The following is a 56790-nucleotide window of genomic DNA, read 5'->3' on the forward strand; positions in this document are numbered from 1 at the left end:
CATCTGAGGCATCATGTGCCCGATACGCGCCCGCCATCGCTTGCGACCAAGCAGGCGGCGCAACAACGAGCACAGCGGGGATTTCATGAAGAACAACGAGCATCGCCCAGCCGAGGACAGCAAACCGGTTGCCATGCCGCGGGGGCTCAAGTCGAAGATGCGCACGCGCAAGAAGCTGATCGACTCCGTGCAACGGCTGATCGCGGTGAAAGGCTTCGAGCAGATGACCATCGAGGACATCACCAACGGCGCCGATGTCGGGTTTGGCACCTTCTACAACCATTTCCATTCCAAGGAAGACATCGCCACGGCCCTGTTTCTCGAGAAGAACCACGAGATCGAACGGATTATCGGCGCCATCAACCAAGCCGAGCAGGACCGCGCCCTGTCGATCACCTACGTGCAGAAACTGTTTCTCACCCAGGCCATCCAGAATGAGATCTGGGGGTGGTTCATCGTGCGCTCGCATGCCAGCCATAAGGCCATGAGCGACTCATTCAACGAACAGGCCAAGTCGGATATCGCCGAAGGCGTGGCCAGTGGGCGCTTCGACGTCGCCTGTGTGGAGGCCGCAGCCCAGATCACCATCGCCGGGCTCATCGCCGCCATGCGCAACCTGCTCGAAGGCCAGGCGCCGCCCAATACCGTGAACAACACCATCGAGTGCTTCATGCGCCTTTATGGGCTGACGCCAGCAGAGGCGAAGGATATCGCCAGCAGCGAACTGCCCGCATACGTAACTGCCTTGTTCCATGTCAGCGAAGGCACTTCTTAATCGAAGGGGCCTACCGATGACGTTGCAGTTGAAGGTGCGCCGGTGAGCAGGTATCGACCGAAGATACAGCAGTGCCGAGCTTCCGCTCGGCTGGCGATGCGAGCAGAGCTCGCGCATCCAGCTGGGGGTATCGAGGTTTTTTTGGCAGGTACATTGCAACTTCTGCTCACCGAAAACAGCGCCTCAGCGCCATATCCAAATGTTCTTCGCCGCCCCTGATTGCCTCCAGGTTGCGGCTAGAACGGATCCACTCCTGCGTGCCGTCGTTTGCAGATACAACTGTTGCAGCTCTTACTGGATAGATGCACCACGCCGCAGGAATGCAAGAAGCCGCGCGGTGAACTCGCCTTGCGAGTCGACATTGGAGATATGCGCCGCCCCCTCAATGGTGGATAGCTCCCCATGCGGCGTCTGCTCGGCCATGCCACGGCTCAGTTCAGGTGGCGACATTTTGTCGAGACTGCCCGCGATATAGAGTGTGGGCATTGCCAACTCGCCAAGTCGTGCCGAGACATCGAACCTTGTGATGCCGCGTGCTACCTGTGCCAGAGACGGTCCATCGGTAGTCGCCGCGATCCCGTGCCAGGTCTGATAGGTTCGCATGCCGTCCGCCGTGGAGCGAAACGCTTCTGAAACAGAAGCAATCCAGTTCGACTCCAGGCGTGTCACTGGACCATGCGGCTGCTCGAAGACCTTGGCCCATCCTTCAGCCATCTCCTTGAACTCCAGCGTTGCCGATTTATCGAAGCTGTTGGCAACAACGAGCCGCTGGACTCTGGCAGGATGGCGCAGCGCCAGCTCCAACGCCACCATTCCTCCAAGCGATAGGCCCACCACATCGAGGTTGTCGATACCAAGATGTGCGAGCAGGCACTCCACGTCGTTGGCAATATCGGCGACGCCAAACGGGCGCACCACATTAGCCGAAGCGCCATGCCCGGCGTGGTCGGGCACGATTACCCTGTACCCGGCATCTGCCAACGCAGGAATTTGCGGCGACCAGGCGCGGCCAGAATTGCTGATGCCATGCAACAGCAGAACAGGCTTGCCTTGGCCAAATTCCATGTAGTAATTGCTGCGACCCTGTACATAGTAATAAGCCATGCGATGCTCCTTCGGGCGGTTCAAAATGAAATGTGCGTGCCTGGGCGCAGACGGCTGGCGATCAACCAAAGCACCAGGCATAGAACAGCCATCAGCCACCAAGCCAGCGAGAGGTCAGCCAGGTGCTGACGCAGAAAACCCGCCAAGAGCGGCAGTGCAGCAGCAAGCACATAGCCACCGCCCTGGACAAAACCGGCAATCGCTCCTGCCTCGTCCGCCGTTTCGCCATGATCCATCGCAACGATCAGGCCCAGCGGGAACAGTGCACCAATGCGTAAACCTGCCAGCAAGGCGCAGGGCCACGCGCCAAGCTGCGGTTCAATGGCGAAACCGAGCAGCCCCAGGAAAAGCGCGCCGATGGCCGCGAATATGACCAGACGACGATCGGCGCAGCGGCTGACCCAGTACGACACACCAACTCCGGCGACCACTTGCGCCAAAGTGACGATGCCGAGCATTATTCCTGCCGACTCGGCGGACCACCCCAAGCCTGTGTAAAAAGGCGGCAGCCATGCTAGAACGAGCGTGTAAGCGCCTGTGCTCAGTCCAAAGAACGCCAGCAACAACCACGCGCGCGACTTGCTCGATACGGGCAAGCGTCGCGGTTTGCCAGGAACGTTGTCCTTACCGGTGGTAGCGCCCCACCAAACCAGGCACCCAACGAGGGCAGGAAGTGCCCAGATGCCCAATGCAGCAGGCCAGTCGTAAACTTTCGCCATCCATGGGCTGGCCGTCCCCGACAGGAAAGCGCCACCCATGATCGCGGTTGAGTAGACGCCCATCAGGCTGGCAGCCCCGACGCCGGCACGGTGTCGGATCAGGATCGGAAGCATGGCCTGCACGACAGCAATCCCGATGCCGCCCAGGATCGCCGTGGCAAGCAGCAAGTCTGCGCTAGGTATTAACCAGCGAAGTAAACTGCTCATGAGGATCAGCGCTAAACCCAGCGCGATGCCGTTACGCTCCTTGACCCATGTTGTCAGTCTTGCAGTTGCAAGCAAGCACACGCCCATCAACGCTACAGGCAGCGTAGTGAGCAAGCTTGCGCCGGTATCGGACAGGCCGGTGTCGCGCTGAATGGCATCCAGCAGCGGACCGATAGCTGCCATGGTCGGACGCAGATTGATCCCGACGAGCACTATTGCCAGGGCACAAAGCCAACGGTTGTAAGCAGTGGGCATGATCAGGCTCCTGAACCAGTGTTTTCCGCGTGTCCGCGCTCTGTTATCTTAATGTAGAGATAAATTATCTCTACGTAAAGATAAATAGCGGGCGAGACAATGGACAGAGCACTGAAAGCAGCCAGCCAATGGGCGCGCGAACGGCCAGACCTCGACACCAAACCGATGACCTTGTTGGGTCGCCTGGCAGAAGCCGCACTTGTGGTCGCACGTGACCGGCTAAACCCCTTGTTTGCGGAGTTTGGATTGCAGCCAGGGGAGTTCGATGTCTTGGCCACATTGCGCCGCAGTGGCGCACCGTACGCCCTGACGCCGACCGACCTCTATGAAGCCGCCATGATCTCGTCTGGAAGCATGACCAATCGGATCGATCGGCTGGAGAAGGCTGGCTGGGTTGCACGCCGGCCGAACCCGGCAGACAAAAGAGGAACGCTCGTTGCACTCACACCCGACGGCCTCGCGCTGATTGAAAAAGCCGTTGAGGTCCATGTCGCCAACCAGCACACGATCGTTGCTGGGCTGGATGCGCAAGAACAGGAGCAGCTTTGCGCGCTGTTGGAAAAACTGCTGGCGTCGCAGCGCAGCTGACTTGTGTCGAATATCGCCGCACTCACGCCCCCTGTGGTTACAGCCCTGCCCTGCTTCCGACTACCCCGCCATGGAGGTACACTCAGGGCCGGTGCGCACCACCTCGACCAGGGGCCACATTATGATGTTCTAAGGAGCGGGATTTCATGGCGGCATTGGATGATGTGTTTCATGGTCTTCACCAGGACGGCTTGCTGACCCTGGCCAACGTGGCTGACGCGGGCGGCGCGCGTCTCGTCGAGCGCCTGGGCAGCAAGGCCGTCGCCACCAGCAGCGCGGCGATGGCCTGGTCCCACGGCTATCAGGATGGCAACCAGCTGCCGCTGGCGTTGTTGCGGTCCACCATCGGCTCCATGACGCGGGTGCTTGGCGTCCCCCTGACGGTGGATATCGAAGGGGGTTATTCGGAGGACCCTCAGCAGGTCGCGCAAGTGATCGACGCTGTCATCACCGAGGGCGCGGTCGGCATCAATATCGAAGACGGCGCGGGCTCTCCCGAGCTGCTCATGCGCAAGCTCGACGCCGCCAGGAACGTTGCCAGTCGGCACGGGGTCAAGCTGTTCGTCAACGTGCGCTGCGACGTCTACCTGAAAAACCTGGTGCCTGCCGAGCAACGCCTGGAAGAACTCCTCAAGCGCGCCGCGCTGTATACCAATGCCGGCGCAGACGGATTGTTCGCCGCTGGCGTGGTCGAGGCTGGTGAAATCGCCACGCTGTGCCGAACATCGCGTTTGCCAGTCAATCTGCTCTGGCGCGAAGGCCTGGCTGCGCCGGGCGAGCTGCAACGCCTCGGTGTCAGGCGCCTGAGTGCCGGCTCGAGCATCGCCGAGTTCTTGTACGGCGCCATGGCTGGCTTGGCCCGCAGCTTCCTGGAGCGTGGGCAACTCGACAGCCATGCCTTGAAGGCCCACACCTATGGCGAGTTGAACTCATTGATGGCTGCCACGCCCCGCTGCCCATGACCGCGCAGCGCTGGCCGAAACAAGTTCGAACATCCGCCTCAGACGTCAACGGCCACTCGCCGCATGACTGATGAAGCCTGTTGCGGCTGGCGTAGCGGTGTAGCAAGACTGACCCTGACCGCCCCAGGCGCCTCTTGGAGCTATAACCCATGCAGTTCATGAAATACCACGCGGCCGGCAACGACTATCTGGTCTACCACGACCACACACCGTTCGCCTGTTCGGCCCAGGCAATCTCGCTGATCTGCGACCGACACAAAGGGCTGGGCAGCGACGGCATCCTGGTGCCGCTAATCGCGGTCGACGCGCCGCTCGCGGTGCGCATCTTCAATATCGATGGCTCCGAGGCAGAGAAGAGTGGCAACGGCCTGCGTATTCTCTGTCGCTATCTTTGGGATCAGGGCATCGTGACGCACGCGCCGTTCGACCTGACAACCCAAGGCGGGCGGGTTCATTGCCAGGTACTCGACAACGGTCGGCGCATTTCCATCGCCATGGGCATGGCGAGCTTCCCCGAGATCGAACGACACGCCGTGGACCTCGATGGCATGCAACTGCACCTGCACCCAGTGTCGATGGGCAACCCTCACTGCGTGGTGTTCGTCGATCAGCCCACCGAGGCACTCGCCCGCAGGCTCGGGCCGATCATCGAACATTTATCGCGGTTCCCGAACAGGACCAATGTTCAATTCGTGAGCGTCATCGACCGCGCAAACCTGAGGGTGCAGATCTGGGAGCGAGGCGTTGGCTACACGCTGTCTTCGGGTACCAGCAGTTGTGCCGCCGCGGCAGTTTCGCGCCGGCTTGGGTTCGTTGACCGGCAGATAACCGTGCACATGCCGGGTGGTCAAATCGCTATCGAGCTTGATGACCACTACAACGTCCTTATGCAGGGGCCGGTGTGCAAGATAGGTCAATATTGCTTGGATCAAGAATGCCTGACGCAGGTCTCTTGAGCCTTCCCCACAGACGGAACAGGTGCTGCTTCCCAAGCGTGGTTTACTCTCCATACCGCCCTGGTGGCTTGATCAGGGCAGCATAGGCTCGAGCGGACCGCAACGAGCACCGCTTCAAGTCAGCATGCGGTGCCAGGCCAAAGTGGCCAGCGCAATACCGCAGACCCAGAGCGCAACCATAGCCCAAGACTGGACCTCCCTCTTCAGCTCTTTCCTTCGCATAATCTCTCCCTTGCCGGCATATCGCCGGGTGCATAACGATCTTGTTGTGACCCAACGCTATAAAGCGGGGTTCATTCTTCTTGTGCCTCAGTTGCCCTACTCGGCCAAGCGGTCGTAGGACGCCTCGCATGCCAGGCCGGCTTCGTCGCGCAGCCGCTGGCCAGCAGCATCAGCCCCAGCAGCATCGTTATCGGCAAACGCCTGCTGTTCATTAACGTGCGCCCTCACCTCTTCATGTGCCGCGGCGCGACGTTGTTCTTCTGCTCGAGCGCTGCTGTCGATACTCGCCTGGGTCAACCGTCCAGAGGCTGGCCAGGCTAGGACCAAGACGATCAAGGTTACCGCCAACGACGGCGTCGATGACGTATTGCTTGAGGCGCTTCGACTCTTCGTTCATCTGTGTGCTCCAGAAACAAAAAAGCCCCGGCAAATGCCGAGGCGATGGATTAACTAGAGACTTATGTCTACTGTGGGGCCTCTATCGAAGCCCTTACACGCACTCTCAGATCAAACCAAGACATCCCACGTCAGCGCAACCGCTGCGCCTGGAACACTTGCGGCGAGCCACAGCCCCTGACCTGCGGGAAGAAACAATGGGTAAGGAAGAGCAAGCTCCGAGCCAGTGCCGACAGCCGAACTCGCATTTGCTGAGAAAATGATTGGCTTGGATTGGTCGGCAATGCTCGAAGGAGCAGAAGTACCAGTGAACACTCCCACCCCGCCGTTGGATGTACTGATGAGGCAAGTGCTAACAATCACACCGGAGGTATTTGCCGCAGGAGCTACAACCTGAACCACATTGCTACCTGGGTTTACTGTCAGGTAATTCTTGCCAACTTTTACTGCGTTCATACTAACCACCTATTGAGTCGAATGTTGTATCGCGGAGAATTCCGCTTTCATGTCGCTCACAGGCGATGGCTCGAAGCTCAGGGCTTTCGTTCAGTCCTATAGATCAGTGCCACGAGTGTGCATGTGCCGCTATTGGACCTAGGAGTGAAATTACTATGGCAGCATAGCACTGTATATGCAACCAGTTGACTGCGAGTTTTTTCGATCCTGAATGGTGAATACGCAGCCAAGAAAGACCTTGGCGCTGATGTCGCGGTGCAGCCAGGGCCATGGCGATCACGGCAAATCCGATCCAGCCTAGAGCGGTAACGCCTTCTGACGAATTGATGTTCGGGTGTTCGCCATCAGAGGATTTGAGTGGGATGTCATGCACGACGGCTACGCCTGCCTTGGTGTCCGCGTAGATCACGCCAGTGGTGATGACTCCGCTGATGATCCCGTCTCGCCCCTTACCGCTCAGTACGTACCAGGTCGCCCAGATGACGATCATCCCGGACGATACGGCGTTGATTGCACGGTGAAGGGCTGCGATGAGAGAGTCGCCAAAGGTACCCAGAAGAAAGCCGACACCAGCAACACTCCCAACTCGGAGCAATCGGTGAGGCGGAGCCACAATGAAAGATCCCGCCACTAGGCGGGATCAGAAGGAAGCATTAGGCCAGTAAATCCCAAGTCAGTGCGATTGCACCATTCGGTGTAGACGAGTATGCCCACAATGCTTGTCCCGCGGGAATGCGGATCGGGTACGGCATAACAATCTCCGAGTCGCTACCAGCGATGGTGGAACCATTGCCGGAGAAGATGATTGCCGAGTTGGAAATGGTTGAACCGGTCGGGCCAACATACAAATCAACGGTACCTGTCGAGGTCTTGATCAGGCCGGTCTGGATGATCAGACCACCAGTGTTTTGTGCCGCGGAAACGATCTCCAGAACCCCTTTAGGAAAAGCGGTAATGAAGTGTTTACCCATAGTTACTGTGTTCATTTTTTCACCTTTGAATTGAATGATTGATCGCGGGAAATTCCGCATTCATGTCGCTCAAAGGCGATGGCTCGAAGCTCAGGGCTTTCGTTCGGTCCTATTGATCAGCACCACCAGTGTGCATGTGCTGCATTTGGACCCGGGAGTGAAATCACTATGGCAGCATAGTACTGTATATGCAACCAGTTCCCTGCGAGTTTTTCGATCCTGAATGATGAATAGCAACCAAGAAAGACCTTGGCGCTGATGTCGCGATGCAGGGCGTAGCTTGCCAGGGCCATGATGAATGCCAGGAGGCTCCATGCGCTTTCCTGCAGGCAACAAAAAGCCCGACGCTGTGGTCGGGCTCTGGGATCCGTCGGCTACGTGCTTACGTGTTCCCTCCGTCGAAGGGGAGCGAATACGTGAAACAGACGTCGGACCTGCACAAGCAATGGGTGCCGGTGCTGAATGAGCTGGGTATCAGGAGGAGGCCCCCATACAACTGTCGTCACACCTATGCGACAATATGCTTAATGTCTGGCCTCAACCCCGCATTTATCGCCCAACAGCTGGGTCACAGCGTGCAAATGCTGCTGTCGACGTATGCGCGTTGGCTCAACTCAAGCTCCGACTGGAGCGAGCTGGAAAAGCTCAAGATTGGTATCAAATCGGTATCAGCCGAGAATCCAGCCGCGTAAGTTACTGATAGGTAAGCGCTTTGATCTCCACCGCCAATATCACCATGCAGTTCGGCTCCAAGCCGCTGTTCGAAAACGTCTCGGTCAAATTCAACAACGGCAACCGCTACGGCCTGATCGGCGCCAACGGTTGCGGCAAGTCGACCTTCATGAAGATCCTCGGCGGCGACCTCGAGCCGTCCGGCGGCCAGGTGATGCTCGAGCCGAACACCCGCCTGGGCAAGCTGCGCCAGGACCAGTTCGCCTACGAGGACTTCACCGTGATCGACACGGTGATCATGGGCCACGAACAGCTGTACAAGGTCAAGGCCGAGCGCGACCGCATCTACTCGCTGGCGGAGATGACCGAGGAAGACGGCATGGCCGTCGCCGAGCTGGAAACCGAGTTTGCCGAAATGGACGGCTACACCGCCGACTCCCGCGCCGGCGAGCTGCTGCTGGGCCTGGGTATCCCTCTGGAGCAGCACTTCGGCCCGATGAGCGAGGTCGCGCCCGGCTGGAAACTGCGTGTACTGCTGGCCCAGGCGCTGTTCTCGGACCCGGACGTGCTGCTGCTGGACGAACCGACCAACCACCTGGACATCAACACCATTCGCTGGCTGGAAACGATTCTCACGGCGCGCAACAGCACCATGATCATCATTTCCCACGACCGCCACTTCCTCAACAGCGTCTGCACCCACATGGCCGACCTGGACTACGGCGAGCTGCGCCTGTTCCCGGGCAACTACGACGAATACATGACAGCTGCTACCCAGTCGCGCGAGCAGTTGCTGTCGGACAACGCCAAGAAGAAGGCACAGATCGCCGAGCTGCAGACCTTCGTCAGCCGCTTCTCGGCCAACGCCTCGAAGGCCAAGCAGGCCACATCGCGCGCCAAGCAGATCGACAAGATCCAGCTGGCCGAGGTCAAGCCTTCGAGCCGCGTCAGCCCGTTCATCCGCTTCGAACAAACGAAGAAACTGCATCGCCAGGCAGTGATCGTCGAGAAAATGGCCAAGGCCTTCGATGACAAGGTGCTGTTCAAGGACTTCAGCTTCACCATCGAGGCCGGCGAGCGCGTGGCGATCATCGGCCCCAACGGTATCGGCAAGACCACCCTGCTGCGTACCCTGGTCGGCGAAATGCAGCCGGACGCGGGCGCGGTGAAGTGGACCGACAGCGCTGAGGTGGGCTACTACGCCCAGGACCACGCCCACGACTTCGAAGACGACATGACCCTGTTCGACTGGATGGGCCAGTGGACCAGCGGCGAGCAGGTGATCCGCGGCACCCTGGGGCGCATGCTGTTCTCCAACGACGAGATCCTCAAGTCGGTGAAGGTGATTTCCGGTGGTGAACAGGGCCGCATGCTGTTCGGCAAGCTGATCCTGCAAAAGCCCAACGTACTGGTGATGGACGAACCGACCAACCACCTGGACATGGAATCGATCGAGGCGCTGAACCTGGCGCTGGAAAACTACCCGGGCACCCTGCTGTTCGTCAGCCACGACCGTGAGTTCGTGTCGTCGCTGGCCACCCGCATCATCGAGCTGACCGCCGATGGCGTGGTGGACTTCAGCGGTACCTACGACGACTACCTGCGCAGCCAGGGCGTGGTGGTCTGATCGACGGGTAACGATAGCCAGCGCTATTGACCGCCTGACTCAATCGCGGGGCAAGCCCGCTCCCACAAGGTCTGTATAGCCTTTGTGGGAGCGGGCTTGCCCCGCGATGGTTTAGTTAGCCTGCTTTCTTTTCCGTCGCGCAGCGGCCATGATGGGCACAGCCCACCGCCCGCCCGCGAACGAGCCCATGACCACGCCCCACAGCACCCTCGGCATCACCCGGCAGATCCTCGCGATCGTCTTCTACACCTTCATCGCCTTCCTCTGCATCGGCCTGCCAATCGCGGTATTGCCCAGCCACGTGCATGATCAACTAGGCTTCGGCGCGGTCATTGCCGGCCTGACCATCGGTCTGCAGTACCTGGCCACTCTGCTCAGCCGGCCCTTTGCCGGGCGCGTGGCCGACACCCTGGGCGGCAAGCGCGCCATTCGCTACGGCTTGTACGGTATCGCCGGCTGCGGACTGCTCACGCTGTTCTCGGCCTGGAGCCAGGCCCTGCCCTGGCTGAGCCTGGCGCTGCTGTTGGGCGGGCGCCTGCTGCTGGGTATCGCCCAGGGGTTGATCGGGGTGGCGACGCTGAGCTGGGGCATCGGCCAGGTAGGCGCGCAACACACGGCGCGGGTCATCTCATGGAACGGTATCGCCTCCTACGGCGCCATCGCCATTGGCGCGCCGGCGGGAGTGTTGCTGGTGGATGCGCTGCACTTCGTGGTGTTAGGCCCTGCCTTGCTGGTGCTGGCATTGCTGGCCCTGGCGGCGTTGCGCAGGCGCCCGGATGTCGTGGTGGTGCGCGGTGAGCGGCTGCCATTCTGGTCGGCCTTCGCCCGAATCGCACCCTGCGGCCTGGGGCTGACCCTGGCGTCGATCGGCTATGGCACCCTGACCACCTTCGTTACCCTCTATTACCTGGAGCGCGGCTGGGTTGGCGCGGCCTGGTGCCTGAGCGCCTTCGGCTTGTGCTTCATCGTTTCGCGGCTGCTGTTCGTCAACGCGGTCAACCGCTTTGGCGGCTACAACGTCGCCATCGCCTGCATGGGCACCGAGGTCCTGGGCCTGGCGCTGCTGTGGCTGGCGCCAACGCCGCTGTGGGCGCTGCTCGGTGCCGGGCTGACCGGGTTCGGCCTGTCGCTGGTATACCCGGCCCTGGGCGTCGAGGCAATTCGCCAGGTGCCGAGCAGCAGCCGCGGTGCCGGCCTGGGCGCCTATGCGGTGTTCTTCGACCTGGCCTTGGCCATTGCTGGCCCGGTGATGGGGGCGGTGGCGGTACGCCTGGGCTATGCCTCGATCTTCTGCGTCGCCGCCCTGCTCGCGCTGTCAGGGGTTGCGCTGAGCTTGTGGCTGGCCCGGCGCAGCCAGCGCGGCTGAACGCTCGGCAGGCGCCGGCGCGCCCAGGGCCTGGCCGAAGAACGCCGAGGTTGCGCTGCGCAACGAGCGGTGGATATACCGGCGGTCGACCCCCTCGGGGTCTTTGCACAGCACGGGCATGCGCTGGTGCTGCTCGGCATCGCAGGGCGCCATGAACACGAAGTGCCCGGCTCCCGACAGCAGCCGGTAATCGGGGCTGACCGGCAGCTTGCGGGCCAGGGCGTCGGCGTTGTGCTCCAAGGCCAGCAACTGGTCGCGATCACCGCTGTAGATCAACGCCGGCACCTGCACGCCAGCCAGGGCGTGACGCCCGAACATCAAGCCCAGCGGCGCCATCAGCATCACCGCCCCGACCCGAGGGTCAGCCCGTGGCGCCAATTCGCTGTGGTCGGCAATTAGCACGCCATGGGTCTTGCAGGCATCGGCATCGCCCGGGCGGGCCTCACAGTAGCGGCGCAGCCGTTCGAGGTCAGGCCTGGCGCCAGACAGGATCAACGCGGTTTCGCCCCCGGCCGAATAACCGATCACCCCGACCTTGCCATCGTTCAGGTAAGGCGCGAGCAAGGCATCGGCACGCGCCGCCGTGATCGCGGCGCTTATCTGCAAAGGGCGGCCATAGAGGTTGCTGAGGGTGCCCAGGCGGCTGTGGTCGCGGTTGTTGTCGCCGGGATGGATCACCGCCACCACCACGAACCCCAGGCGTGCCAAGCCATTGGCCAAATCGTGCAGGGCCATCGGGCTGCCGGTGTTGCCGTGGGAGATCAGCAGCAGCGGGAACCGACCCATGGCCACCGGTGCTTCTTCGGCGACCCGGGTCTGGTAGCCCTCGATCCGCAGGTTGCGCACCTGGCCATTGGCTGGATAGAACACCAGCGCCTGCATGGGCCGCGCATCGACCGGGTCGGCCAGGGTCAGATGGTGCAAACCGGCAACCCATGGCGCCGCGTCGGCGCGAGCCAACAGGCCGGCGAGCAGCAACAGGGCCATCAGGGTGCGGGTTCGGTTCATCGCGGTGCGTCAAGCGGGCAGCGGTATGGATCAGCATAGAACCCGCTTCGCCGTGGTCACATGAAAACTGGATGAAAAAAACCGACTGGCGCGCGAGGCGCCAGTCGGCTTGCTTGCCGCAGTGCGGGATCAGGCAGCGGCGAACAGTTCACCGGCAATCTGCGCCTGGGCGGCGTCGATGGCCTTGGCGCGGTGCTCGGGGCCATAGGCCAGGCCGTGGGCACGGACGATTTCCAGGTCGGTGATACCGATGAAGCCGAGGAACACCTTGAGGAAGTCCTCATGGCCAACACCGGTCGGCTGGCCCTGGTGCAGACCACCGGCGGTGGACACCAGTATCACCTTCTTGTCGCCGCACAGACCTTCAGGGCCGGCTTCGCTATAACGGAAGGTCTTGCCGGCGACGGCCACACGGTCGATCCAGGCCTTGAGCTGGGTCGGCACGGTGAAGTTGTACATCGGCGCGCCAATCACCACCGCGTCGGCGGCCAGGAACTCTTCCAGGGTTTCGGCGCTGAGCCTGGCTTCGTGGGCCTGGGCGGCGTCGCGCATTTCCTCGGGGGTGCCAGCGGCGACCAAGGTGGCGGCGGAGAAATGGCTGATGGCGTCACCGGCCAGGTCACGGTAGACCACCTCGATGCTCGGATCTGCGGCTTTCCAGGCGTCGACCACTTCGCGGCTCAGTTGGCGGGAGGCGGAATTGTCGCCCAGGATGCTCGAATCGATATGCAACAGTTTCATGGGACTCTCCTGTGAATGAAGACCGCGGCGGTGGGCGATCACGTTGGAGAGAATCCTACCTATACAGCGAATGGCTGATAAGTCGGCAAAAATGCGTTAGTTTGTTCTACTGATGGAACAATGAGACTGTCACATGCAAGACCTCAACGACCTGTTCTACTTCGCCCGGGTGGTCGAAGCTGGCGGTTTCGCCGCTGCCGGGCGCCAGCTGGGGATTCCCAAGTCGCGGCTGTCGCGGCGCATCGCCGAGCTCGAAGAGCGCCTGGGCACCCGCCTGCTGCAACGCACCACCCGCCAGCTCAAGCTCACCGCGGTGGGCGAACGCTACCTGAGCCACTGCCAGGCCATGCTGCTGGAGGCAGAAATGGCCGACGAAGTGGTGGCCAGCATGTCCAGCGAGCCCCGCGGCCGCCTGCGGGTGTCCTGTCCGGTGGCCCTGGCCCATGCCTTTCTGCCGGATGTCATCAGCCGCTTCTTGGCCCAGTACCCTCAGGTGCAACTGGACATGGTACTGCTCAACCGTCGCGTCGACCTGATCTCCGAGGGTATCGACGTGGCCCTGCGCGTACGCGACCTGGGCGATGAAGACCCGGCGCTGGTCACCCGCCGCCTGCGTCAGGCGCAGATGCAACTGGTGGCGGCGCCGGGCTTTGCCGAGCATGTCCACGAGCCGGCGCAACTGGCGACATTGCCGGTGCTGGGCGCCACCGAGGCCGACCGCCTGGTGCATTTTCGCCTGTTCGGCCCCGGCGGTCGTGAGGAGGAAGTGGCGCTGGAACCGCGCCTGGCCATCGACGACTTCGTCGTGCGCAATGCCGCGGTCCGCGCGGGCCTGGGCTTTACCGCCCTGCCCAGCATGTTCTGCGAGGAGGAACTGGCGCGTGGCGAGTTGGTGCGCCTGCTGCCAGACTGGTCGCTGCCGGGCGGCTACCTGCAGGCGGTATATCCGCACCGGCGAGGGTTGCTGCCGGCGGTCAGGGTATGGATAGACCACCTCGCGGCTTCGTTCGAGGCATGTGGAGAGCGTTATGTCTGAGCACAGGATGACGGCAGAACAGGTCGCGGCCTTCTGCCTGGCCCTGCCCGGGGCGCAAGAGGACTATAAATGGGGCGGCATACGGGTGTTCTCGGTGGCCGGCAACAAGATGTTCGCGATCCAGGGCCTGAGCGGCGACGGGCTGGCGTTCAAGGTGGCCGATGAGCTGTTCCTGGGCTACTGCGACCGCCCGGGGATACGCCCGGCGCCCTACCTGGCGCGGGCCAAGTGGGTCAGCCTGGAACAGCCCTATCCCATGGCCCGGGAAGAAATGAGCGACTTGCTGCGCCGCTCGCACCAGTTGGTGGTACGGCGCTTGCCCAAGCGGCTGCAGCTGGGGTTGCTGCTGGACTGATGTGCTGTGCATGCGCCGCGTTGCCTGGTTCGCCAGCAAGGCTGGCGCCTACAGGTGGCAAAGCGCATGTGGATCAAAACCATTGGCCGAGCCAACGGCCACCCAGCAGCAGGTGATCGATCCAGAACAGCTGATGCACCGCGACAATGGCCCAGAACACCAGCTGATACGACAGCTTGCGAGTCTTGTGGCGCAACAGCTGCTGGGCCAGCAATGCCCCCGGCCACCCCCCCAGCAGCTCGCTGGCATGCAACACCTTTTCCGGCGTACGCCAGGCCTGGGCACGTGCCTGCTGCTTGTCCTGCCAGTACAACAGCAAACTGATCAAGCTCACCGCCGGATATAACGCCAATGGCAACCACGACTGGCCGCTGAGGCCCATCTGCAGCCCCCCCAGCAACGGCAGCAGGCACAGCCCCGCCAGCACCAGCAACTTCAGGCGCGCATGGCGCACGCCCTGGGCCTCTCCCCGGCCCGCTGTCTGTGCCCGCGCCATCAGCCGTGCGCCGTCGCCCAGTCGACCCAGCCAAACTCCCAGGTAGCCAGGATCAGCAAGCCAAAGGCAATGCGGTACCAGGCAAATACCGCGTAGCTATGGTTGGCAATGAACTTGAGCAAGCCGCGCACGGCAATCATGGCGAAGATGAACGACACCACGAAGCCCAGGGCGAACACCGGCAAGTCGCCGGGCTGGAACAGCTCGCGGTACTTGTACCCCGAGTACACCGCCGCGCCGACCATGGTCGGCATGGCCAGGAAGAACGAGAACTCGGTGGCGGCCTTGCGCGACAGGCCGAACAACAGGCCGCCGATGATGGTCGAGCCGGACCGCGAGGTGCCCGGGATCATTGCCAGGCATTGGATGAAACCGATCTTCAAGGCATGGCTCCAGCGCATCTCGTCGACATGGTCGACGTCCACCCGGTGCTCGCGCCGCTCGGCCCACAGCATGATCAGGCCGCCCACCACCAGCGCGGCCGCCACCGTCACCGGGTTGAACAGGTACTCATGAATCAGGTCGGCGAACAGCACGCCCAACACCACCGCCGGTAGGAAGGCGATCAGCAGGTTGGCGGTGAAACGCCGCGCGGGGGCCTGCGTCGGCAAGCCGACCACGACATCGAGGATCTTGCGTCGAAACTCCCACACCACCGCCAGGATGGCGCCCAGCTGGATGATGATGTTGAACGCCATGGCGCGTTCACCGCCAAAGCCAATCAGGTCGGCAACGATGATCTGGTGCCCGGTACTGGAAATCGGCAAAAATTCCGTCAGGCCTTCAACCACGCCCAAGATGATTGCCTGCAAGGCACTCCAAAAATCCATCAATCCCCCAAGTGCGACGCTGCGCGTGGCAGGCCGCTTATTTTGATTTATCTACAGGTGCCACACGCGGCGACGCTGTTTTACAGCGACAGTTGGTCACGCAGCCAGCGGAAAAGTTCAGCGGCCTAAAGGTTTCATCTGGCGCGGCCGAAATCTTATCAAAGCAAGTGTTGCAGCTTCTGTATTACCTGCAACAAGGCTTGTCTGGTTTTACCCATTAGCCGTTGGTCGTGTGGGGGCCGATGGCAAAGCATGCTTGGATGCAGACAAAAAAGAACAAGACTGGAGTAACGCATCATGAAGACCCTGAGGTCGATGTCGATCAGCCGCCGCCTGTGGCTGATCCTGCTGGTGGCGGTGGCCATGCTGGTGGTACTGGGCCTGCTGCTGTTGCGCCAGTTGCATGGCGACCTGTACCAGGCCAAGGCCGAGAAGACCCGCCACGTGGTGCAGACCGCCGCCGGCGTGCTGGCCTACTATCAAGGCCTGGAAGCCGCTGGCAGCCTGACGCGTGAGGCCGCGCAGCAGCAGGCCCTGCAGGTGGTGCGCGGGCTGCGCTACGACCAGAACGACTATTTCTGGATCAACGACCTGCAGCCGAAGATGATCATGCACCCGGCCAATCCCAAGCTCGATGGCCAGGACCTGTCTGCGATCCGCGACCCTGACGGTTTCGCCGTGTTCAATGAAATGGTCACCCTGGCCCGCAGCCAGGGCGCAGGCCCGGTCGACTATCGCTGGCCCAAGCCCGGCGCCAGCGAGCCGGTGGCCAAGACCTCCTACATCCAGCTGTTCAAGCCCTGGGGCTGGATCATCGGCTCAGGCGTGTACATCGACGATGTGCAGGCCGAGTTCGCCCGCCAGTTGCGCGATGCCTCGTTGGTCGGCCTCGCCATTGCCCTGGCAATGGCCCTGCTGGTGATGCTGATCGCCCGCAGCATCGCCCGCCCGCTGCAAGAGGCGGTACACGCCATGGGCACCATCGCCAGCGGCGAAAGCGACCTGACCCGGCGTCTGGATACCCACGGCCGTGACGAGATCACCCACCTGGGCGAGCACTTCAACCGTTTCAACGGCAAATTGCAGGGAGTGATCGGCCAGTTGCAAGGCGCCGCCCACGCCCTGGCCGAGTCTGCCGGGCATGTCGGCGACAACGCCGGCGCAGCCCAGGCCCGCAGCGCCCAGCAGTCGCTGCAGATGGACCAGGTGGCCACCGCGGTCAACGAAGTCACCTACGCCGTGCACGACGTGGCCAAGCACGCCGAGCAGGCCGCCAGCGAGATGCGCAACGCCCAGGCCCAGGTCGGCCATGGCCAGCAGGCGATCCATGGCAGCCTGCAACAGATCGACCGGCTCTCGGCGACCATCGACCAGGCCGTGCAGGTGATCCGCGAACTGGCCAGCCACAGCACCAAGATTGGCGGTGTGCTCGAGGTAATCCGCTCGATCGCCGAACAGACCAACCTGCTGGCCCTCAACGCCGCCATCGAGGCGGCCCGTGCCGGTGAACAGGGCCGTGGCTTCGCCGTGGTCGCCGACGAAGTGCGCCTGCTGGCCCAGCGTACCGCCCAATCGACCGCCGAGATCCAGACCATGATCGAGCACTTGCAAGGGCAATCGGAGGCGGCAGTGCGCGCCATCGACACCAGCAGCGAGGCCTCGCGCCAGACCGTCGAGCAGGCCCGTGAGGCCGGCAGCAGCCTGGATGCCATCAGCCAGGCCCTGGGCAACCTCGGCGCGCTCAACGCCTCGATCGCCAGCGCCACCTTGCAGCAGTCCCATGTGGTCGAGGAGATCAACCGCAACGTCACCGAAACCGCCGACCTGTCGCAGCAGACCGCCGAGGCGGCGCGCCAGTCCAGTGATGCGGGCAGTGCCCTGGCACGGTTGAGCGAGGAGCTGGAGCAGTTGCTCAAGCAGTTCAAGGTCTGAGGCCTTTGGCCACCTGGTATTTTTTCCAGTAGACGCCTCTACCTGCGTAACAGAACGTTGACCTCCCAGCCAAGACAGGAGGTCTCATGTACCAGCACACATTGGTGATTGCGTTGCTTCTCGGGACGTCGGCCGCCCAAGCTGCCGCGGTTGTGGCCGTCGACACCCCGCAGAACACCGTCAAGCGCATCAACGCGAACTACAACAGCCTTCGCAGCGACTGCAAGGAGCCCGCTGGCGCGCCGCGCGGTTATTACTATTGCAGCGGGGTCAGCGTGCGGATGGTCGACGACGGCCCCTTCAACCCATGGGACTACAGCCCCTATGCGCTGAAAACAGGCGCCACCTCCTTCAGCTGGATTCGCGCGGACCTGAGCACCAATCGCCTGATCCGCCCTGCCGGTTTCATCCTGCGCACGCCGGAGGATGCCCGGCAACTCAAGGCGCCGGTCATGGAGACCGGCTTCATGTGCATCTACAGCTTCGATGGTTTCACCGGGCCGGAGCGTCTAGCCCATGGCTGCGGCGCCTACAATGCCGCGCTTCCCGCCAACCATCAGGCTCGTTCGGCGACCAGCCCGGAAAACCTCAACAACACCCTGGCCTATGGCAGTTGCGACAGTGCCGGCATCGATACCGCGGACCAGTGGCGCAAAAACTATCGCTATGTGCGCAACGACCTGAACCGCATCCAGGTCACCCAGTGCTCCTGGAACGTCGAGCAGCCCAGCGACTGGGCGGCGATGATCGATGTGCACCAGAACCCGCGAACAGTCACGCGCAACCTGCTGGGCAGGGAGGTGCCGGCAGCCGACAGTTTTGCCCGCAAAGAGCTGACCAATGAAATGCTGCTGCGCAACGCTGGCCAAGCCAGTGATGGCAGCGCGCGCCTGCCGTTTATCGACGCCTTCGCCTGGGATCCGAACAGCACCTAGCCAATACCCGTGGCGATACCAGCAAGGCCAAGCCCACCGTCGGGCTCAAACCGGCACAGGCGTTCCAGCGTAAGCTCTATGCGCAAGGCTACGCGGTACCGGTGCTGCGCATCGACTTCAGCAAGCCGGCCAGCGAGCGCTTCAGCTATGTAGCCGCCGATCAGGTCGTGCCGCTGGGTGATCAACCCTTACCCAGCGACGGCACGCTCAAGACCAGGACTACATCGACTCCGCCACCTGGGTGAAGCGCCACGACCCTGGCATGGGCCGCGAGGAGTGGACACTCAATGTCGTGCTCAAGCAAGGAGTCAAGGTGAGCGCGGGCAACCTCCAGGCCATCTACCAGGCGCTGGAAAATCGCTATGGCGACGGACAGCACTGGCGTGAAAACGAGATCTATCCAGGCAGCATGCGCGCCCAGGTCGAATGCCTGGCCAGCCACTATCCGGACAAGACGCAATGGAACCTTGAGCCCTTCCGCCCGACCGCCTCTGCCAATGACATGCGAAAGAGCGGCTGCAACCCGGTGCGCAAGTTGATCGAGGCGGCTGCCTGGTCCGAACAGACCGATAACAAGACCGGGGCGAAATTCTTCGGACTGCAGGTCGTGCCGACCCTGAGCGGGCGGCAGGCTTCAGTGGAGGATCTGTATGCCGAGCTGTTCCGCCAACGCGGACGCGACGAGCAGTGGCAGGAAGGCGTCGCCGGCAGCATGAAGTTGCAATTGGCCTGCCTGCATAAAAACTACAACCCGAAAAAAGACTGGAACCTCGAACCCTACCGCCAGGCCACCTCGTCGGGCCAGACCGAAGCGGCCCAGTGCAACCCTTGACGGCCCATTGAACCACTGCCATGAAAACGGCCCGCAGAGAATCGCGGGCCGATTTCATGGGTCACCCCATACCACTGGGCGCAACAGCGCCCGTCAATAGGGATTGCACTTCATCTTCAACGCCATTTCATGGTCGACATAGGGGCGCGCAGGCTCCAAATTCCACTCAGGTTTGTTGCGCACTGGCCGACCATCATCCACCAAGGTCAGGTGACAAACCATTTGCCGGCGCATGGAGCCACCATTCTGGCTGTATTGGCGCCACTGTTGGTCATCCTTATGCTTGTTGTACAGCTCGGCCCACATCCGATCAGTCTGCTCGTCGGAGATCTTGCGCCCGCAATCGGTAGGCACGACCTCCAGCGTCCAGGTGTCTTTTCCCAGTTTGGGGTCGTCACGCTGGATCCAGTTGCTGGAGGCGATGTACTTGTCACAATACGGGGTGGCAGGCGGTGTCGGCGCCGTGCTCACGCAGGAGAACCTGGCCTTGCCGTTCGGTGTCTTGGGGAAATCGATCTTGACGATATTGCGCTCCTTGCCCGTCTTCGCCTTGTAGTCCGCCGCGTTTTTCTTCGCGTCCTCCAGGCCTCGGGGTTCACTGTAGAAGAAGGCCAGAATCGGCAACTCATCGGTTTTCGGATTGCCCAGGCGCAGCTCGGTCTGCGTCTGGAACTCGCGGCTATTGATAACCTGCCGCGCCTTGATGAATTGCTCAAACGCAACAGTGCGGTTGTCATTGTCCTTGGCGCTGCGCCCCCTCATGTCGAAGCCACATTGCCGCAAGTTCTGCTGTTTATCGCTCTGGTACTTTTTGAACAACGCCACCCAGGCTTTGGCGTCATTGATCGGTGGCTGCATGGCCTGGCAGACCGGCTCTTGGGTCGAGGAGGTTCTTTCGTTGTCACCGCAGCCCTGATCGTCGCGAAAATCGGTCCAGGCATCGTTGGGAAAGGCGCAATACACGTGTACGGGTGTCTCTGGCTTATCGACCCTGTCGAACGGTGTAATCAGATAACCATTGTTGGTTCGCAGCCCAGGGTCTTCATAGCTGATCCCATCGGCGCGCATCCACGAGGCAGCGAAGGTGCCTTTTTGCACCGCCGTCGGACTGGGGTTCCAAACGTCGTACTTGCCGTCTGGCGAACGATGGGTGCCTCTGATCAGCAGCCCTGAACAGTTCGACGCCGGCCCCGAGCGGCACCTGTCAACGGTGGTGTTGTACAGCGACTCGACGGTTTTCAAGGTTTCAGCGCACGACTCGGCACTGGCGGCCAAGGGTTGCAGCAACACTGGGAACACCAGGCACGGCAGCAGTTTTACGAATGTTGTTTTCATCACCCCTCCATCGAATCCATGATTGAGCGTGCGGCGCCCACGCGCCGCAGTGTGGTTTTCCCACACCCGCCGGGTTAGCCTGCCAACTCCCATAGCCAGGCGAAACTGACAAAACTGCCAGGTGCAGGGTCGGCACAAGGTGGGTGGCACACCACGTGCCAACGGGTACAATCCCCTCCCTTCACTAAACCAGCCCAAGGATCGCCGATGTCCGGCCTCGAACTCTTCGCCGCCGCGCTCGGCGTCATCGCCGTCTGGCTCACCGTCAAGCAGAACCCCTGGTGCTGGCCCATCGGCCTGGTGATGGTGGTGCTGTATAGCTGGATCTTCTACGAAGTGAAGCTGTACTCGGACATGCTCCTGCAACTGGTCTACGCCGTGCTGCAGCTGTACGGTTGGTGGCAATGGACCCGCCCGGAGCGGGTCGAGGACGCCCGCCAGGTCAGCCGCCTGGCCGTCGCGCCGCTGCTCAAGGGCCTGGCGGCGGGCCTGCTGGCCAGCCTGCTGCTGGGCGCCGGCATGGCCCACTGGACCGATGCCGCGCAGCCCTGGCTGGATGCCGCCCTCACCGGCTTCAGCCTGGTGGCGCAGCTGTGGATGGCGCAGAAACGCCTGCAATGCTGGGCCCTGTGGGTAGTGCTGGACGTGACATTCGTCGGCCTGTTCCTGTACAAGGGGCTGTACCTGACCGCCGCCCTGTATGCCTTGTTCACCCTGATCGCGGTGCGCGGCTGGCTGGAGTGGCGCCGCGACCCGGCGTTGGTCGCGGCATGAAGGTCCTGGTGCTGTGTGGCCCGGAATCCAGCGGCAAGAGCTGGTTGGCCGGCGAAATCCAGGCCCACTTCGGTGGCGTGCTGGTGGGCGAGTACGTGCGCCACTTCATGGAACGCGAGCAGCGCGACACCTGCTACACCGACATCCCCACCATCGCCCGTGGCCAGCTCGCCTGGGAAGACCTGGGCCGCGCCCAGGCGCCGGGCCTGCTGATCCTCGACACGCACCTGCTGAGCAATATCCTCTGGAGCCGCGCGCTGTTCCATGACTGCCCCGCCTGGCTCGAGCAAGCCCTCGCCGCCCGGCATTACGACCTGCACTTGCTGCTGCGCCCCGAGGGCGTCGAGTGGATCGGCGACGGGCTACGCTGCCAGCCGCAGCTGGAGGAACGCCAGGCGTTCTTCGAAGACAGCCTGGCCTGGTTGCAACGCCATCGACAGACCGTCCAGATCATCGACGGCGACTGGGCGCGGCGCAGCGCCGTGGTGCTGCAGGCGGTGCAACGGCTACTAGACGGCAAACTGCCATGCTGCCCCGCCGAGTGTTAGCCTGCCGTTACACGCCACCGCGCCCCACCCCCCGTGTTTGCGAGCCCAGCGCAAAATCTGGGGGGAGTGTCTCAGGCGTGCAACAGTTTTGTGAAAACCTCGTGGATTCCCCGCCACTACCGGGTTTGCCGACGGTTTGCCCGTGGGTTTGTCTCAACACTGATACAACAAAAAGCCGGCGCGGCCCATCACACCGCGCAACCCTTTGATTCAACAGCACTAACAAAAAGCGGCACACCTTCTGCTCTGCCCTTGGCAACGCGCGGCGCCAGGCCGACACGCCAAAGAAGGAATTGCCATCGTGGGGAAACCAGACAAAGGCATGTATCGCCTCCTGCTGCTCGGCTGCGCACTGGGGTCGAGCTTCAGCCTGCCAGTGCAGGCCGACAACGGTATCGTCGTCATCACCCGTGAAGTCCAGGTACGCAATGCCATCCGCCCGCCAGTGATCCCCGACCCCAACCCGGTCACCGTCAACACCAATCCCTCGGCGCAAATCCTGCGCCAGACCAACGAGCTGAGCGACGGCGACTTCGCCGGCATCAGCAGCGGCGCGGGCATCAATTCGCTGATCACCCAGCAGACCAGCACCCTCGGCACCAGCATCAACACCCAGGCACAACTGCCGAACATCGCCGGTGGCCGTGGCTCGGGTTCCGGCGGCAACGGCATCGCCAACATGGTCAATTCCAACGTCCAGCAAGGCCTGGGCGCGCTGAAGATCCTCAACGGAGGCCAGTGACATGAGGCGCTCGCTGCTGATGCTCGTCACCCTGTGCAGTGCTTCGGTCCTCGCCCAACCGCCGGTGGTCAACAACGCCACCATCGACAGCTCCGGCGCCCGCTACCAGGGCAACCTGGGGGTCAACCAGGCGGCCGGCGACCAGCAGCAGCAGGTCAACGCGCGGGCCATCGCCATCGGCCATGACGCCAACGCCAGCACCCAGATCCGCCAGCGCTCGCGCAGCCTGGTCGACCCGGCGCTCGACGCCCAGGCGAGCATCCAGGGCAACGCCTTCAGCCAGGGCAGCGGCATCCTCGGGGTCAACCAGAGCGCCGGCGCCAGCAACCAGCAAGCCAACGCACTGCGCATCAGCGTCAGTGCCCAGCCACAAACCATCGACGACAGCGTCCTTCTGCAACAGAACGTGGCGCTGCTCAACAGCTCGGATTCAACCGCAGCAACACCCGGCCATCGCCAGGTCAGCACCAGCGACCAGGCATTCACCGGTAGCCGTGGCGTGGTGCAGTTGAATCAGAGTGCCGGGGTGGGCAACCGAACGGCCAACACCCTGAGCATCCGGGTCGCTGACTGACCCAAAACCTGCAAGACAACACTTAACCTAAGAAAAGTACGGAGAATCACCATGAAACCCTCGATGGCACTCAAGCCTCTGGTTTTCGCAATTGCTGCGATCATGGCTGTAGCTGTACAAGCTGGGCAGAACGACCGGCGTGGCAATGACCACCATAATGGCCACCATAACAACGGTCACCACACCCCTCCTCCGACCAAGATCCCTGTGTATGCCACCGCCAATGCCTGGGACAAGCAAAGCAGCACTGGCAACCGCATCCGCAACGAAGGGACTGTCAACGAAGCTGAAATGAGCAACTCGGCCTCCGGCACCAGCGGCAACGTGGGTGTCAACGTGGCGGCCGGTGCTGGCAACCAGCAGGATAACGCCGCCGCCATCGCCAACGCCGGCGCCGACTCCAGCCTGGACAACAGCTTCGTGTTCGGCTCCGCCTCGGCCACGGCCGATGTGCGCCAATACAGCAACAACAACCGCGTCGACAACTACGGCACCACTAACTCCGGCATCATGAGCGGCTCGGGCAACAACGGCAGCGGCAACATGGGCATCAACGTGGCCGGTGGCGATCTGAACCAACAGAAAAACACCATGGCCATTGCCAACTCCAATGCGCCACTGGGCAACGCCACCGCTACCGCCTCCGCCGACCAGAACGGCCCAGGCCTGACCGTGAACAACAACGCCGACCGCACCTACCGGGTCGACACCCTGTCGTTCACCACCACCAAGTCCGGCAGCGCCTCGTACAACAAGGACTCGAACTACAGCAAGGACAGCAGCGCCTCGTCGAGCTGGGAAGCGGCCGGTGCCAACAGCTGGAGCGCCAATGGCTCCAACAGCTCCAACGCCAGCGGCTCGCATAGCCGTGACTCGAGCTCGTCGGCCAGTGGTTCGTTCAACGCCTCGCTGGAAGCTTCGGCAGACGGCAGCGTGACCCGCACCCAGGACTTCGGCCGCCACGAGCGCAGCCGCACCGACTCGTTCGATGCCTCGCTCAACGCCTCGATCGACGCCTCGTACGAGAAGTCGCACGAGAAGTCCTCCAGCTCCTCGTTCGAGAAGGCCTACGACTCTTCGTTCGAGAAAGCCTACGACTCCTCGTACGAGAAGTCGGGCAGCGCGGCCAACGAGTCGTCCAAGTCGGGTTCGAAGAGCTTCAGCGAATCCAGCTCGTATGACCTGAGCAACACTGTGTCGTTCCAGGTCCTGACCCCGACCGGCTGGGCCAACCCTGTGACCAACACCGCCACCCTGAGCGGCTCGGTCAACGGTGGCAGCGGCAACCTCGGTGTCAACGTGGCTGCCGGTGTGGGCAACCAGCAAAGCAACTCGCTGGCCATCTCCAACACTTCGTTCTGAGTGCAATGCCCATGAGGCCCCCTTCGGGGGGCCTTTCTTCGAACAGGACCAGGAGGCACCGACCATGCGTATGATCGCCCTGGCGTTTGTGCTGTGCATGGCCAGTTACAGCGAGGCGGCGCAAATGCCGCTTTCGGTGTTGCCGGGGGGCGCGGTGATCTACAAGCCCATCCAGAGCATCCGCGAGCGCAAATTCGCCGACCTGGTGCAACAGAAAACCGACTTCAGTTGCGGCGCCGCGTCGCTGGCAACCATCCTGCGCCAGGCCTACTGGCTGGATGTGAACGAGGAGCAGGTGATCGAAGGCATGCTGGCCCACGCCGACCAGGACCTGGTCCGCGTCCAGGGTTTCTCCATGCTCGACATGAAGCGCTACGTCGAAAGCCTGGGCATGCGCGCCCGCGGCTACCGAGTGGCCGCCGACACCCTGACCAGCGTGCGCATCCCGGTGGTGGTGCTGATGGATATCCGCGGCTACAAGCATTTCGTGGTCCTGCAGCGCGTCGACAAAGGCTGGGTATACATCGGCGACCCGGTGCTCGGCCACAAGCGCTACAAGGTCGAGGACTTCCTCAAGGGCTGGAACGGCATCATCTTCGCCGTGATCGGCCAGGGCTACGACAAGGCCAACGCCTTGCTCGACCCGCCGTTGCCCTTGAGCGCCAGGGATCGAATCAACCGTTTCACCCCGGTAAAAGATGCCGAACTTCTGGACTTCGGCTTCATCCGCAGCGATTTCTTCTAATGACAATCGAGCACGACGCTCCGGGAGCATCCGATGAAGACCCCAGCCTGGCTCACCCTGATCTGCCTGGCCGCCGCCTTGCCGGCCCAGGCAGAGACGTTCAAGCCCATTGAACTCAAAGACCAGGAGCTGGCGAACCTGCGCGGGCGCTATGTGATGCCCGGGCGCATCGTCAGCTTCGGCATCGTCATGTCCACCACCTGGCAGAACGCCAATGGCGATGTCATCGGCGCGACGTCCTCCATGCAGGTCCAGCAGACCACCATCAAGCCGCAGTTCTACGTGTCGATGATCGACAAGAAGGGCTCCGGCCTGGGCAACGCCGAAGGCCGCGGCAGCGTCACCGGTGGCAGCGGCCTGAACACCAGCGAAGGCGTCACCCAGGTGGTCAGGGCGGCCGGCGACAACAACACCGCCTACAACAACGTCGATATCAACGTGAGCAAGGCCAGCCAGGCGCCGGACACGCCGCAGCAAGGCCAGGTGCTGGCCGCCGGCACCACGCTGGTGGGTGCCAATGGCGCCGGCTCGCTGAGCGTCTCCGCCAGCGGCGGCGGCGTGCAGCTCAATGTGGTGGCCAACAACAACCAGGGCAGCAGCCTGCAACGCATCGCCCAGGGCGGGTTGCTGCAGAACGCGACGCTGCTTGGCGATGGCAACCGGGTCAGCAACCTCACCTCGCTCAACGTGGTGCTGCGCGACAATATGGCCGCCACTTCGCTGAACGGCAATCTTGACCAGCTCAAAGGGCTTCGCGGCTTCGGATACTGATCTACGCTGACGTTCATCGTATGTTGTCTGAAGGGACGGCTAACCCATGCACCGATCGTTGACGTTCAGAGCTGTAGTCTGTTTGAGTACGCTGGCCCCCGCCACCGCGCTGTATGCAGCCGCGGACCCTACGGTCGAGGCGCTCAAGCAGGAGCTTCGCGAGCTGAAACAGCGCTACGAAGCCCAGCAAAATGCCCTGATGGTGCTCGAGCAACGCGTTCGCCAGGTCGAGGAGGCCCCCGCGCTGGCCCCGCCCAAGCGCCTGGTGCGCTCCCCCTCGACGCCGGCCAAGGGCGCCGAAACCGTGGCCACGGCCAATGGCGGCAGCTCCTACGGCCAGTCGCTCAAGGAAGACTCGGAACCCGCGCAAAGCGTTTCCAACCTGTACGACGAGGCCAGTGGATTCTTCGGTGGCGGCAAGTTCAGCGTCGAGACCGGCCTGACCTACACCCACTACGACACCCGGGCGCTGACCCTCAATGGCTTCCTGGCGCTGGATTCGATTTTCCTCGGCAACATCAACATCGACCGCATCAAGGCCGATAACTGGACACTGGACCTGACCGCTCGTTACAACATGGACCAACGCTGGCAGTTCGACATAAACGTACCGATTGTCTATCGCGAAACAACCTATTCCTCAGGTGGCGTCAGTGGTTCCGGCACCAACGCCTCGGATGCCTCGGTCACCCGTGATCCCGCCATCGGCGATGTCAACGTGGGGGTCGCCTACAAGTTTCTCGATGAGTCGGAGAACTGGCCGGACGCGGTGGTCACGCTACGGGTCAAGGCCCCCACGGGCAAGGATCCTTATGGCATCAAGCTGATCCAGGACCCAACCAACGACAACCTCGCGGTTCCAGAAAGCCTGCCAACCGGCAACGGTGTCTGGGCGATCACACCGGGGATCTCGCTGGTCAAGACCTTCGACCCCGCCGTGCTATTCGCCAGCCTGTCCTATACCTACAACGTGCAGGACTCGTTCAGCGATGTCAGCCCTCAGGTGAACAGCAAGGTGAAGGGCGATGTCAAGCTGGGGGACTCCTGGCAAATCGGCGGCGGTATCGCCTTCGCCTTGAACGAACGGATGAGCATGTCGTTCTCTGTCACCGACCAGTTCGCCAGCAAGAGCAAGATCAGGCCCGACGGCCAGGACTGGCAGTCGATCACCAACAGCGACTACAACGCCGCGAACTTCAACGTCGGCCTGACCTTCGCCGCCACCGACAACCTGACCATCGTGCCCAACCTGTCCATTGGCCTGACCGAGGATGCCCCCGACTTCTCGTTCAGCCTGAAATTCCCCTACTACTTCTGAGCCTGCCCATGCCGGCCCCGCTTTACCGGGCCGGCGTTTCGTAACCAGCCTTGTCCTACAGCACCTTCGTATGCCCAGCCTGATATCATCCAGCAGATTTGTGTGACGGTTTGATGGCAAGAAGGAATGCTGCAGTGAGAAATTTGCTTGACCACCCTCGGGCCCGGCTGATCGCCCTGGCCAGCCTGGTGCTGGTCTTCCCCCTGTGCGCACGTGCGCTGCTGGGCTGGTCGGACCCGCTCGGTTACCTTTCTGACCTGGCCATCGGCGCCCTGCTGCTGCTCCTGTTGCAGCGCTGCCCGCTGTGGCTGGCGCTGCCGCTGCTGCTGGCCTGGGGCGGGCTGATGATCGCTTCGGCCGAACTGGTCAGCGCCGTGGGTCGTCTGCCCAACCAGACCGACCTCGGCTACCTGTTCGACCCGCAGTTCATGGAAAACTCCACCGGTGGCGGCCTGGCGCAGCCCTGGCTGCCGTGGTTGCTGGGTGGCGCGCTGCTGGCCTGGCTGGCCAGCGCCTGGTTCGCGCGCCAGCAACGCCCCGCCACCTTGCCGCGCAAGGCCTGGGCCGTGCCAGCGGTGTTGCTGGCCGCCCACTGGGGCAGCCAGCAACTCGCGCCATCGGACGCCGACCAGTGGCGCCAGTACAACCTGCCTCACCAACTGCTGGCCGCCGCCACCGGCGCGCTGCAACACCGCGCCCAGGTGCTGGTGGCCGGCGAAACGCCGGTGACGCCGCTGCCAATCAACGGCCTGACCCAAGCCGACCTCGATGGCCGCCGCCTGCTCGACGGCCCCGGCGCGGCGCGCAACCTGCTGGTGATCACCGTCGAGGGCATCCCCGGCGCCTATATCCGCAGCAACCGCCAGGCCATCGGCAGCCGCTTCGACGACGAGCTGATGCCCAACCTCAGCAGCTGGGCCGAGCGCGGCATGAACACCCCCGACTACGTGCTGCATACCCACCAGACCATCCGCGGCCTGTACGCGATGCTCTGCGGTGACTACGACAAGCTGGCCAACGGCACGCCCAAGGGCGTCGAGCTGCTGACCCAGGACCTGCGCAACCAGTCCTGCCTGCCAGCGCAACTGCGCCAGGCCGGGTTCACCACCCACTACCTGCAAGGCGCCGGCCTGCGCTTCATGGCCAAGGACCGGATCATGCCGCACATCGGCTTCGATGCGGTGCACGGCCTGGAATGGTTCGCCAACGACAACTACCTGGAGTTCCCCTGGGGCAAGGACGACCGGGCCTTCTTCGAAGGCGCGCTGGATTATGTCGGCGAGCTGCGCAAGCAACCGCAACCCTGGATGTTGACCCTGCTCACGGTCGGTACCCATCAGCCCTACTCAGCGCCCGAGGCGTACCTGCAACGCCATGCCACCGCCAAGCAGGCCGCCGTGGCCTATCTGGACGACGCCCTGGGCGACTTCCTCGACAGCCTCGAACACCAGGGCGTGCTCAAGGACACCCTGGTGGTGGTCACTTCGGATGAATCCCACGGTATCGATGGCGTGCGCCTGGCCTCGGCCTGGGGCTTCAACCTGACCCTGGCTCCTGAACAGGCACAGTTGCCGCACCTCAAGCGCGGCACCTATGGCCATGTCGACCTGAGCACCTCGCTGCTTGACTACTTCGCCCTGCCGATCCCGGCGGCGCTGAGTGGCCGCTCGTTGTACCGCGACTACGAGACCGGTCGCGAGATGATTTCCTACACCAACGGTGTGCTGCGCTACCACGATGGCCAGGGCACGTTCAGCGAGTGCGACTTCCAGCAACGCTGCCGACGCTACGCCAGCGAGGGCTTCATTGCCGCGCAGGCCAAGTACCTGGGGCGCGGCGCCGACAGCTTGGGTCCGCAGATAAACCTGCTGGCGGCGACCCTGGACCAGTCCTTGCTGCAAACGCCGCTCAACCTGCGTTACCAGTTCGGCGGCCCGTCGCCCATTGCCCTGCAGGCCCGCATCCGCGACGACTGGGCCGACAACCTGATCGGCGCGCAGTATCTGGAAATGCCGCAGGGCACCCGCACCAAGGTGCGCTTGAAGGTCCGCGCCCTTGACCCCCGGCATGACGCCTATATTCAGCTAAAGGCCAAGGAGCTGGAGCAGGATGTCCAGCTGGGCCTGCCCGAGGAGATGCGGGTTAGCGCCGACCAGCCGTTGGAAATGGAGTTCGACTTCGACAACCCGACCGTGCGCAAGGCGTTTTCCTTCCACTTGCTGGGTTACGGCGGCGGTGAGGTCGAGGTGAGTGATTTCAGCGTGATCACCGCCGTGCCAGGTGAAGAGGAACTACCCGAGGAACTGCTCGACACCCCTATCGCCCATTCGAGCTGAGTGGCCGTTATCCACGGGCTGGCACCGGCGACGCCGGTGTTCGCCGGCAAGCCGGCTCCTACACTGATTGCGACCTGCCTGGCCCGTAGGAGCCAGCTTGCTGGCGAACCAGGCGACGCGGTGCTTGGCAGTGTTCGCCGGCAACAGTGTCACCCAGCCCGCCGCCAACCAGTCCTCAGCAGCCCTCGGCGGCCTCCTGCGCCGACACCGGCACGTCGAAGACCTTGTCGAAGCCCCACTGGAAGACAAAGGCATAGGCGAAGAAGAACACGAACAACGCCAGGTTGGTCACCAATGCCGCCCACAGGCTGATGTCCAACCAGTACGCCACCAGCGGCAGCAGGAGCAGCACCAGCCCACCCTCGAAGCCCAACGCATGCAGCAAGCGGCGCATGAAGGTGCGGCTGCGCTTTTGCTGGCGCGCCTCCCAGCGCTCGAACGCCCAGTTGTAGGCCATGTTCCAACTCATGGCGATGCCCGACATCAGGATCGACAGCAGCGTCGATTGCGCCATGCCCGCGCTGAACGCCAGTTCCAGCGCCGGCGCCACGCAAGCCACGGCAATGGCCTCGTAGAGGATGGCCTGAACGACTTTGCGCGCCTTGCCTTGCATGTGCAGCCCCCTCAGAAAAGACCCATCACGTTACTAAAACTGTCCTACAAGTAAAAGTCAGAAATACTTTATTGACTGACCGTTCAATCAAGAAAAACTAGCATAAACGTTTCCGCAAGCTGTATCTCCCTGGTGTCCGGCCCCCTTCCCGCGCCGACACGACCCCGCTTGCATGACGCCTCGCCAGGGTTTGCCCTGCTGCTTTGAGGGTCATCGGGCGCATTGGACAACCCCGCATTCGGCTGCTTGTATCTATCACGTGCAAGCGGCGACACGTCGTACAACTTCGTCCAGGGAATCGAACGAGGAACTCCACGATGGCCTACACCGTGATGATGGTATTCGGTACCCGCCCGGAAGCGATCAAGATGGCCCCGCTGGCCCGGGTGCTGCGCGACTGGCCCGAGGTCGACCTGCAGATCTGCTCCACCGGCCAGCACCGCGAAATGCTCGAACAGGTCCTCACCGCCTTTGGCCTCGAGGTCGACCAGGACCTGCAGGTGATGACCCAGAACCAGACCCTCAACGGCCTGGCCCGCGACCTGCTGGACAAGCTCGACCAGGCCTATGAACAGGTCAGGCCCGATATCGTCCTGGTCCACGGCGACACCACCACCAGCTTCATCGCCTCGCTGGCCGCCTTCCACCGTCACATTCCCATCGGTCATGTCGAGGCTGGCCTGCGCACCGGCAACCTGCAGCAACCCTGGCCCGAGGAAGCCAACCGACGCTTGACCGGCGTGCTCGCCGACCTGCACTTCACCCCCACCCGCGACTCCGACGCCAACCTGATCCGCGAAGGGGTGCCGCCCGAGCACATCGAGGTCACCGGCAACACGGTGATCGACGCCCTGCTGTGGATGCGCGACAAGCTGAACAAGGACAACTGGCACCCCGCCGACGACTCCCCGCTCAATGTGCTGCGTGACGACCAGCGCATGGTGCTGATCACCGGCCATCGCCGAGAGAACTTCGGCAGCGGCTTCGAACGCATCTGCCTGGCCCTGGCCGAACTGGCCCTGCGCTACCCGGACGTGCAGTTCCTCTACCCGGTGCACCTCAACCCGCAGGTGCAGCACGCGGTGTACAGCGTGCTCTCGGGCCGCGACAACATCCATCTGGTCGCGCCCCAGGACTACCCGCACTTCGTCTGGCTGATGAACCGCGCGCACATCATCCTCACCGACTCCGGCGGCGTGCAGGAAGAGGCCCCCGCGCTGGGCAAGCCGGTGCTGGTGCTGCGCAAGGTCACCGAGCGCCCCGCGGTGCTCAAGGGCGGCACGGTCAAGCTGGTCGGCACGCTCACCGAGCGCATCGTCCAGGAGACCAGCCAGCTGCTCGACGACCCGGTTGCCTATGAGCGCATGGCCCAGGTCTACACCCCCTTCGGCGACGGCCACGCCAGCGAGCGCATCGCCGAACGCCTGAGCCGCTGGTTCGCCGAGCAATCTGCCGCACGGGACGACGCATGAGCCTGGCCTTCATCGATTTCCTCACCTATGTGCTGTTTGGCCTGAAGATCCTGGCCATCGTCCTGGCCGCCTTGATGTTCGTGCTCGGCCTGGACGATCTGTTCATCGACCTGTGCTACTGGGGCCGCAAGCTGATCCGCCGCTTTCGCATCTACGACAAGTACGAGAAAGCCGACGAGAAGCGTCTGTTCGAGGTAGCGGAGAAGCCCTTGGCGATCATGGTGCCAGCCTGGAACGAAGTCGGCGTGGTCGGCGAAATGGCGCGCCTGGCGGCCTCGACCCTCGACTACGAGAACTACCAGATATTCGTCGGCACCTACCCCAACGACCCACAGACCCAGGCCGACGTCGATGCCGTGTGCCTGCACTACCCCAACGTGCACAAGGTGGTCTGCGCCCGCCCGGGCCCTACTAGCAAGGCCGACTGCCTGAACAACATCATCGACGCCATCCTGCGCTTCCAGCAGGACGCGCGCATCGAGTTCGCCGGTTTCATCCTGCATGACGCCGAGGACGTGATCTCGCCCATGGAACTGCGGCTGTACAACTACCTGCTGCCGAACAAGGACATGATCCAGATCCCGGTGTACCCCTATGCCCCAGAATGGAAAGGCTTCACTGCTGGCCACTACGTCGACGAGTTCGCCGAGAACCACGGCAAGGACGTGATCGTGCGCGAGGCCCTCACCGGCCAGGTGCCCAGCGCCGGCGTCGGCACCTGCTTCAGCCGCCGGGCGATCAGTGCCCTGCTCGAGGACGGCGACGGCATCGCCTTCGATGTGCAGTCGCTGACCGAGGACTACGACATAGGCTTTCGTCTCAAGCAAAAGGGCATGAAGTGCATCTTCGCCCGCTACTCGATCACCGACCCCAGCCTGGCCCTGAAGCAGGAATGGCGCTTGGGCATGAGCCGTGAGTTCGCCCAGGTGATCTGCGTGCGCGAGCACTTCCCGCGGGACTGGCAACACGCCATCCGGCAAAAATCACGGTGGATCGTCGGCATCGTATTCCAAGGCACCAGCAACCTGGGCTGGAGTCGCAAGGGCGCGCTCAACTATTTCCTCTGGCGCGACCGTCGCGGGTTGTTCGCCTACCTGCTGAGCTTCCTGGTCAACCTGTTGTTGCTGGTGCTGCTGGCCATGTGGCTGGTCACCGTCATTGCCCCTGAGTCGTGGCGCTTCATGTCGATCCTCAGCGACAGCCACCTGCTCACCACGCTGCTGTGGCTCAACGGCCTGCTGCTGTTCAACCGCCTGTTCCAGCGCTTCTGGTTCGTCACTCGCTACTACGGCATCTTCGAGGGCCTGCTGTCGGCACCGCGGATGATGTGGAGCAACTTCGTCAACTTTTTCGCCAACCTGCGCGCCCTGCGCCAGGTGATGGAGATGGGCGATTCGCGGCGCGTGGCCTGGGACAAGACCACCCACGAGTTCCCCGCCCTCGCCTCGCCGGCGCGCACGCCGCTGGGCCATCGCCTGGTAGATAAAGGCCTGATCAACGAAGAACAGCTGCAGCAGGCGATCACCAGCCCGGTACGCCGGCGCCTGGGCCGCGAACTGCTGCTGCGCGGCTGGATCAGCAGCGAGCAGTTGGTCGAGGCCCTGGCCGAACAGCTGGACCTGCCCTGGGCGCCGCTCAACCCGTTCAAGATTGCCCCAGCGCTGATCGCCAAGCTGCCGCGCAAGCTGGCCACCCACTACGGCGTGCTGCCGGTGGAAGAAGATGGCGAAACCTTGGTGCTGGCCAGCGAAAGCCCGGTCAGCCAGGTGTCCCTGGGCGTCATCAGCCGCCAGCTCAAGCGCCCGGTGCGCGCCCGCCTGGCCCCCCAGGGCCGGGTGACCCTGGGCCTGCGCCACCACTACCCCAGCCCCTGGCAGAAACCGGAAACCCGCGAGATGCTCGCGGTGCTGGAGCGTCACCAGGACGACGCCGAGCTGCTGGAAAAGGTCAGCAGCCACCAGGTGATGCTCGGTGCCCTGCTGCAAGTGCGCGGCATGGTGCCGGTCACCCTGTTCAACCAGGCGCTGATCGACTTCAACCCCGAGCAGCAGAGCCTGGGCGAGCACCTGATCGCCCGCGGCATCATTACCGAAGCCGTGCTGCAACAGGCCCTTGCCGAACAGGCCAGCGAACAACAGGCGGCCTATGAACTGGCCCGGGAGGTGGCATGAAGCCCGGTATTTCCCTGGCGCTCGCCAGCCTGTTGCTGTGTTCTTCGACCCTGGCCGCGCCAACCGCGCCGATGACCGACTTCCAGCGTTTCACCAGCTATCCGTTCATGGAGCGCGGCTACCGTGAAGCGCAGAAGGACAACTGGGCGGAGGTCGAGCGCCTGACCCGCCACCTGCTCAAACGCGTGCCGAATAACAACGAGGCCCGTGCCCTGCTGGCAGCATCCCTGGCGCACCAGCGGCGTTATCAGGAGGCCGAGGCCATCGCCGAGGACCTCGACGACAACCCCGAGCACGCCGACGCCCTGCTGGAACTGCGCCTGACCTGGATCGAACAGGACCCACCGCCCGCCGGCCAGGTGGAGGCCTGGCTCGCCAACAGCCAGGGCCAGCAGCGCGTGCGCCTGTGGCAAGCCTATAGTGTCAGCCTGGCCAAGTTCGGTGGCGCGGCCAAGGCACTGGAATGGCTCAACCACCTGCCGGTGCGCGACGACGGCCTGGTGCTGCGCAGCACCCGGGCCAACTTCGCCGAGCAGTTGCGCAACTGGGGCGAGACCATCGACCAGTTGCAACCGCTGGCCGACAAGGGCGAGCTACCTGCCGAAGACTGGCAACGCTTGGCCAATGCCTATGTGCAGCAGGTCGACGAAAAAGGCCTGAACAAGCTGCTGGCCAGCGCACCGTCCCAGGAGGCGGCAACCCGAACACGCCTGGCCATGGCCAACCGCGCCATTGCCATGGGCCACAACCAGCAGGCCGAGCGCTGGTTGCAAAGCCTGCCTGAGGAACAGTTGCAACACCCCGAACAGCGCCAGCAACTGTGGGAACTGGCACGCGAAGGCGACGACGCGCCGCTGGTGCGGCGCCTGAGCAATGAATTGCAGCGCCCGTGCCTGGAGACCGTCGACTGGCTGTCGCACAAGGACCTGGCCCTGGCCCGCGAGCAACTGGGCCAATGCCAGGCCGGCGACAACCAACGGAGCTACGCGGTCCTCAAGCAGCGCCTCTACGGTGATCCGCCCCAGCCCCCACAGCCCCGTACCGTGGCGCAATGGGAGCAGCGCTACCGCCAGGGCGGCGACCTCGCAGCGTTGGAGCAAGCCACCTTCATGCTGCTCGAGCAAGGCCAGGCCGACCGTGCCCGGCAGTTGCTCGAACGCGCCTACGACCAGCGCCAGGGGCGCCTGACGCCCTCGTTATTGCAACGCCTGGGCAACCTCTATGCGCGCAACGATGACCCGCTGAACCGCCAGCGCATGCTGCTCCTGATCCCACGGGTCGATGCCGCCACCCGTGCCCAGTTGCTCGGCCGCCTGGCCGAGGCCGGACAGTGCGACGCTGTGCGCCAGGCGGTACCGGCCACGCCCACCGAGCCCGGCCAGTACCGCGCGCTTGGCCGTTGCGCCATGCCCGCCCAGCCCGGCGAGGCAGTAGTCTACTACCAGGCCGCCGAGCGCCTGGGCGACCCTGCCAGCCGCCTGCCCCTGGCCTATGCCCTGGAGGCCTCGGGTGATCCTGTCGCGGCCCTGCCGATCTGGAACAGCCTGCCGGCCAGCGCCTGGAACGACAACGCCCGGCTGACCGCCGCCCGTGGCGCGCTGAATGCCGGTGACGCCAGCACCGCCCGCCGTCACTGGGACGCGGCGGCGCACCGCAGTGCCGATGACTGGGCACTGGGCGCCGCCATCGCCCAGCGCCAGGGCGACGCTCAGCAAGCCCTGGCCTTCCAACGTGAAGCGCTGCGCCACGGCCCACGCGCCGATCACTACTATGCCGCCGCCGGCACCGCCCAACAGGCTGGCGACACGGCCCAGAGCACCGCCTGGCTGGCCGAAGCCGTGCGCCTGGCGCCGGAGCAGCCACGCTATCGCGCCGACTATGGCATGCGCCTGGCCGGCGCCGAGGACAAGGCCCTGCGCCGCCAGTCGATTCCCTATCTGCAACGCGCTACCCGCGACTTCCCCGAGGACTACCGCCTCGGCGAAACCCTGGCCCTGCGCTACGACGAAGCCGAGGACAGCGCCGCCGCTCGCGCAGAACTGCGCCGGGTGCTGGACGTCGAGCACAACCTGGTCGACGGCGACGACGAGTACGGCAGCCTGGAGGCCCGCAAGTACCGCCAGCGCCGCGCCCATGAAACCCTGTCGCGGCGCGATACCATCACCCTGGCCAGCACCTGGTCGCCGGCCGGCACCTCGACCAACGACAAGTTCCTCGACACCGGTGAGCGCAGCGGCACCTCGCGCAAGGCGCGCTCGCAGAATGTCCAGCTGGCCATGTGGGACCATGCCCTGGGCGAGGAACCCAGCCGCAACGGCAGTACCCTGTCGGTCTACGGCCGGGTGTTGTTCGGCGGCCAGAGCCGCACCGACTACGCCCAGAGCATGGGCACCGGCGTGGGCCTGCGCTACAAGCCGCTGGGCCAGGCCAACCTCAACCTGTACGCCGAGCTGTACCACCAGCGCCAGATCGACAGCGAGCACTACAACGGCCTGAGCCTGGGCGAGCTGCTCAGCCCGGCCAAGGTCGGCGGCAACTGGGGTGACCTGCGCCACCACGCCGAGTCGAGCAATGACCTGCTGCTGCGTGCCACCGCCTCGTTCCTCGACCAGGGCAAGTACCGCAACGACTGGCGTGTCGACGAGGATGACTGGGACGAGCGTTTCCTCTACCTCGACGCCGCCTGGTGGACCCGCGCCGGCGACCATGCCTGGCTGTCGCGTTTCCAGCAGGGCCATGCCTGGAAGCTGCCCGGTAACTCGCCGCAAAGCATCATGCCCTACGGTTTCATCGAATTCGCCAGCCAGGACCCGAGCAACGACTGGCGCCAGGATGCCCGCGCCGGGGTGGGGGTGCGCTGGCAATGGTGGTTAGACGACGACCGCTACAACGCCTATCGCGGATCGCTGAAAGTACGCGCCGAGTACCAGCAGGCACTGGGCGGCAACCTCTACGTGCGCGCCAATGGCGTGCTGGTGGGTGTGGAGATGAACTTCTGATGCGCACCTTACTGGCTATCTGCCTGTTGGCCCTGTGCCTGCCTGTCCAGGCTGACCAGCGCCTGTTCTACCAGCCGCTCAACCGCGATGCTGACGTGACTTCCACCCAATGGCAGCAGCTGTGGCGCGCAACCGTGGCCCAAGGCGGCAAGACCCTGATCGTGCAATGGAGCGCCTACGGCGACAGCGATTTCGGCGGTGCCCAGGGCTGGCTCGCCAACAGCCTGCGCGAAGCCCAGGCCCAGGGCCTGGATCTGGTGCTGGGCCTGTACATGGACCCGGCCTACTACCAGCGCCTGGAACAACTCGATGGCGAAGGTCTGAACAGCTACTTCAAGGCGCAACTGGGCCGCTCCCTGAGCCAATACCAACAGCTCAAGGCCAGCTGGGCGCTGTCGGTCTCGGGCTGGTACCTGCCCATGGAACTGGACGACTTGCACTTTCGCGACCCGGCCAGGCGCGATGCGCTGCACACGCAGTTGCAGGCTTTCAACCGGCAGCTGGACAAGCCCCTGCATATCAGCGCGTTCAGCGCCGGCCAGCTGTCGCCGCGGGTCACTGGCGCGTGGCTGGAGCAGTTGGCCAGCCTTGGCCTGAACGTCTGGTGGCAGGACGGCGCCGGCACAGGCCGCCTGGCGCCGCTGGTACGCCAAGGCTACGAACAGGCCCTGCCCTGCCGGGTGGGCATCGTGCGCGAGGCGTTTCGCCAGGTCAGCAAGCCTGGCCAGTCGTTCCGCGCGGAACCTGCGCAACCGGCGCTGAGCAGAGGTTGCCATGCCGAAGCCGTGTTCGCTCTGCGCTATCGGCCCTGGGCCAAGAATGTGCTAAAACTGGACGCGCTGTAGGAGCGGCCTTGTGTCGCGATTGGGTCGCGCAGCGGCATGCAAGATCGCCGGGGCCGCCCTGCGGCCCTATCGCGACACAAGGCCGCTCCTACAGAGGCCTGACAGCCCTGAAGACACGCAGACAACAACCTCCATGTACAAGACCCTCGAAACCCATATCCGCAAGCAGGTCGCCCCCGCCGCCCTGCGCGCCGAGTTTCGCCAGCACGAATTCGAGGCCATGCGCCGCTTCTGCCTGCTGATCTTCTGTATCGGTATCGCCATCTGGCTGGTCTTCGACCTGATTGTCAGCTACCTGGGCAGGCAGGACTTCACCTGGCGTTCGGGCCTGTTCATCGCCCTGCTCTGCTGTCTCACCGTGGTCTTGGGGTTCACCCGCAAGAGCCATCACTTCGACGTGCTCAACCTATTGTTCGTGACCGTCATCACCCTGGCCATGCGCCTGGTGATCGAGGGCGTGCCGATCACCCTGCGGCCGCTGTGGCTGATGCTCGGTGTCTCCACCGTGCTGTACACGGTGTCGGTGCTGCCAGTACGGCGCTGGTCGTTCTTCTGCACCATGGCCATTACCTGGGCACTGCTCACGCCGTTCTACCATACCGGCCTGCAAGTGCTGGAGCTCGAAGGCGCCATGCTGCTCAGCTACGCGCTATGCCTGAGCGGCCTGGTCAGCTACAGCTACCTGCGCATCCGCCAGGCCAAGCTGCACAACTTCTACCTGACCAAGGTGCTGCTGGAACAAGCCTATATCGATACCCTCACCGAGATCCCCAACCGCCGCTCGTTCATGGCCAAGGCCGAGCACCAACTGCAACTGGGCGGGCCCAGGCAATACCTGGCGATGATCGACATCGACAATTTCAAGCAGGTCAACGACCGCTTCGGGCATGACGTCGGCGATGAAGTGCTCAAGCGCGTGGCGGGGCATATCAAGGGGGCAGCAAGCGGGCATGAGTTCGCCCGCTTGGGCGGCGAGGAGTTCGCGGTGTTCTTCCAGGGGCTGGATGAGCCTGCGGCCCAGCAGCAGGCCGCGGCGTTGTGCCAGCGCGTGCGCGAGGACGACAGCGCGCACCCGGTGACGATCAGCATCGGCCTGGCCCGGGTCGACCGTGGCGATACCCTGAGCGTGGCGCTGGTGCGGGCCGACCAGGCGTTGTACGAAGCCAAGCGCGCTGGCAAGGACCGCTGCGCGACCTGGTCGGCAAGCCAGCCGCGATGATGCCGCTTCAGCCGCGGCATCAACCAGCGGGTAAGCGAATCCTGAACTGCGCCCCGCCCAGCGCCGACTGCGCCACCGTCAGCGTGCCGCCCTGCCCCTCGATGGCCCGCCGGCTGATCGCCAGCCCCAGGCCGAACCCACCGGTATTGCGATCGCGGCTGCGATCCAACCGGTAGAACGGCTGAAAGATCCGTTCGCGCTCCTCTGGCGGGATGCCGATGCCATCGTCCTCTACCGTCAACAGGCAGGCCCCGTCTTCCAGGCGCAGGCGCAGCACCAGGCTCTCGTCGCAATAGCGCATGGCATTGCGCACCAGGTTCTGCACCGCCCGGGCGGTCAGCCGCGGGTCGAGCACAAACCGCGGCAGTTCGGACTCGCAGCGCACTTCCCATTGGATACCGCGGCTGTCGAGCTCCTCGGCGAAACCGCCGAGCACGCTGTCGACCAGCTCCAGCAACGACACCTCGACCCGCTCGCGGGCCTGGTCGGCGTTCTCCAGGCGGCTGTACGACAGCAACTCCAGCACCAGCTCGTCGAGTTCGCGTACATGCCCCACCAGCTCCAGCAGGCGCTTGCGGCTGGCCGGCGGCACCTCGTCGTACAGCAGTACCAGGCCGAAATCCAGCCGGGTCAGCGGCGTGCGCAGCTCATGGGACACCGCGTTGAGCAGTTCGCGCTGGTGGTTGACGTGGCGCTCCAGGTCACCGGCCATGGTGTCGAACACCCCCGCCAGCTCGCCGATGTTCGAGCGCGGCGGAATCTGCGTACGCTCGCTCATCGCGCCCTGGCCCAGGCGCCGGGCGGTTTCCTTCAGGCGCTCCAGGTCACGCCAGTGCGGCCATACCCACAGCAGCAGGCAGCCGAGCATGGCCGCGCCGATCAGCACCGTCACGCCCCAGGACAGCAGGTTGATGTCCAGCGGATCGTCCGGCGAGTGCAGGCGCACCAGCCATTGCTGGTTCAGCGGCGCCAGCGCCGTTTCGTAGTAGCCCCAATCGGCCAGGCGCACCACGTACAGGCCCTGCGCCAGGCGCGTCTTTTCCTCCGGCGCGAGGTCGGCCTGGTCGATGCGCTGCAAGGTCACCTCCAGCGGGCTGAACGCCGCGGCCAGGTCTTTCTCCAGCGCCGGCCACTGCGCCTGCGGCGTCTGCTGGAACTGGCGAACGATCAGGGTCTGCACGCCCTTGGCCTGATCCAAGTTGTAGGCCATGAAGCGCTCATGGAACAGCCCGACGATGGCATCGGGGATCAGCAGCAAGGCACCGGCATAGGCGACGATGATCACCAGGTACAGGCGCACCAGGATTTTCAGCATGTTGGCTCAGCACTCCCACTCGACGCGGCTGAACAGGTAGCCCTTGCCCCACACGGTCTTGATCTTGCGCGCCTCGCCGGCGCTGTCGTCGAAACGTCGGCGCAGCTTGGAAATCGCCACGTCCACCGAGCGGTCGGTGCCGTTGAACTCGATACCGCGCAATTGCTGGAGGATCCGGTCGCGGCTCATCACCTCGCCGGCGTTGCGCGCCAGCACCACCAGCAGGTTGTACTCGCCGCTGGACAGCTCCACTTCTTCGCCGCGCCAGCTGACGTTGCGCTCGGCCAGGTCGATGCGCAGGCCGCCAATCTGGATCAAGTCGCTGTCCAGGCGCGGCTCGTTGACGCTGCTGCGGCGCAGCAAGGTGCGCACCCGCGCCAGCAACACCCGCGGTTCGCAGGGTTTGGTGACATAGTCGTCGGCGCCCATTTCCAGCCCCAGCACCTGGTCGTGGCTGTCGTCGCGGGCCGTCAGCATGAGGATCGGCAGGCCCTGGGACTCCTGGCGCAGCAGGCGGCACACCTGCAAACCATCGAGGCCCGGCAGCATCAGGTCGAGGATCACCAGGTCCGGCTTGTGCCGGTGAAAGTCCTCCAGCACATGGTCGCCCCGGGCGATCACCCGGACATGGAAATCGTTGCGTTGCAGGTAGCTGGCAATCAGCTCGGACAGGGCGCTGTCGTCTTCGACCAGGAGAATGTTCGGCATAAGGGGATTTGACGAAAGATTGAAGTAAGGCAGGATATAGAATCCCGGGCGGGCCACCGCCGATTGTTCACACTTTTTCACACACGCCCAACACAGCTTAACAGCCGCCACCCGAACGGCTGCTTTAGCATACGCTGGATCAAACCTGGAAGATCCGTATGTCCACGCTCCGTGCTTTGCGCCTGCGCCCTCTGGCGCTGCTGGCGCTGATGACCCTTTCCCTGGCCGCTTGCAACGACGCCGCCGAGCAGGAAGAAAAGGCCCCACCCTCCCAGGTCCGGGTCGAAACCCTGGCCGTGCAGCCGCTGGCCATCAGCACCGAACTCAGCGGCCGCATCCTCGCCCCGCGCACCGCCGAAGTACGCGCCCGGGTCGCCGGCGTGGTGCTCAAACGCGTATACCGCGAAGGCAGCGACGTGAAACAGGGCGATGTGCTGTTCCTGATCGACCCGGCGCCATTCAAGGCCGACTTCGACAGCGCCCGGGCCACCCTGGCCAAGGCCGAGGCCACCCTGTACCAGGCCCGCCTGCAAGAACAGCGCTACCGCGAGCTGGTCGACGACAAGGCGGTCAGCCGCCAGGAGTACGACAACTCCCGCGCTGCCTTCCTCCAGGCCGATGCCGCTGTCGCCGAGGCCAAGGCCGCGCTGGAACGCGCGCGCCTGAGCCTGGGCTACGCCACGGTCACCGCGCCGATCGCCGGGCGCGTCGGGCGCGCCCTGGTGACCGAAGGTGCGCTGGTCGGCCAGAACGAGACCACGCCGCTGGCGATCATCCAACAACTGAACCCGATCCACGCCGACGTCACCCAGTCAACCCGCGAGCTCAACGCCCTGCGCCGTTCGCTGCGCGCCGGCGAGCTGCAACGGGTCGGCCAGGACCAAGTCAAGGCCACCTTGATCCAGGATGACGGCAGCGCCTACCCGCTGGCTGGCAAGCTGCTGTTCTCCGACATCAGCGTCGACCCGAGCACCAACCAGATCACCCTGCGCAGCGAGTTCCCCAACCCCGACCTCGACCTGTTGCCGGGCAGTTACGTGCGCGTGCGCCTGGAGCAGGCCGTGCAGCCCAAGGGCATCAGCGTGCCGCAGCGCGCCATCCTGCGCGACAGTGCTGGAGTGCCCAAGGTGCTGGTGGTCGACCAGCAGGACCGCATCAGCGAACGCCAGGTGACCCTGGGCAGCGCCCAGGGCGACCGCTGGATCGTCAGCGAGGGCCTGGCCCCGGGTGACCGCGTGGTGGTCGAGGGCCTGCAACACGTCAAGGCCGGCGACCAGGTGCAAGTCGACGAACAACCAGGCGCCACCGCAGTCGCCCAACACAACGGCCAATGAGGGCCTGATCCATGCCGCAGTTCTTCATCGACCGCCCGGTGTTCGCCTGGGTGGTGGCCTTGTTCATCCTCCTGGTCGGTGCCCTGGCCATCCCGCAGTTGCCGGTGGCCCAGTATCCCGATGTGGCCCCGCCGCAGGTGGAAATCTACGCCGTCTACCCCGGCGCTTCGGCGGCGACCATGGACGAGAGCGTGGTCAGCATCATCGAGCAGGAGCTCAACGGTGCCGACAACCTGCTGTACTTCGAGTCGCAGAGCAGCCTGGGCAGCGCCACCATCACCGCCAGCTTCCAGCCTGGCACCAACCCGGACCTGGCCCAGGTGGACGTGCAGAACCGCCTGAAAGTGATCGAGTCGCGCCTGCCACGCCCGGTAACCCAGCAGGGCCTGCAAGTGGAGAAAGTGTCCACCGGTTTCCTGCTCATGGCCACCCTTACCGCCGAGGATGGCAGCCTCGACGAGATCGCCCTGTCCGATATCCTCGCGCGCAACGTGATGAACGAGATCCGTCGCCTCAAGGGCGTCGGCAAGGCGCAGCTGTATGGCTCCGAACGGGCCATGCGCATCTGGATCGACCCGGCCAAGCTGGTCGGCTTCAACCTCACGCCCAACGACGTTGCCGAGGCCATCGCCGCGCAGAACGCCCAGGTCGCCCCCGGCAGCATCGGCGACCTGCCGAGCCGACCGACCCAGGAGATCACCGCCAACGTGGTGGTCAAGGGCCAGTTGAGCACCCCCGAGGAGTTCGCCGCCATCGTCCTGCGCGCCAACACCGATGGCTCCACGGTCACTGTCGGTGACGTCGCGCGGGTCGAGATCGGGGCCCAGGAGTACCAGTACGGCACCCGCCTCAACGGCAAGGCCACCAGCGCCTTCAGCGTCAAGCTGTCGCCCGGCGCCAACGCCATGGAAACCGCGACCCTGGTCAAGCAGAAGCTCGACGAGCTGTCGCGCTACTTCCCGGCCGGGGTGAAGTACGACATTCCCTACGATACCTCGCCCTTCGTCAAGGTCTCGATCAAGCAGGTGATCAACACCCTGCTCGAGGCCATGGTGCTGGTGTTCGCGGTGATGTTCCTGTTCCTGCAGAACTTCCGCTACACGCTGATTCCAACCCTGGTGGTGCCGGTGGCGCTGATGGGCACCTTCGCGGTGATGAACGTGCTGGGCTTCTCGGTCAACGTGCTGACCCTGTTCGGCATGGTGCTGGCCATCGGTATCCTGGTGGACGACGCCATCGTCGTGGTGGAAAACGTCGAGCGGATCATGGCCGAGGAAGGCCTGCCGCCCAAGGAAGCCACGCGCAAGGCCATGGGCCAGATCAGCGGCGCCATCGTCGGCATTACCCTGGTGCTGGTGGCGGTATTCCTGCCGATGGCCTTCATGCAAGGTTCGGTGGGGGTGATCTACCAGCAGTTCTCGGTGTCGATGGCCGTGTCGATCCTGTTCTCGGCGTTCCTCGCCCTGAGCCTGACCCCGGCCCTGTGCGCCACCCTGCTCAAGCCGCTGGAGAAAGGCGAGCATCATGAGCGCAAGGGCTTCTTCGGCTGGTTCAACCGCCGCTTCGAAGGCATGAGCAACGGCTACCAGCGCTGGGTGGCCCACGCCCTGGCCCGCAGCGGTCGCTACCTGCTGGTGTACGCCGCGCTGGTCGGCGTGCTGGTGTACGGTTTCAGCCAGCTGCCCACCGCCTTCCTGCCCACCGAGGACCAGGGCTACACCATCACCGACATCCAGCTGCCGCCGGGCGCCAGCCAGGCACGCACCATCGAGGTCGGGCAGCAAATCGAGGCGCACAACGCCGAAGAGCCTGGCGTGGCCAACACCACGCTGATCCTCGGTTTCAGCTTCTCCGGCAGCGGGCAGAACGCGGCGCTGGCCTTCACCACGCTCAAGGACTGGTCCGAGCGCGGTGGCGACGACAGCGCGCAGTCGATCGCCGAGCGCGCCACCATGGCCTTCACCCAGCTCAAGGATGCCATCGCCTACGCAGTGCTGCCGCCGCCGGTGGATGGCCTGGGCGAGTCGACCGGTTTCGAGTTCCGTCTGCAGGACCGTGGCGGCATGGGCCACCGCGAGCTGATGCAGGCACGCGACCAACTGCTGGACGAGGCGCGCAAGAGCAAGGTGCTGGTCAACGTGCGCGAAGCCTCGCTGGCCGAAAGCCCGCAGGTGGAGCTGGAGGTGGATCGCCGCCAGGCCAATGCCCTGGGCGTGTCGTTCGCCGATATCGGCGCGGTGCTCGACACGGCGGTGGGCTCCAACTACGTCAACGACTTCCCCAACCAGGGCCGCATGCAGCGGGTGGTGGTACAGGCCGAAGGCAACCAGCGCAGCCAGGTCGAAGACCTGCTGAAGATCCACGTGCGCAACAACGCCGGCAAGATGGTCCCGCTGGGCGCCTTCGTGCGTGCCCACTGGCAGACCGGGCCGGTGCAGCTGACCCGCTACAACGGCTACCCGGCGGTGTCGATCTCCGGCGAGCCAGCGCCTGGCTTCAGCTCGGGCGAGGCCATGGCCGAGATCGAGCGCTTGGTGGCGCAGTTGCCGGCAGGCTCCGGCCTGGAGTGGACCGGCCTGTCGCTGCAGGAACGGCTGTCCGGCAGCCAGGCGCCGTTGCTGATGGCACTGTCGCTGCTGGTGGTGTTCCTGTGCCTGGCGGCGCTGTATGAAAGCTGGTCGATTCCCACCGCGGTGCTGCTGGTGGTGCCGCTGGGGGTGCTCGGCGCGGTGGTCGCGGTGACCCTGCGCGGCCTGCCCAACGACGTGTTCTTCAAGGTGGGCCTGATCACCCTGATCGGCCTTTCGGCGAAGAACGCCATCCTGATCATCGAGTTCGCCAAGGACCTGGTGGACCAGGGCCACGATGCCGTGGACGCGGCGATCAAGGCGGCGCGCCTGCGCTTGCGGCCGATCGTGATGACCTCGCTGGCGTTCATCCTCGGCGTGGTGCCGCTGGCCATCGCCAGCGGCGCCAGCTCGGCGAGCCAGCAAGCGATCGGCACCGGGGTGATTGGCGGCATGCTCAGCGCCACCTTCGCCGTGGTGTTCGTGCCGGTGTTCTTCGTGGTGGTGATGCGCCTGGCCCGGCGTGGTAAAGCCAAGGCCGGCGCGGTGGCCAACGGCGAAGCCTGACTGGACAAGCCCCGCGTTAAATGGGAGGGTTCCCGGCATTGACTGCCCGGAACCCTTTTTCATGCCCGACGTTCTTCCCCCCTGCTCCATCCTTGTTCTTGCCGGCGGCCGCGGCCAGCGCATGGGCGGGCGCGACAAGGGGCTGCTGACCTGGCACGGCGAGCCGCTGGTGGCCCATGTGCAGCGTGCCGTACGCGCGCTCAGCGATGACCTGGTGATCTCTTGCAACCGCAACCAAGCAGCCTATGCGGCTTATGCCGACCAGCTGGTCGGCGACGCCGACGCGGACTTCCCCGGGCCGCTGGCCGGAGTGATCAGCGGGCTCAAGGTGGCGCGGCATCAATGGGTGGTGTTGCTGGCCTGCGATGCACCACGGATCGACAAGGCCTTGATCGAAGACCTGCTGACATTGTCGGTGGCCCACGACAGCGCGGCCATGGTGCGCCAGGGTGGCTACTGGCAGCCGATGTTCAGTGTATTGCCGCGACGCTTGTTGCCGCTGCTGGAGCAGGCCTGGCAAGCGGGCGAGCGGAGTTTGCAGAAGGCGTTGTTGCAGGACAGCGTGCAGGGCCTGGAATGTGCTGAAGATGACCTGCGCCTGAGCAACTTCAATAGCCCGGAGTGGTTACAGGATTAACCTGGACCTTGGTACACCTCGCTCCTCTGTAGGAGCGGCCTTGTGTCGCGAAAGGGCCGCGTAGCGGCCCCGGCAATATTTGCCTCGCCACGAGATCCCGGGGCTGCTGTGCAGCCCTTTCGCGACACAAGGCCGCTCCTACACAGCTTGTGTAAACCCGAATAAAAAAAGCCCCGAGGCAAAGATCCCCGGGGCCGAGCGGTTGGAATCCCCAACCAAAGGAGTTGGTTTCAGCCCTTGTCCGGCCAACCGCCACCCAGTGCACGGAACAGATCGACCAGTGCCAGTTGCCGCTGGGTGCTGGCCTCGATGAAGGCCGCCTCATTCACATAATTGCTGCGCTGCGCGTCCAGGTAGCGCAGGTGGTTGTCCACCCCGCCCTCATAACGCGCCTTGGCCAACGCCTCGGTCGCCCGGCTGGTATCGGCCAGGGCACGCCGCGCGGCTTCCTCGCGGCGCAAGGTATCGGTGGCGGCCAGGGCGTCGGCCACTTCGCGGAAGGCGCTCTGGATCGTGCCTTCGTAAGCGGCCACCGCCGAATCCTTGCGTGCCTCGGCCAGGCTCAGGCCGGCCTTGTTGCGCCCGCCGTCGAACAGCGGCAGCGACAGCTGGGGCATGAACGTCCAGCTACGCGAGCCACCGTCGAACAGCCCGGACATCTGCGCGCTGGAGGTGCCGAAGCTGCCGGTCAGGCTGATCCGCGGGAAGAACGCCGCCCGCGCCGCGCCGATATCGGCATTGCGCGCCCGCAGCCGGTGCTCGGCGGCGAGGATGTCCGGGCGGCGCTCGATCAGCGCCGACGGCGCGCCTGGGGCGATGTCCTGCAGGACCATCGGCTCAGCCGAGCGCCCGGCCGGAATGACCTTGCCCGCCTCGGCGCTACCCAGCAGCAGGACCAGCGCGTTATAGGCCTGGCGCTGCTCGCGCACGATGCCTTCCAGCTCGGCCCGTGACTGCTCAACCAGCCCCAGCGCTTCCTGGTGGTCCAGCGCCGTGGCCGTGCCGGCGCCTCGCCGCTGGCCGACCAGGGCCAGCGAGTCCTCGCGGCTGGCCAGGGTCTGGCGAGTCAGCGTCAGGCGCCGTTCGGCACCGTCCAGGGTCAGGTAGGCCTGGCTCACTTCGGCGATCAGCGCGATGCGCGCGGCACGGCCGACTTCCTCGGTGGCCAGGTACTGCTGCAGGGCCGCATCGCTCAGGCTCTTGACCCGACCGAACAGGTCCACTTCATACTCTGGCAGCGACAGCCCCACCTGGTAACTGCTGCTGACCCCTTCCCTGCCGCTGTTCGACAGGTCCGCCGGCAGGTGCTGGCGGTTGCCAGAAGCACCTGCATTCAGGCCAGGTACCCGGTCGGCCCGCTGGATACGGTACTGCGCGCGGGCCTGCTCGATATCCAGCAGCGTTTGACGCAAGGAGCGGTTGTTGTCCAGTGCCGTGGTGACCAGTTGGCGCAAGGCCGGATCAACGATGAACGCCTGCCAATCCAGCTGCTCCACCGCCTTGCCCTGATGGCCGGCGGCATCGCCCCAGGCAGCCGCCACCGGCGCCTCCGGGCGCTGGTAGGTCGGTGCCAGGGAGCAGCCGACCAGGGTAAAGGCCAGCGCGAACGGGAGTGCATATTTACCCATGACCATCACTTCGTCACCTCGACAGCATGTTGCACCGGGGCCGGCTTGCGCTTGAGCAGCTTCAGCACCCAGACGAAACAGATCGGCACGAACACCACGCCCAGCAAGGTGGCGCTGAGCATGCCGCCGATCACGCCGGTACCAATGGCCCGTTGGCTGGCCGCGCCGGCGCCAGTGGCGATGGCCAGGGGCACCACGCCGAGGATGAAGGCCATGGAGGTCATCACGATCGGGCGGAAACGCAGGCGCGCGGCCTCGATGGCGGCGTCACTCAAGCTGTAGCCCTTCTCCCACAGTTCCTTGGCGAACTCGACGATCAGGATGGCGTTCTTCGCCGCCAGGCCGATGATGGTGATCAGGCCGACCTTGAAGTACACGTCGTTGGGCATACCGGTGAGCAATACCGCCCAGACCGCGCCCAAGGCGCCGATCGGCACGATCAGCATCACCGTCAGCGGGATCGCCCAGCTCTCGTACAATGCCACCAGCAGCAGGAACACCACCAGGATGGCCAGGGCGAACAGGCCGGCGGCCTGGCCACTGGAGACCTTCTCCTGATAGGAAAGGCCGGTCCAGGCATAGCCGATGCCGGGTTGCAGCTCGCCGACCAGACGCTCCATTTCGGCCATCGCCTGGCCAGTGCTGTAGCCGGGCGCGGCGTCGCCGGCGATACGGATCGACGGGTAGCCGTTGTAGCGCACCAACTGCACCGGCCCTTCCTCCCACTGGGTGGTGGCGAAGGCACTGAACGGCACCTGCTCGCCGCTGGCGTTCGGCGCATAGAGGCGCAGCACGCTTTCCGGGGTCATGCGCTCGCCCTGCTCGGCCTGCACCACCACGCGCTGTTGGCGCCCGGCATTGGTGAAGTCGTTGATCACCGCCGAGCCGAAGGCGGTGGCCAGGGTGCTGTTGATCGACTCGAAGTTCACCCCCAGGGCACGGGCCTTGTCGCGATCGATCTTGACCCGCAATTGCGGCGCCTCGGCCAGGCCTTCCATCATCGCGTAGAGGAACACCGGGTTGCCGTTGGCGCGGGCCAGCAGCTGGTCACGAGCCGCCAGCAACGCTTCACGCCCCAGGCCGCCGCGGTCCATCAAGCGCAGGGCGAAACCGCCGGAGTTGCCCAGGCCGTCGATCGGCGGCGGCATGACCGCGGTGATGGCACCGTCGCCGTTGGCCACGAAGCGCTCGTTGGTCGCGACGATTTCGTCAGCCGCCGATTGGCCCTTGCCGCGTTGCGACCAGTCCTTGTAGGTCGGAAAGGCCAGCGCGGCATTCTCGCCCTGGCCCGAGAAACTGAAGCCGGTCACCACGATCGAATTGGCCACCGCCTCGCGAGACATCAGGAACTGCTCGAGCGCTTCGGCGGTATGATCAGTGCGCACCCGGCTGGCGCCAGGCGGCAGTTGCACGTCGACGATGCCGTAGCCGAGGTCCTCGGCGGGCACGAAGGCCTCCGGCACGCGCAGGTAGGAATAACCCAGCACCACCAGGATGCCGACATAGGCGAGCATCCAGCGTCCGGCACGGGCCACCAGTGCACTGTTCATCAGCGAATAGCGTTCGGTCACACGGGCGAAGCCGCGGTTGAAGGCACCAAAGAAACCGCCTTTCTCGTGGTGCCCATGGGCCACGGGTTTGAGCAGCGTGGCACACAGCGCCGGAGTGAAGGTCAGGGCCAGGAAGCCGGAGAACAGGATCGATACCGCCAGCGACACCGAGAACTGCTGGTAGATCACCCCGACCGAGCCGGACATGAACGCCAACGGCAGGAACACCGCCGCCAACACCATGGTGATACCAATGATCGCCCCGGACACCTGCCCCATCGCCTTGATGGTCGCTTCCGTCGGCGACAGCCCTTCCTCGGCCATCAAGCGCTCGACGTTCTCCACCACGACGATGGCGTCGTCCACCAGGATACCGATGGCCAGTACCATGCCGAACATGGTCATCATGTTCACCGAGAAACCCAGCAGCTTCATGATCATCAGCGTGCCCAGCAGGCACACCGGCACCACGATCGACGGGATCAGGGTGTAGCGCACGTTCTGCAGGAACAGGAACATCACCAGGAACACCAGCACCATGGCTTCGATCAGGGTGTGGATCACCTTCTCGATGGCCACGTCGACGAAGCGCGAGGTGTCGTAGGGCACCGAGTATTCGACGCCCTCCGGGAAGAACTGCGACAGCTCGGCCAGGCGCTCCTTGACCAGGGTCGCGGTTTCGATGGCGTTGGCGCCCGGTGCCAGCTGCACCGCGGCGACCACGGCGGGCTTGCCGTCCAGGCGCGCCGAGAGGTTGTAGTTCTCGCTGCCGATGGCCAGGCGCGCGACGTCGCCCAGGCGCACGCTGGAGCCGTCCGGGTTGGCGCGCAGGACGATGCCGGCGAAGGCCTCGGGGGTTTCCAGGGTGCCCTGCACGGCCAGGGTCGCGGTCAGTTCCTGCTCGCTGGCGCCAGGCGTGCTGCCGAAACTGCCGGCGGGTACCTGGACGTTCTGGCCACGAATGGCGTTGCCGATGTCGTCGATGGACAGGCCGTAGCCCACCAGCTTCTGCGGATCGACCCAGACCCGCATCGCCGCCTCGGAGGCGAAGAACTGCAGCTTGCCCACGCCGGGGACGCGCAGCAGCTCGTTGTTGATGTTGCGCGCGGCATAGTCGGCCAGGGTGGTGATGTCGTCACGCCCACCGCTGGCGCTGGTCAGGGCGTACATCAGCAGGAAGCCGGAACTGGCCTGCTCGACCTTCAGGCCCTGGGTCAACACCGCCTGGGGCATGCGCGCCTCGGCCTTCTTCAGGCGGTTCTGCACGTCGACCTGGGCCATGTCCGGGTCGGTGCCGGGCTGGAACGTCACCATTACCTCGGCTACGCCGTTGGAGTTGTTGGTGGACTCGTAGTACAGCAGGCCCTTGGCGCCGTTGAGTGACTCCTCGATGATGCTGGTCACCGACTCGACCATCACCTTGGCGGACGCGCCCGGGTAGACGGCGTTGATGGAAATCTGTGGCGGCGCCACGCTGGGATACTGGGCCACCGGCAACGCCGGGATCACCAGCAACCCGGCCAGGGAAATGAACAGCGCCACGACCCAGGCGAAGTTCGGCCGATTGATGAAGAACTTGGACATCTCGCTACCCTCGCCTTAGTGTGCCGCGGCCTGTTGCGCCTGGGCCGGCTGCACCGGCATGCCCGGGGCAAGGCCGGCCGGGCCGCCGACGATGACCTGGTCACCGGCGTGCAGGCCCTCGGTGATCTGCCAGCGCGAGCCGTGCATACCGCCGGTGCGCACGCTGCGCGCCTCGGCCAGGTTGCCGGTGCCGACCACCAGCACCCGCGCCTCGCCGTCACTGCCGCGCTGCACCGCGCGCTGCGGCACCAGGATGGCCTGCTGGTCGGTACCCTGCGGGGTGCGCACGCGCACGTACATGCCCGGCAGCAGGATGCCGTCGGCATTGTCGAAGCGACCGCGCAGGGTGACCTGGCCGGTGCCACGGTCGACCGCCACGTCGGTGAACATCAGCGCGCCCTGGCGCTGGTAGTCGGTGCCTTCCACCTGGGCGGTCAGCGCCTTGTCGTCGCCACCACCGAGCGCGCCGTCCTTGAGGGCCTGACGCAGACGCAGGGCTTCGGCGGCGGACTGGGTGAAGTCGACGTAGATCGGATCGAGCTGCTGGATGCGCGCCATCAAGGTGGCGTCGCCCTGCCCGACCAGGGCGCCTTCGGTGGCCAGGGCGCGGCCGATGCGCCCGGAGATCGGCGCGGTGACCGTGGCATAGCCCAGGTTCAGGCGCGCGGTCTGCACGTCGGCCTGGGCCGAGCGCACGGCCGCCTGGGCGCTGCGCAACTCGGCGCTGGCGGTGTCGAAGTCCTGCTGGCTGACCGCCTCGATCTTGACCAGCGGCTCATAGCGCTTGACCCGTGCCTGGGCCTCCTGCTGCACCGCCTGGGCCCGCGCAAGATCGGCCTCGACCCGCGCCAGGGCAGCCTTGAACGGTGCCGGGTCGATCTGGAACAGCACATCGCCGGCTTTGACGTCGGCGCCTTCCTCGAAACGTTTGTGCAGGACGATGCCGGCCACCCGGGCACGCACCTCGGCCACCCGCATCGGTTCGACCCGGCCCGGCAGGGTCGAGGCCAGGGCCAGCTGTTCGCTGGCCAGCGTTACGGTCTGCACCGCAAATGCCGTTTCAGTCGCGGCCTGCTGTTCTTCAGCCGCTCCGCAGCCGGCCAGTGCTACCGCCACTGCCAGCCAGCTGACCATCCCTATTGCACGCAAATTGCTCATGAACTCACCCGAGCCGTTAACTAAAATTGGCGCGAATGGTACTGGTGCATTCGATTTGAGTCAATTTAGTCTCATTTGAACTTTTTGTGAAATCTTGTAATCACCCTTCCGATCGTCGGCTGGGCGCAGCCTGGCTCCATGGCAGGCGTCAAATGAACACAACCTGCTGAGGAGATCCCCATGACCTTCCATGCCGTGGCCAGCCTCGACCAGCTTGATGAACACCGTCCCCTGCGCGTCCAGGCCGGCACCGAAGACATCGTCCTGGTACGCCAGGGCGAGCGGGTGCGTGCCTACCAGGCCAACTGCCCGCATGAGGGCGCGCCACTGGAACAAGGCGCGGTCTGTGGTGGGTTGCTGATCTGCCCCTGGCACAAGGCCGCCTTCGCCGTGGACGAGGGCGCGGTATGCGAGCCCCCGGCGCTGGCCGGTTTGCGCCGGCATGCCGTGCAGGTCAGGGACGGCCAGGTATGGGGGGACGAGCAGGCGCTGCCCGAGGCCAAAGACCATTCGCTCACAGTGGACGCGCACCTTTAGGCCGCCGCCGGCCTGTGGGATGAGCCATTCGCCAGGGCCTGGAAACGGCGCCTGGCCCGCGCTTTCAAAGCAGCGCGGAACTGTGTAAAAGAGGGAACCCCTCTCAGGCTGTCAGAAAAGGATTATCTGCAATGATTTACCGACCCCTCGGCCACTCCGGCCTGCAAGTCTCGGCCCTCACGCTCGGCAGCATGATGTTCGGTGAACAGACCAGCACCGAAGACTCGCTGCGCATTATCGACAAGGCCTGGGACCAGGGCATCAACTTCGTCGACACCGCCGATGTCTACAATGGCGGCCGTTCCGAGGAGATCGTCGGCGAGGCGGTGGCGCGCAACCGTCACCAGTGGATCGTCGCCTCCAAGGCCGGCTATGGTCCGGTCGACGGCCTGCCGAACCGCAGCGGCCTGTCGCGCAAACACCTGTTCAATGCCATCGAGACCACCCTCACGCGCATGGGCACCGACTACCTGGACATCTACTACCTGCACCGCGAGGACCATTCGGTACCGCTGGAAGAGACCGTGCGCGCCATCGGCGACCTGCTGGCGCAAGGCAAGATCCGCTACTGGGGCGTGTCCAACTTCCGCGGCTGGCGCATCGCCGAAATCTGCAACGTGGCACAAAGGCTCGGCGTGGCCAAGCCAGTAGTCAGCCAGCCGCTGTACAACATCGTCAACCGCCAGGCCGAGCCCGAGCAACTCACCGCCGCCGCTTACCACGGCCTGGGCGTGGTGCCGTTCAGCCCGCTGGCCCGCGGCGTGCTCAGCGGCAAGTACGCCCCTGGCTCGACCCCGGACCAAGGCAGCCGCGCCGGGCGCCAGGACAAGCGGATCATGGAAGTGGAATGGCGCCAGGAGTCACTGGCCATCGCCCAGAAGATCCACGCCTACACCGAGGCCAAGGGGGTCGGCATCGTCGAGTTCGCCATCGCCTGGGTGCTGAACAATCGCCTGGTCAGCTCGGCCATCGTCGGGCCGCGTACCGAAGCGCAGTGGGACACCTATGCCGGGGCACTGACCGTGAAGATCAGCACCGAGGACGAGGCGTTCATCGATTCGCTGGTGACGCCGGGGCATGCGTCCACGCCAGGCTTCAATGACGTGGCGCATTTCGTCAGCGGGCGGTTGCCGCGTTGAGATTGCGCGCCATTGCTACCTTTTACAGCAATGGCGCACAAACCGGGGGCTAACGGATCTGGTGCTTGTGCAGCAGGCGGTAGAATGTCGGCCTGGACACCCCCAGCACCTTCGCCGCGATGCTCAGGTTGTCGCTGTGGCGATTCAACACATCGCACAAAGCCTGGCGCTCGGCCCGGTGCTTGTAATCCTCCAGGGTGCCCAAGGGTTGGTCCTGCTCCGGCAGCGCCTGCAGGCCCAGGTCCTGGGCCTCGATCTGGCGCCCTTCGGCCAGTACCAGGCCACGCCTGACCCGATTGGCCAGCTCACGCACGTTGCCTGGCCAGTCGTGCCGCCCCATCGCCGCCAGGGCGCCTTCACTGAACGAACGGGGTCGCCTGCCCGTCTCCTGGCTGTAGAACTGCGAAAAATGGCTGGCCAGCATCGACAGGTCGCCATGCCGATCGCGCAAGGGCGCGGTCACCACCTGCAAGACGTTGAGGCGGTAGTACAGGTCTTCGCGAAAGCGCCCTTGCCCGATCGCCTTTTCCAGGTCCACATGGGTGGCCGCCAATACCCTGACATCCACGGCAATGGGCTGGTTGCCGCCCACCCGTTCAATGTGTTTCTCCTGGAGAAAACGCAACAAGTTTGCCTGCAGCTCCAAGGGAAGATCGCCGATCTCGTCGAGAAACAGCGTGCCGCCATTGGCCGCCTCGATGCGCCCCACCTTGCGCTGGTGGGCCCCGGTGAACGCGCCCTTCTCATGGCCGAACAGCTCGGACTGGATCAGGTGCTCGGGGATGGCGCCACAGTTGATGGCGATGAACGGCATGTCGTGGCGCTGGCTCTGCCGATGCAGCGTACGCGCCACCAGCTCCTTGCCCGTGCCGCTCTCGCCGCGGATCAGCACCGGCGACTCGGTGGGCGCCAGCTTGCCCAGCAGCTTGCGCAGTTCGCGCAGCGGTCGACTCTCGCCCAGCAGCTCATGCGCAGGCTCATTGACCTGCACGGCCCCCTTGCCACGCAGGCGCGCCATGCCGAACGCGCGCCCCAGGGTGACCTGAACCCGCGACACATCGAACGGCAAGGTATGGAAGTCGAAAAACCATTCGCACACAAAGTCGCCGACATTCTGCAAGCGCAGCTCCTCGGCGCTGAGCACGGCGATCCATTCGGTGTTGCTGCGCTTGATCAGGTCCTTGACGGCCTCGGGATGACGCAGGTGCGAGGCCTGCAAACGCACCAGGCCCACATCGCACGGCTGCTGCAAGGCAGCGTCCAAGGTACAGCTGCGGACCTCCCAGCCGACGCTGCGCAAGCCCGGGAGCAAACGGTGGCAATCGTCGCACGGGTCGACGATCAGCAGGCGGCGGTGGGAAGCAGGTTCAAGCATGACCGTTCCTTGGCGCCAGATTTTAGTTTTTTACGTATAAACAGTTAGTTGCGACGCCAAAATTAACAGTAGCAATGAACTTGACGCCCTCCATGACCGTTGGTCAGCCCATCTGCTTCGGTAAAAGCGCTGCGGGGAATTTTCACCCAGACCTGACGTCATAGGCGCCGGGGAGACTCAGATTAAAATCGGCACAAGTAAAAAAATTTCAACGGCCATGTGACTTCAACCCTGACCTGGAGCATCAGTACGAATAACCCCGCGCTGTAGACTTTTGAAATACTGCACCGCGGAACTTTATTTCGCTGTTTGGGACCATGAGAGAGACCGAACCATGAATGCCCCGCTCCGTGTCAACGAAGCACTGCTGATCGCCGACCACGCCTTCGAACCCTTCCAGTGCGTTGCCTGGGATGCACCCAATGGCACTGGTGAGCTGAGCCTGGCAGTGATCGACCGGACCAGCACCCGTATCGGCAGCAAGCAAGTATCCTCGCGGGTCTACTCCGACCCTGCGCAATGGGCCAGCCTGATCGAGGAAGTGCGCGCGGAACTGTCGCGCAAGGGTTATGACCTGCAACCCTGGTCCATGCCGAAGTAAGTACTGCCCCACCACAAGTGCGCGCCCTCGCGCACTTGTGCAAACATCCCTTGGGTATTTGTAACAACTTCATACTTGCGACAAAGTGTCGCACTTGTACCGTTCAATTGACCGCCGCGAACTGTTCGATATGTCGATAGTCGGCCTGAAGTTGTTCGGCAAGTTGTCGTGCGCGGCCGATACGCACCGGCGCCATTTCCATATCCACCAACAGGGTGCTGCAAGGCATCGGCTGTGGCGCGCGCCATTGTTGCAAGCGGCCGTCGGTCAATATCAAGCAGCGCTGCACCTCATGGGGCAGACGCTTGCCGCGCGCCAGCAGCCATTGGCGGGCCTCCTCCAGCGCCGCGAACAGTGGCGTCCCGCCGCCCGCGCCCAGGCCCTGCAGCCATGGCTGCAAGGCGCCTGAGGCCTTGAGCCCGTGGCGCTGCCAGTGCGGCTTGCTACCACTGGCGGTCAGCAATGCCAAACGGGCCCGCTGCCGATAAGCCTGGTCGAACAACCCGGCCAGCAGGCCTTTGCCCTGGGCCAGGGCCTGGTGCCGACGGGTCGAGGCCGAGGCATCGACAATCACCAGCCACAGCTCAGGGCCTTGGGCCTGGCGCTGTTGCCAGCACAGGTCACGGCGCTGGCGGGGCCGGCCCTTGAGCAGAGTCGCCAGCCAAGCGATACGGCCGCTGTCGGCGACGCGTGCGCGACCACGGACAGTGCCCGTCAAATCACCGCCGCGCGGTCTGGCATCCGACGCCTGGGCGCTGCGCGCGCGGATGCTCAGGGCTTTTTTGCCCAGTTAGGCACCTCGCGGCGGGCCGCGCTGGTGACGAC

The 56790-nt window shown here is 64.2% G+C and carries 51 protein-coding genes and 3 pseudogenes (1 of these 54 running past the window's edge); 34 read left to right on the plus strand and 20 right to left on the minus strand.

Going from position 1 to position 56790, the window contains the following annotated elements; all coding sequences use genetic code 11:
- The first annotated feature begins 85 nt into the window (after positions 1-85).
- Positions 86-775, plus strand: coding sequence for a TetR/AcrR family transcriptional regulator (locus tag E3U47_RS03835; protein WP_167659431.1), 690 nt, complete (start codon positions 86-88; stop codon positions 773-775).
- A 291-nt stretch (positions 776-1066) separates the two neighbouring features.
- On the opposite strand, the gene E3U47_RS03840 is transcribed toward E3U47_RS03835, so the two are convergent.
- Both E3U47_RS03840 and E3U47_RS03845 read right to left on the minus strand, forming a co-directional pair.
- Complete coding sequence (locus E3U47_RS03840; protein WP_134689685.1) at positions 1067-1879, minus strand: alpha/beta fold hydrolase; 813 nt, start codon at positions 1877-1879, stop codon at positions 1067-1069.
- 20 nt (positions 1880-1899) lie between these two features.
- Complete coding sequence (locus E3U47_RS03845) at positions 1900-3060, minus strand: MFS transporter (protein WP_134689686.1); 1161 nt, start codon at positions 3058-3060, stop codon at positions 1900-1902.
- A gap of 99 nt (positions 3061-3159) precedes the next feature.
- On the opposite strand from E3U47_RS03845, the gene E3U47_RS03850 reads away from it, so the two are divergent.
- The 3 genes from E3U47_RS03850 (at position 3160) to dapF (ending at position 5566) form a co-directional block, all read left to right on the plus strand.
- On the plus strand, positions 3160-3648 hold the full coding sequence (locus E3U47_RS03850) for a MarR family winged helix-turn-helix transcriptional regulator (protein WP_134689687.1): 489 nt from the start codon (positions 3160-3162) through the stop codon (positions 3646-3648).
- A gap of 146 nt (positions 3649-3794) precedes the next feature.
- Entirely contained in the window at positions 3795-4610 is an 816-nt protein-coding gene (locus tag E3U47_RS03855; protein ID WP_134689688.1) for an isocitrate lyase/phosphoenolpyruvate mutase family protein, read from the plus strand.
- Between the two features lie 149 nt (positions 4611-4759).
- Positions 4760-5566 carry a diaminopimelate epimerase gene (gene dapF, locus E3U47_RS03860; protein ID WP_134689689.1) on the plus strand — a complete coding sequence of 269 codons (807 nt, stop codon included), beginning with the start codon at positions 4760-4762 and terminating at the stop codon, positions 5564-5566.
- 318 nt (positions 5567-5884) lie between these two features.
- On the opposite strand, the gene E3U47_RS03865 is transcribed toward dapF, so the two are convergent.
- From E3U47_RS03865 to E3U47_RS03880, 4 genes are all read right to left on the minus strand, one after another.
- Positions 5885-6136, minus strand: coding sequence for a DUF2514 family protein (locus tag E3U47_RS03865; protein ID WP_134689690.1), 252 nt, complete (start codon positions 6134-6136; stop codon positions 5885-5887).
- Positions 6137-6295: 159 nt separating this feature from the next.
- Positions 6296-6640 (minus strand): hypothetical protein, encoded by a 345-nt coding sequence (locus E3U47_RS03870; protein WP_134689691.1) that lies wholly within the window; start codon positions 6638-6640, stop codon positions 6296-6298.
- Between the two features lie 103 nt (positions 6641-6743).
- On the minus strand, positions 6744-7130 hold the full coding sequence (locus E3U47_RS24875; RefSeq protein ID WP_167659432.1) for a hypothetical protein: 387 nt from the start codon (positions 7128-7130) through the stop codon (positions 6744-6746).
- Between the two features lie 163 nt (positions 7131-7293).
- On the minus strand, positions 7294-7626 hold the full coding sequence (locus E3U47_RS03880) for a hypothetical protein (RefSeq protein ID WP_134689692.1): 333 nt from the start codon (positions 7624-7626) through the stop codon (positions 7294-7296).
- A 371-nt stretch (positions 7627-7997) separates the two neighbouring features.
- Here E3U47_RS03880 and E3U47_RS03890 point away from each other — a divergent pair.
- The 3 genes and pseudogenes from E3U47_RS03890 to E3U47_RS03900 form a co-directional block, all read left to right on the plus strand.
- A pseudogene (locus tag E3U47_RS03890) lies at positions 7998-8303 on the plus strand (site-specific integrase); the annotation flags it as partial.
- A 20-nt stretch (positions 8304-8323) separates the two neighbouring features.
- Positions 8324-9910, plus strand: coding sequence for an ABC-F family ATPase (locus tag E3U47_RS03895; RefSeq protein ID WP_134689693.1), 1587 nt, complete (start codon positions 8324-8326; stop codon positions 9908-9910).
- 187 nt (positions 9911-10097) lie between these two features.
- A complete protein-coding gene (locus tag E3U47_RS03900; protein WP_134689694.1) occupies positions 10098-11276 on the plus strand; it encodes an MFS transporter in 1179 nt (392 codons plus the stop codon).
- Here E3U47_RS03900 and E3U47_RS03905 read toward each other — a convergent pair.
- Positions 11226-12284, minus strand: coding sequence for a dienelactone hydrolase (locus E3U47_RS03905; protein WP_134689695.1), 1059 nt, complete (start codon positions 12282-12284; stop codon positions 11226-11228). The genes E3U47_RS03900 and E3U47_RS03905 overlap by 51 nt on opposite strands.
- Positions 12285-12413: 129 nt before the next feature.
- Positions 12414-13025, minus strand: a complete 612-nt coding sequence (locus E3U47_RS03910; RefSeq protein WP_134689696.1) for an FMN-dependent NADH-azoreductase — start codon at positions 13023-13025, stop codon at positions 12414-12416.
- Between the two features lie 133 nt (positions 13026-13158).
- Here E3U47_RS03910 and E3U47_RS03915 point away from each other — a divergent pair, with 133 nt between their 5' ends.
- Entirely contained in the window at positions 13159-14061 is a 903-nt protein-coding gene (locus E3U47_RS03915; protein ID WP_134689697.1) for a LysR substrate-binding domain-containing protein, read from the plus strand.
- Positions 14054-14416 (plus strand): MmcQ/YjbR family DNA-binding protein, encoded by a 363-nt coding sequence (locus tag E3U47_RS03920; protein WP_134689698.1) that lies wholly within the window; start codon positions 14054-14056, stop codon positions 14414-14416. Before E3U47_RS03915 ends, E3U47_RS03920 begins: the two co-directional genes overlap by 8 nt.
- A gap of 73 nt (positions 14417-14489) precedes the next feature.
- Here the strand turns inward: E3U47_RS03920 and E3U47_RS03925 are convergent, their stop codons facing one another.
- Both E3U47_RS03925 and E3U47_RS03930 read right to left on the minus strand, forming a co-directional pair.
- Positions 14490-14912, minus strand: a complete 423-nt coding sequence (locus E3U47_RS03925) for a DUF1294 domain-containing protein (RefSeq protein WP_134689699.1) — start codon at positions 14910-14912, stop codon at positions 14490-14492.
- The gene (locus tag E3U47_RS03930; RefSeq protein ID WP_134689700.1) at positions 14912-15742 is read right to left on the minus strand and encodes an undecaprenyl-diphosphate phosphatase; all 831 of its coding nucleotides are present in this window, start codon (positions 15740-15742) and stop codon (positions 14912-14914) included. Before E3U47_RS03930 ends, E3U47_RS03925 begins: the two co-directional genes overlap by 1 nt.
- A gap of 363 nt (positions 15743-16105) precedes the next feature.
- On the opposite strand from E3U47_RS03930, the pseudogene E3U47_RS25370 reads away from it, so the two are divergent.
- The 5 genes and pseudogenes from E3U47_RS25370 to E3U47_RS03945 all read left to right on the plus strand — a co-directional run.
- Positions 16106-16801, plus strand: a pseudogene (locus tag E3U47_RS25370) (cache domain-containing protein); the annotation flags it as partial.
- Between the two features lie 138 nt (positions 16802-16939).
- The gene (locus E3U47_RS25375) at positions 16940-17674 is read left to right on the plus strand and encodes a methyl-accepting chemotaxis protein (RefSeq protein WP_372239473.1); all 735 of its coding nucleotides are present in this window, start codon (positions 16940-16942) and stop codon (positions 17672-17674) included.
- Positions 17675-17760: 86 nt separating this feature from the next.
- Complete coding sequence (locus E3U47_RS03940; RefSeq protein ID WP_134689702.1) at positions 17761-18609, plus strand: hypothetical protein; 849 nt, start codon at positions 17761-17763, stop codon at positions 18607-18609.
- Positions 18610-18710: 101 nt separating this feature from the next.
- A complete protein-coding gene (locus E3U47_RS24880; protein WP_167659433.1) occupies positions 18711-18854 on the plus strand; it encodes a hypothetical protein in 144 nt (47 codons plus the stop codon).
- Between the two features lie 17 nt (positions 18855-18871).
- Complete coding sequence (locus E3U47_RS03945) at positions 18872-19441, plus strand: DUF2599 domain-containing protein (RefSeq protein ID WP_134689703.1); 570 nt, start codon at positions 18872-18874, stop codon at positions 19439-19441.
- Positions 19442-19534: 93 nt separating this feature from the next.
- Here the strand turns inward: E3U47_RS03945 and E3U47_RS03950 are convergent, their stop codons facing one another.
- Complete coding sequence (locus E3U47_RS03950; RefSeq protein WP_134689704.1) at positions 19535-20776, minus strand: DUF2599 domain-containing protein; 1242 nt, start codon at positions 20774-20776, stop codon at positions 19535-19537.
- Positions 20777-20983: 207 nt separating this feature from the next.
- On the opposite strand from E3U47_RS03950, the gene pnuC reads away from it, so the two are divergent.
- The 9 genes from pnuC (at position 20984) to E3U47_RS03995 (ending at position 29946) form a co-directional block, all read left to right on the plus strand.
- A complete protein-coding gene (gene pnuC / locus E3U47_RS03955) occupies positions 20984-21550 on the plus strand; it encodes a nicotinamide riboside transporter PnuC (protein ID WP_134689705.1) in 567 nt (188 codons plus the stop codon).
- The gene (locus E3U47_RS03960; RefSeq protein ID WP_134689706.1) at positions 21547-22098 is read left to right on the plus strand and encodes an AAA family ATPase; all 552 of its coding nucleotides are present in this window, start codon (positions 21547-21549) and stop codon (positions 22096-22098) included. The genes pnuC and E3U47_RS03960 overlap by 4 nt, the downstream gene beginning before the upstream one ends.
- A 301-nt stretch (positions 22099-22399) precedes the next feature.
- Entirely contained in the window at positions 22400-22840 is a 441-nt protein-coding gene (locus E3U47_RS03965) for a hypothetical protein (protein WP_134689707.1), read from the plus strand.
- Between the two features lies 1 nt (position 22841).
- A complete protein-coding gene (locus tag E3U47_RS03970) occupies positions 22842-23414 on the plus strand; it encodes an adhesin (protein WP_134689708.1) in 573 nt (190 codons plus the stop codon).
- Positions 23415-23465: 51 nt separating this feature from the next.
- A complete protein-coding gene (locus E3U47_RS03975; RefSeq protein ID WP_134689709.1) occupies positions 23466-24776 on the plus strand; it encodes a heme utilization protein in 1311 nt (436 codons plus the stop codon).
- A gap of 64 nt (positions 24777-24840) precedes the next feature.
- Positions 24841-25521, plus strand: coding sequence for a C39 family peptidase (locus E3U47_RS03980; RefSeq protein ID WP_134689710.1), 681 nt, complete (start codon positions 24841-24843; stop codon positions 25519-25521).
- Between the two features lie 33 nt (positions 25522-25554).
- Positions 25555-26292: a hypothetical protein gene (locus E3U47_RS03985; RefSeq protein ID WP_134689711.1), complete on the plus strand. Its 738-nt coding sequence runs from the start codon at positions 25555-25557 to the stop codon at positions 26290-26292.
- Positions 26293-26338: 46 nt separating this feature from the next.
- A complete protein-coding gene (locus E3U47_RS03990; RefSeq protein ID WP_134689712.1) occupies positions 26339-27610 on the plus strand; it encodes a hypothetical protein in 1272 nt (423 codons plus the stop codon).
- Positions 27611-27744: 134 nt separating this feature from the next.
- Complete coding sequence (locus E3U47_RS03995; protein ID WP_134689713.1) at positions 27745-29946, plus strand: LTA synthase family protein; 2202 nt, start codon at positions 27745-27747, stop codon at positions 29944-29946.
- A 175-nt stretch (positions 29947-30121) separates the two neighbouring features.
- On the opposite strand, the gene E3U47_RS04000 is transcribed toward E3U47_RS03995, so the two are convergent.
- Entirely contained in the window at positions 30122-30559 is a 438-nt protein-coding gene (locus E3U47_RS04000; RefSeq protein WP_134689714.1) for a PACE efflux transporter, read from the minus strand.
- 317 nt (positions 30560-30876) lie between these two features.
- Here E3U47_RS04000 and wecB point away from each other — a divergent pair, with 317 nt between their 5' ends.
- The 5 genes from wecB to E3U47_RS04025 all read left to right on the plus strand — a co-directional run bounded on the left by wecB (position 30877) and on the right by E3U47_RS04025 (position 39265).
- On the plus strand, positions 30877-32031 hold the full coding sequence (wecB, locus tag E3U47_RS04005; protein ID WP_134689715.1) for a non-hydrolyzing UDP-N-acetylglucosamine 2-epimerase: 1155 nt from the start codon (positions 30877-30879) through the stop codon (positions 32029-32031).
- Entirely contained in the window at positions 32028-34202 is a 2175-nt protein-coding gene (nrfB, locus tag E3U47_RS04010; protein ID WP_134689716.1) for a cyclic di-3',5'-guanylate-activated glycosyltransferase NrfB, read from the plus strand. Before wecB ends, nrfB begins: the two co-directional genes overlap by 4 nt.
- The gene (locus E3U47_RS04015) at positions 34199-37201 is read left to right on the plus strand and encodes a phage receptor (RefSeq protein WP_134689717.1); all 3003 of its coding nucleotides are present in this window, start codon (positions 34199-34201) and stop codon (positions 37199-37201) included. The genes nrfB and E3U47_RS04015 overlap by 4 nt, the downstream gene beginning before the upstream one ends.
- Positions 37201-38046 carry a DUF4434 family protein gene (locus E3U47_RS04020; RefSeq protein WP_134689718.1) on the plus strand — a complete coding sequence of 282 codons (846 nt, stop codon included), beginning with the start codon at positions 37201-37203 and terminating at the stop codon, positions 38044-38046. Before E3U47_RS04015 ends, E3U47_RS04020 begins: the two co-directional genes overlap by 1 nt.
- A gap of 133 nt (positions 38047-38179) precedes the next feature.
- Entirely contained in the window at positions 38180-39265 is a 1086-nt protein-coding gene (locus E3U47_RS04025; RefSeq protein ID WP_134689719.1) for a diguanylate cyclase, read from the plus strand.
- Between the two features lie 19 nt (positions 39266-39284).
- Here E3U47_RS04025 and E3U47_RS04030 read toward each other — a convergent pair whose 3' ends face one another.
- Entirely contained in the window at positions 39285-40580 is a 1296-nt protein-coding gene (locus E3U47_RS04030) for an ATP-binding protein (RefSeq protein WP_134689720.1), read from the minus strand.
- A gap of 6 nt (positions 40581-40586) precedes the next feature.
- A complete protein-coding gene (locus tag E3U47_RS04035; protein WP_134689721.1) occupies positions 40587-41288 on the minus strand; it encodes a response regulator transcription factor in 702 nt (233 codons plus the stop codon).
- 158 nt (positions 41289-41446) lie between these two features.
- Here E3U47_RS04035 and E3U47_RS04040 point away from each other — a divergent pair, with 158 nt between their 5' ends.
- The 3 genes from E3U47_RS04040 to mobA all read left to right on the plus strand — a co-directional run bounded on the left by E3U47_RS04040 (position 41447) and on the right by mobA (position 46393).
- Entirely contained in the window at positions 41447-42622 is a 1176-nt protein-coding gene (locus E3U47_RS04040) for an efflux RND transporter periplasmic adaptor subunit (RefSeq protein ID WP_134689722.1), read from the plus strand.
- Positions 42623-42633: 11 nt separating this feature from the next.
- Complete coding sequence (locus E3U47_RS04045; RefSeq protein WP_134689723.1) at positions 42634-45756, plus strand: efflux RND transporter permease subunit; 3123 nt, start codon at positions 42634-42636, stop codon at positions 45754-45756.
- 61 nt (positions 45757-45817) lie between these two features.
- A complete protein-coding gene (mobA, locus tag E3U47_RS04050; protein ID WP_134689724.1) occupies positions 45818-46393 on the plus strand; it encodes a molybdenum cofactor guanylyltransferase MobA in 576 nt (191 codons plus the stop codon).
- Between the two features lie 230 nt (positions 46394-46623).
- On the opposite strand, the gene E3U47_RS04055 is transcribed toward mobA, so the two are convergent.
- The 3 genes from E3U47_RS04055 to E3U47_RS04065 are packed head-to-tail and all read right to left on the minus strand — an operon-like array spanning position 46624 to position 52313.
- Entirely contained in the window at positions 46624-48027 is a 1404-nt protein-coding gene (locus E3U47_RS04055; protein ID WP_134689725.1) for an efflux transporter outer membrane subunit, read from the minus strand.
- A complete protein-coding gene (locus E3U47_RS04060) occupies positions 48027-51155 on the minus strand; it encodes an efflux RND transporter permease subunit (RefSeq protein WP_134689726.1) in 3129 nt (1042 codons plus the stop codon). The genes E3U47_RS04055 and E3U47_RS04060 overlap by 1 nt, the downstream gene beginning before the upstream one ends.
- A 15-nt stretch (positions 51156-51170) precedes the next feature.
- Positions 51171-52313, minus strand: a complete 1143-nt coding sequence (locus E3U47_RS04065) for a MexC family multidrug efflux RND transporter periplasmic adaptor subunit (protein WP_134689727.1) — start codon at positions 52311-52313, stop codon at positions 51171-51173.
- Positions 52314-52493: 180 nt separating this feature from the next.
- Here E3U47_RS04065 and E3U47_RS04070 point away from each other — a divergent pair.
- Together E3U47_RS04070 and E3U47_RS04075 are read left to right on the plus strand one after the other, a co-directional pair.
- Positions 52494-52817, plus strand: a pseudogene (locus E3U47_RS04070) (Rieske 2Fe-2S domain-containing protein); the annotation flags it as partial.
- A gap of 164 nt (positions 52818-52981) precedes the next feature.
- Positions 52982-53989 carry an aldo/keto reductase gene (locus tag E3U47_RS04075; protein ID WP_134689729.1) on the plus strand — a complete coding sequence of 336 codons (1008 nt, stop codon included), beginning with the start codon at positions 52982-52984 and terminating at the stop codon, positions 53987-53989.
- 49 nt (positions 53990-54038) lie between these two features.
- On the opposite strand, the gene E3U47_RS04080 is transcribed toward E3U47_RS04075, so the two are convergent.
- Positions 54039-55364, minus strand: coding sequence for a sigma-54 dependent transcriptional regulator (locus E3U47_RS04080; protein ID WP_134689730.1), 1326 nt, complete (start codon positions 55362-55364; stop codon positions 54039-54041).
- A 334-nt stretch (positions 55365-55698) separates the two neighbouring features.
- Between E3U47_RS04080 and E3U47_RS04085 the strand changes: the two genes are divergently transcribed.
- Positions 55699-55965, plus strand: coding sequence for a hypothetical protein (locus E3U47_RS04085; protein ID WP_134689731.1), 267 nt, complete (start codon positions 55699-55701; stop codon positions 55963-55965).
- Between the two features lie 103 nt (positions 55966-56068).
- Here the strand turns inward: E3U47_RS04085 and E3U47_RS04090 are convergent, their stop codons facing one another.
- Entirely contained in the window at positions 56069-56683 is a 615-nt protein-coding gene (locus tag E3U47_RS04090; RefSeq protein ID WP_256660220.1) for a magnesium chelatase, read from the minus strand.
- Between the two features lie 53 nt (positions 56684-56736).
- Positions 56737-56790 carry the 3' end of an ATP-binding protein gene (locus tag E3U47_RS04095; protein ID WP_134689732.1) on the minus strand. The gene runs 945 nt beyond the window's last position, so the window shows 54 of its 999 coding nt (coding positions 946-999); its start codon lies off the right edge, out of view — the gene reads right to left on this strand; it ends in the stop codon at positions 56737-56739.

Source organism: Pseudomonas sp. RIT623, assembly GCF_004519305.1.
GTDB lineage: Bacteria > Pseudomonadota > Gammaproteobacteria > Pseudomonadales > Pseudomonadaceae > Aquipseudomonas.

Coding starts and splice junctions, on each gene's coding strand:
- pnuC (WP_134689705.1), top strand. CDS start 20,984: ATGTCCGGCCTCGAACTCTTCGCCGCCGCGCTCGGCGTCATCGCCGTC.
- E3U47_RS03950 (WP_134689704.1), bottom strand. CDS start 20,776: ATGAAAACAACATTCGTAAAACTGCTGCCGTGCCTGGTGTTCCCAGTG.
- E3U47_RS03900 (WP_134689694.1), top strand. CDS start 10,098: ATGACCACGCCCCACAGCACCCTCGGCATCACCCGGCAGATCCTCGCG.
- E3U47_RS04075 (WP_134689729.1), top strand. CDS start 52,982: ATGATTTACCGACCCCTCGGCCACTCCGGCCTGCAAGTCTCGGCCCTC.
- E3U47_RS03960 (WP_134689706.1), top strand. CDS start 21,547: ATGAAGGTCCTGGTGCTGTGTGGCCCGGAATCCAGCGGCAAGAGCTGG.
- E3U47_RS03970 (WP_134689708.1), top strand. CDS start 22,842: ATGAGGCGCTCGCTGCTGATGCTCGTCACCCTGTGCAGTGCTTCGGTC.
- E3U47_RS03990 (WP_134689712.1), top strand. CDS start 26,339: ATGCACCGATCGTTGACGTTCAGAGCTGTAGTCTGTTTGAGTACGCTG.
- E3U47_RS04045 (WP_134689723.1), top strand. CDS start 42,634: ATGCCGCAGTTCTTCATCGACCGCCCGGTGTTCGCCTGGGTGGTGGCC.
- E3U47_RS04060 (WP_134689726.1), bottom strand. CDS start 51,155: ATGTCCAAGTTCTTCATCAATCGGCCGAACTTCGCCTGGGTCGTGGCG.
- E3U47_RS03925 (WP_134689699.1), bottom strand. CDS start 14,912: ATGGCGCGGGCACAGACAGCGGGCCGGGGAGAGGCCCAGGGCGTGCGC.
- E3U47_RS03845 (WP_134689686.1), bottom strand. CDS start 3,060: ATGCCCACTGCTTACAACCGTTGGCTTTGTGCCCTGGCAATAGTGCTC.
- mobA (WP_134689724.1), top strand. CDS start 45,818: ATGCCCGACGTTCTTCCCCCCTGCTCCATCCTTGTTCTTGCCGGCGGC.
- E3U47_RS03985 (WP_134689711.1), top strand. CDS start 25,555: ATGAAGACCCCAGCCTGGCTCACCCTGATCTGCCTGGCCGCCGCCTTG.
- E3U47_RS04065 (WP_134689727.1), bottom strand. CDS start 52,313: ATGAGCAATTTGCGTGCAATAGGGATGGTCAGCTGGCTGGCAGTGGCG.
- E3U47_RS04015 (WP_134689717.1), top strand. CDS start 34,199: ATGAAGCCCGGTATTTCCCTGGCGCTCGCCAGCCTGTTGCTGTGTTCT.
- E3U47_RS04030 (WP_134689720.1), bottom strand. CDS start 40,580: ATGCTGAAAATCCTGGTGCGCCTGTACCTGGTGATCATCGTCGCCTAT.
- E3U47_RS03915 (WP_134689697.1), top strand. CDS start 13,159: ATGCAAGACCTCAACGACCTGTTCTACTTCGCCCGGGTGGTCGAAGCT.
- E3U47_RS03850 (WP_134689687.1), top strand. CDS start 3,160: ATGGACAGAGCACTGAAAGCAGCCAGCCAATGGGCGCGCGAACGGCCA.
- E3U47_RS03920 (WP_134689698.1), top strand. CDS start 14,054: ATGTCTGAGCACAGGATGACGGCAGAACAGGTCGCGGCCTTCTGCCTG.
- E3U47_RS25375 (WP_372239473.1), top strand. CDS start 16,940: ATGGACCAGGTGGCCACCGCGGTCAACGAAGTCACCTACGCCGTGCAC.
- E3U47_RS04000 (WP_134689714.1), bottom strand. CDS start 30,559: ATGCAAGGCAAGGCGCGCAAAGTCGTTCAGGCCATCCTCTACGAGGCC.
- E3U47_RS03870 (WP_134689691.1), bottom strand. CDS start 6,640: ATGAACGCAGTAAAAGTTGGCAAGAATTACCTGACAGTAAACCCAGGT.
- E3U47_RS24875 (WP_167659432.1), bottom strand. CDS start 7,130: ATGATCGTCATCTGGGCGACCTGGTACGTACTGAGCGGTAAGGGGCGA.
- E3U47_RS03855 (WP_134689688.1), top strand. CDS start 3,795: ATGGCGGCATTGGATGATGTGTTTCATGGTCTTCACCAGGACGGCTTG.
- E3U47_RS03975 (WP_134689709.1), top strand. CDS start 23,466: ATGAAACCCTCGATGGCACTCAAGCCTCTGGTTTTCGCAATTGCTGCG.
- E3U47_RS03940 (WP_134689702.1), top strand. CDS start 17,761: ATGTACCAGCACACATTGGTGATTGCGTTGCTTCTCGGGACGTCGGCC.
- E3U47_RS03930 (WP_134689700.1), bottom strand. CDS start 15,742: ATGGATTTTTGGAGTGCCTTGCAGGCAATCATCTTGGGCGTGGTTGAA.
- E3U47_RS04040 (WP_134689722.1), top strand. CDS start 41,447: ATGTCCACGCTCCGTGCTTTGCGCCTGCGCCCTCTGGCGCTGCTGGCG.
- dapF (WP_134689689.1), top strand. CDS start 4,760: ATGCAGTTCATGAAATACCACGCGGCCGGCAACGACTATCTGGTCTAC.
- E3U47_RS03905 (WP_134689695.1), bottom strand. CDS start 12,284: ATGAACCGAACCCGCACCCTGATGGCCCTGTTGCTGCTCGCCGGCCTG.
- E3U47_RS04085 (WP_134689731.1), top strand. CDS start 55,699: ATGAATGCCCCGCTCCGTGTCAACGAAGCACTGCTGATCGCCGACCAC.
- E3U47_RS04035 (WP_134689721.1), bottom strand. CDS start 41,288: ATGCCGAACATTCTCCTGGTCGAAGACGACAGCGCCCTGTCCGAGCTG.
- E3U47_RS03880 (WP_134689692.1), bottom strand. CDS start 7,626: ATGAACACAGTAACTATGGGTAAACACTTCATTACCGCTTTTCCTAAA.
- E3U47_RS04080 (WP_134689730.1), bottom strand. CDS start 55,364: ATGCTTGAACCTGCTTCCCACCGCCGCCTGCTGATCGTCGACCCGTGC.
- wecB (WP_134689715.1), top strand. CDS start 30,877: ATGGCCTACACCGTGATGATGGTATTCGGTACCCGCCCGGAAGCGATC.
- nrfB (WP_134689716.1), top strand. CDS start 32,028: ATGAGCCTGGCCTTCATCGATTTCCTCACCTATGTGCTGTTTGGCCTG.
- E3U47_RS04055 (WP_134689725.1), bottom strand. CDS start 48,027: ATGGTCATGGGTAAATATGCACTCCCGTTCGCGCTGGCCTTTACCCTG.
- E3U47_RS03910 (WP_134689696.1), bottom strand. CDS start 13,025: ATGAAACTGTTGCATATCGATTCGAGCATCCTGGGCGACAATTCCGCC.
- E3U47_RS03835 (WP_167659431.1), top strand. CDS start 86: ATGAAGAACAACGAGCATCGCCCAGCCGAGGACAGCAAACCGGTTGCC.
- E3U47_RS03945 (WP_134689703.1), top strand. CDS start 18,872: ATGGGCCGCGAGGAGTGGACACTCAATGTCGTGCTCAAGCAAGGAGTC.
- E3U47_RS04020 (WP_134689718.1), top strand. CDS start 37,201: ATGCGCACCTTACTGGCTATCTGCCTGTTGGCCCTGTGCCTGCCTGTC.
- E3U47_RS04025 (WP_134689719.1), top strand. CDS start 38,180: ATGTACAAGACCCTCGAAACCCATATCCGCAAGCAGGTCGCCCCCGCC.
- E3U47_RS03840 (WP_134689685.1), bottom strand. CDS start 1,879: ATGGCTTATTACTATGTACAGGGTCGCAGCAATTACTACATGGAATTT.
- E3U47_RS03980 (WP_134689710.1), top strand. CDS start 24,841: ATGCGTATGATCGCCCTGGCGTTTGTGCTGTGCATGGCCAGTTACAGC.